At 63.1% G+C, this 55,300-nt stretch carries 54 protein-coding genes (2 of these 54 only partly in view); 28 read left to right on the forward strand and 26 right to left on the reverse strand.

Annotated elements, in window-relative coordinates; translation table 11 throughout:
* The 5 genes from ACZ5BO_RS06545 to ACZ5BO_RS06565 all read right to left on the reverse strand — a co-directional run.
* Nucleotides 1-805: the beginning of a WD40 repeat domain-containing protein gene (locus ACZ5BO_RS06545; protein WP_464698837.1), read on the reverse strand. It extends 899 nt beyond the left edge of the window; 805 of the gene's 1,704 nt are visible here — the first part of the coding sequence; it begins with the start codon at nt 803-805; the stop codon falls past the left edge of the window.
* A gap of 80 nt (nt 806-885) precedes the next feature.
* Nucleotides 886-1,485, reverse strand: coding sequence for a GTP cyclohydrolase II (locus tag ACZ5BO_RS06550; RefSeq protein WP_025131617.1), 600 nt, complete (start codon nt 1,483-1,485; stop codon nt 886-888).
* Nucleotides 1,486-1,550: 65 nt separating this feature from the next.
* Nucleotides 1,551-2,558, reverse strand: coding sequence for a formylglycine-generating enzyme family protein (locus ACZ5BO_RS06555; protein ID WP_464698839.1), 1,008 nt, complete (start codon nt 2,556-2,558; stop codon nt 1,551-1,553).
* Between the two features lie 54 nt (nt 2,559-2,612).
* Entirely contained in the window at nt 2,613-3,353 is a 741-nt protein-coding gene (locus ACZ5BO_RS06560) for a class I SAM-dependent methyltransferase (RefSeq protein ID WP_025131615.1), read from the reverse strand.
* 99 nt (nt 3,354-3,452) lie between these two features.
* Nucleotides 3,453-3,899: a DMT family transporter gene (locus tag ACZ5BO_RS06565; RefSeq protein WP_025131614.1), complete on the reverse strand. Its 447-nt coding sequence runs from the start codon at nt 3,897-3,899 to the stop codon at nt 3,453-3,455.
* A gap of 229 nt (nt 3,900-4,128) precedes the next feature.
* On the opposite strand from ACZ5BO_RS06565, the gene moaC reads away from it, so the two are divergent.
* From moaC to moaE, 3 genes are read left to right on the forward strand one after another with little or no spacing between them, the layout of a single operon-like run.
* Nucleotides 4,129-4,602, forward strand: coding sequence for a cyclic pyranopterin monophosphate synthase MoaC (moaC, locus tag ACZ5BO_RS06570; protein WP_464698842.1), 474 nt, complete (start codon nt 4,129-4,131; stop codon nt 4,600-4,602).
* Nucleotides 4,599-4,841 (forward strand): MoaD/ThiS family protein, encoded by a 243-nt coding sequence (locus ACZ5BO_RS06575; protein ID WP_464698844.1) that lies wholly within the window; start codon nt 4,599-4,601, stop codon nt 4,839-4,841. Before moaC ends, ACZ5BO_RS06575 begins: the two co-directional genes overlap by 4 nt.
* 1 nt (nt 4,842) lies before the next feature.
* Entirely contained in the window at nt 4,843-5,295 is a 453-nt protein-coding gene (gene moaE / locus ACZ5BO_RS06580) for a molybdopterin synthase catalytic subunit MoaE (protein ID WP_025131611.1), read from the forward strand.
* Between the two features lie 94 nt (nt 5,296-5,389).
* Here moaE and rhlB read toward each other — a convergent pair whose 3' ends face one another.
* Nucleotides 5,390-6,880 carry an ATP-dependent RNA helicase RhlB gene (gene rhlB, locus ACZ5BO_RS06585; RefSeq protein WP_464698846.1) on the reverse strand — a complete coding sequence of 497 codons (1,491 nt, stop codon included), beginning with the start codon at nt 6,878-6,880 and terminating at the stop codon, nt 5,390-5,392.
* A 97-nt stretch (nt 6,881-6,977) separates the two neighbouring features.
* The gene (locus tag ACZ5BO_RS06590) at nt 6,978-7,634 is read right to left on the reverse strand and encodes an alpha/beta hydrolase (protein WP_025131609.1); all 657 of its coding nucleotides are present in this window, start codon (nt 7,632-7,634) and stop codon (nt 6,978-6,980) included.
* Between the two features lie 475 nt (nt 7,635-8,109).
* Between ACZ5BO_RS06590 and ACZ5BO_RS06595 the strand changes: the two genes are divergently transcribed.
* The 4 genes from ACZ5BO_RS06595 (at nt 8,110) to ACZ5BO_RS06610 (ending at nt 12,268) form a co-directional block, all read left to right on the forward strand.
* On the forward strand, nt 8,110-9,138 hold the full coding sequence (locus tag ACZ5BO_RS06595; RefSeq protein ID WP_025131608.1) for an amino acid ABC transporter substrate-binding protein: 1,029 nt from the start codon (nt 8,110-8,112) through the stop codon (nt 9,136-9,138).
* A gap of 65 nt (nt 9,139-9,203) precedes the next feature.
* Nucleotides 9,204-10,385 carry an amino acid ABC transporter permease gene (locus ACZ5BO_RS06600; RefSeq protein ID WP_025131607.1) on the forward strand — a complete coding sequence of 394 codons (1,182 nt, stop codon included), beginning with the start codon at nt 9,204-9,206 and terminating at the stop codon, nt 10,383-10,385.
* Nucleotides 10,386-10,395: 10 nt separating this feature from the next.
* Nucleotides 10,396-11,493 carry an amino acid ABC transporter permease gene (locus ACZ5BO_RS06605; RefSeq protein ID WP_025131606.1) on the forward strand — a complete coding sequence of 366 codons (1,098 nt, stop codon included), beginning with the start codon at nt 10,396-10,398 and terminating at the stop codon, nt 11,491-11,493.
* Nucleotides 11,494-11,503: 10 nt separating this feature from the next.
* Nucleotides 11,504-12,268 carry an amino acid ABC transporter ATP-binding protein gene (locus tag ACZ5BO_RS06610; RefSeq protein ID WP_041116093.1) on the forward strand — a complete coding sequence of 255 codons (765 nt, stop codon included), beginning with the start codon at nt 11,504-11,506 and terminating at the stop codon, nt 12,266-12,268.
* Between the two features lie 65 nt (nt 12,269-12,333).
* Here ACZ5BO_RS06610 and ACZ5BO_RS06615 read toward each other — a convergent pair whose 3' ends face one another.
* Both ACZ5BO_RS06615 and ACZ5BO_RS06620 read right to left on the reverse strand, forming a co-directional pair.
* Nucleotides 12,334-12,816, reverse strand: coding sequence for a type II toxin-antitoxin system MqsA family antitoxin (locus ACZ5BO_RS06615; protein ID WP_464698850.1), 483 nt, complete (start codon nt 12,814-12,816; stop codon nt 12,334-12,336).
* Nucleotides 12,813-13,124: a type II toxin-antitoxin system MqsR family toxin gene (locus ACZ5BO_RS06620; RefSeq protein ID WP_464698852.1), complete on the reverse strand. Its 312-nt coding sequence runs from the start codon at nt 13,122-13,124 to the stop codon at nt 12,813-12,815. Before ACZ5BO_RS06620 ends, ACZ5BO_RS06615 begins: the two co-directional genes overlap by 4 nt.
* Before the next feature lie 165 nt (nt 13,125-13,289).
* On the opposite strand from ACZ5BO_RS06620, the gene ACZ5BO_RS06625 reads away from it, so the two are divergent.
* The 5 genes from ACZ5BO_RS06625 (at nt 13,290) to ACZ5BO_RS06645 (ending at nt 17,201) form a co-directional block, all read left to right on the forward strand.
* On the forward strand, nt 13,290-13,949 hold the full coding sequence (locus ACZ5BO_RS06625; protein ID WP_025131604.1) for a FadR/GntR family transcriptional regulator: 660 nt from the start codon (nt 13,290-13,292) through the stop codon (nt 13,947-13,949).
* Between the two features lie 13 nt (nt 13,950-13,962).
* Nucleotides 13,963-15,234 (forward strand): CynX/NimT family MFS transporter, encoded by a 1,272-nt coding sequence (locus ACZ5BO_RS06630; protein WP_025131603.1) that lies wholly within the window; start codon nt 13,963-13,965, stop codon nt 15,232-15,234.
* A 99-nt stretch (nt 15,235-15,333) separates the two neighbouring features.
* Complete coding sequence (locus tag ACZ5BO_RS06635) at nt 15,334-15,804, forward strand: nuclear transport factor 2 family protein (RefSeq protein WP_025131602.1); 471 nt, start codon at nt 15,334-15,336, stop codon at nt 15,802-15,804.
* A gap of 53 nt (nt 15,805-15,857) precedes the next feature.
* Nucleotides 15,858-16,178: a GIY-YIG nuclease family protein gene (locus ACZ5BO_RS06640; protein WP_025131601.1), complete on the forward strand. Its 321-nt coding sequence runs from the start codon at nt 15,858-15,860 to the stop codon at nt 16,176-16,178.
* 87 nt (nt 16,179-16,265) lie between these two features.
* Nucleotides 16,266-17,201, forward strand: a complete 936-nt coding sequence (locus tag ACZ5BO_RS06645; RefSeq protein WP_025131600.1) for a glutathione S-transferase family protein — start codon at nt 16,266-16,268, stop codon at nt 17,199-17,201.
* A gap of 80 nt (nt 17,202-17,281) precedes the next feature.
* Here the strand turns inward: ACZ5BO_RS06645 and ACZ5BO_RS06650 are convergent, their stop codons facing one another.
* Together ACZ5BO_RS06650 and yejK are read right to left on the reverse strand one after the other, a co-directional pair.
* Nucleotides 17,282-17,638 (reverse strand): glutaredoxin family protein, encoded by a 357-nt coding sequence (locus tag ACZ5BO_RS06650; protein ID WP_025131599.1) that lies wholly within the window; start codon nt 17,636-17,638, stop codon nt 17,282-17,284.
* On the reverse strand, nt 17,638-18,642 hold the full coding sequence (yejK, locus tag ACZ5BO_RS06655) for a nucleoid-associated protein YejK (protein ID WP_464698856.1): 1,005 nt from the start codon (nt 18,640-18,642) through the stop codon (nt 17,638-17,640). Before yejK ends, ACZ5BO_RS06650 begins: the two co-directional genes overlap by 1 nt.
* 394 nt (nt 18,643-19,036) lie before the next feature.
* Here yejK and ACZ5BO_RS06660 point away from each other — a divergent pair, with 394 nt between their 5' ends.
* Nucleotides 19,037-19,318, forward strand: a complete 282-nt coding sequence (locus ACZ5BO_RS06660; RefSeq protein ID WP_003440137.1) for an HU family DNA-binding protein — start codon at nt 19,037-19,039, stop codon at nt 19,316-19,318.
* A gap of 95 nt (nt 19,319-19,413) precedes the next feature.
* Here ACZ5BO_RS06660 and rlmF read toward each other — a convergent pair whose 3' ends face one another.
* From rlmF to ACZ5BO_RS06685, 5 genes are all read right to left on the reverse strand, one after another.
* The gene (gene rlmF / locus ACZ5BO_RS06665; protein ID WP_464701196.1) at nt 19,414-20,439 is read right to left on the reverse strand and encodes a 23S rRNA (adenine(1618)-N(6))-methyltransferase RlmF; all 1,026 of its coding nucleotides are present in this window, start codon (nt 20,437-20,439) and stop codon (nt 19,414-19,416) included.
* A 173-nt stretch (nt 20,440-20,612) separates the two neighbouring features.
* The gene (locus ACZ5BO_RS06670; RefSeq protein ID WP_464698860.1) at nt 20,613-23,459 is read right to left on the reverse strand and encodes a valine--tRNA ligase; all 2,847 of its coding nucleotides are present in this window, start codon (nt 23,457-23,459) and stop codon (nt 20,613-20,615) included.
* 119 nt (nt 23,460-23,578) lie between these two features.
* Nucleotides 23,579-24,034, reverse strand: coding sequence for a hypothetical protein (locus ACZ5BO_RS06675; protein ID WP_025127529.1), 456 nt, complete (start codon nt 24,032-24,034; stop codon nt 23,579-23,581).
* A 7-nt stretch (nt 24,035-24,041) separates the two neighbouring features.
* Nucleotides 24,042-24,470, reverse strand: a complete 429-nt coding sequence (locus ACZ5BO_RS06680) for a DNA polymerase III subunit chi (protein ID WP_025127530.1) — start codon at nt 24,468-24,470, stop codon at nt 24,042-24,044.
* Nucleotides 24,471-24,530: 60 nt separating this feature from the next.
* A complete protein-coding gene (locus tag ACZ5BO_RS06685; protein WP_464698863.1) occupies nt 24,531-26,021 on the reverse strand; it encodes a leucyl aminopeptidase in 1,491 nt (496 codons plus the stop codon).
* Between the two features lie 306 nt (nt 26,022-26,327).
* Between ACZ5BO_RS06685 and lptF the strand changes: the two genes are divergently transcribed.
* The 8 genes from lptF to pdxJ all read left to right on the forward strand — a co-directional run bounded on the left by lptF (nt 26,328) and on the right by pdxJ (nt 34,806).
* Complete coding sequence (lptF, locus tag ACZ5BO_RS06690) at nt 26,328-27,446, forward strand: LPS export ABC transporter permease LptF (protein WP_025127532.1); 1,119 nt, start codon at nt 26,328-26,330, stop codon at nt 27,444-27,446.
* The gene (lptG, locus tag ACZ5BO_RS06695) at nt 27,439-28,500 is read left to right on the forward strand and encodes an LPS export ABC transporter permease LptG (protein ID WP_025127533.1); all 1,062 of its coding nucleotides are present in this window, start codon (nt 27,439-27,441) and stop codon (nt 28,498-28,500) included. Before lptF ends, lptG begins: the two co-directional genes overlap by 8 nt.
* Nucleotides 28,501-28,668: 168 nt before the next feature.
* Nucleotides 28,669-30,468, forward strand: coding sequence for a translation elongation factor 4 (gene lepA / locus ACZ5BO_RS06700; RefSeq protein WP_025127534.1), 1,800 nt, complete (start codon nt 28,669-28,671; stop codon nt 30,466-30,468).
* Between the two features lie 5 nt (nt 30,469-30,473).
* Nucleotides 30,474-31,328 carry a signal peptidase I gene (lepB, locus tag ACZ5BO_RS06705; protein ID WP_025127535.1) on the forward strand — a complete coding sequence of 285 codons (855 nt, stop codon included), beginning with the start codon at nt 30,474-30,476 and terminating at the stop codon, nt 31,326-31,328.
* A gap of 216 nt (nt 31,329-31,544) precedes the next feature.
* Complete coding sequence (rnc, locus tag ACZ5BO_RS06710; protein WP_464698866.1) at nt 31,545-32,234, forward strand: ribonuclease III; 690 nt, start codon at nt 31,545-31,547, stop codon at nt 32,232-32,234.
* Nucleotides 32,227-33,129 (forward strand): GTPase Era, encoded by a 903-nt coding sequence (gene era, locus ACZ5BO_RS06715; protein WP_019094760.1) that lies wholly within the window; start codon nt 32,227-32,229, stop codon nt 33,127-33,129. Before rnc ends, era begins: the two co-directional genes overlap by 8 nt.
* Before the next feature lie 118 nt (nt 33,130-33,247).
* The gene (gene recO / locus ACZ5BO_RS06720; protein ID WP_025127537.1) at nt 33,248-33,937 is read left to right on the forward strand and encodes a DNA repair protein RecO; all 690 of its coding nucleotides are present in this window, start codon (nt 33,248-33,250) and stop codon (nt 33,935-33,937) included.
* Between the two features lie 125 nt (nt 33,938-34,062).
* On the forward strand, nt 34,063-34,806 hold the full coding sequence (pdxJ, locus tag ACZ5BO_RS06725) for a pyridoxine 5'-phosphate synthase (RefSeq protein ID WP_025127538.1): 744 nt from the start codon (nt 34,063-34,065) through the stop codon (nt 34,804-34,806).
* Between the two features lie 123 nt (nt 34,807-34,929).
* Here the strand turns inward: pdxJ and mltF are convergent, their stop codons facing one another.
* Entirely contained in the window at nt 34,930-36,390 is a 1,461-nt protein-coding gene (mltF, locus tag ACZ5BO_RS06730) for a membrane-bound lytic murein transglycosylase MltF (RefSeq protein WP_025127539.1), read from the reverse strand.
* A 286-nt stretch (nt 36,391-36,676) separates the two neighbouring features.
* Here mltF and purL point away from each other — a divergent pair, with 286 nt between their 5' ends.
* Nucleotides 36,677-40,573: a phosphoribosylformylglycinamidine synthase gene (gene purL / locus ACZ5BO_RS06735; RefSeq protein ID WP_025127540.1), complete on the forward strand. Its 3,897-nt coding sequence runs from the start codon at nt 36,677-36,679 to the stop codon at nt 40,571-40,573.
* A gap of 5 nt (nt 40,574-40,578) precedes the next feature.
* On the forward strand, nt 40,579-40,890 hold the full coding sequence (locus ACZ5BO_RS06740) for a YqfO family protein (protein ID WP_025127541.1): 312 nt from the start codon (nt 40,579-40,581) through the stop codon (nt 40,888-40,890).
* Between the two features lie 112 nt (nt 40,891-41,002).
* Here ACZ5BO_RS06740 and nagE read toward each other — a convergent pair whose 3' ends face one another.
* The 7 genes from nagE to ACZ5BO_RS06775 form a co-directional block, all read right to left on the reverse strand.
* Nucleotides 41,003-42,721 (reverse strand): N-acetylglucosamine-specific PTS transporter subunit IIBC, encoded by a 1,719-nt coding sequence (gene nagE / locus ACZ5BO_RS06745; protein WP_464698870.1) that lies wholly within the window; start codon nt 42,719-42,721, stop codon nt 41,003-41,005.
* A 22-nt stretch (nt 42,722-42,743) separates the two neighbouring features.
* On the reverse strand, nt 42,744-45,278 hold the full coding sequence (gene ptsP, locus ACZ5BO_RS06750; RefSeq protein ID WP_464698872.1) for a phosphoenolpyruvate--protein phosphotransferase: 2,535 nt from the start codon (nt 45,276-45,278) through the stop codon (nt 42,744-42,746).
* 29 nt (nt 45,279-45,307) lie between these two features.
* Nucleotides 45,308-46,330 carry an SIS domain-containing protein gene (locus tag ACZ5BO_RS06755; RefSeq protein ID WP_464698874.1) on the reverse strand — a complete coding sequence of 341 codons (1,023 nt, stop codon included), beginning with the start codon at nt 46,328-46,330 and terminating at the stop codon, nt 45,308-45,310.
* Nucleotides 46,311-47,417, reverse strand: a complete 1,107-nt coding sequence (nagA, locus tag ACZ5BO_RS06760; protein ID WP_025127545.1) for an N-acetylglucosamine-6-phosphate deacetylase — start codon at nt 47,415-47,417, stop codon at nt 46,311-46,313. The genes ACZ5BO_RS06755 and nagA overlap by 20 nt, the downstream gene beginning before the upstream one ends.
* A gap of 29 nt (nt 47,418-47,446) precedes the next feature.
* Nucleotides 47,447-48,178 carry a GntR family transcriptional regulator gene (locus tag ACZ5BO_RS06765; protein ID WP_025127546.1) on the reverse strand — a complete coding sequence of 244 codons (732 nt, stop codon included), beginning with the start codon at nt 48,176-48,178 and terminating at the stop codon, nt 47,447-47,449.
* Nucleotides 48,179-48,451: 273 nt separating this feature from the next.
* Nucleotides 48,452-48,955 (reverse strand): L,D-transpeptidase family protein, encoded by a 504-nt coding sequence (locus ACZ5BO_RS06770; RefSeq protein ID WP_464698877.1) that lies wholly within the window; start codon nt 48,953-48,955, stop codon nt 48,452-48,454.
* A 49-nt stretch (nt 48,956-49,004) separates the two neighbouring features.
* Nucleotides 49,005-49,556, reverse strand: coding sequence for an NUDIX hydrolase (locus ACZ5BO_RS06775; RefSeq protein WP_025127548.1), 552 nt, complete (start codon nt 49,554-49,556; stop codon nt 49,005-49,007).
* Between the two features lie 148 nt (nt 49,557-49,704).
* Here ACZ5BO_RS06775 and ACZ5BO_RS06780 point away from each other — a divergent pair, with 148 nt between their 5' ends.
* The 5 genes from ACZ5BO_RS06780 to purT all read left to right on the forward strand — a co-directional run bounded on the left by ACZ5BO_RS06780 (nt 49,705) and on the right by purT (nt 52,977).
* The gene (locus ACZ5BO_RS06780) at nt 49,705-50,304 is read left to right on the forward strand and encodes a CoA pyrophosphatase (RefSeq protein ID WP_025127549.1); all 600 of its coding nucleotides are present in this window, start codon (nt 49,705-49,707) and stop codon (nt 50,302-50,304) included.
* 56 nt (nt 50,305-50,360) lie between these two features.
* The gene (locus tag ACZ5BO_RS06785) at nt 50,361-50,885 is read left to right on the forward strand and encodes a gamma carbonic anhydrase family protein (RefSeq protein WP_464698880.1); all 525 of its coding nucleotides are present in this window, start codon (nt 50,361-50,363) and stop codon (nt 50,883-50,885) included.
* The gene (locus ACZ5BO_RS06790; RefSeq protein WP_025127551.1) at nt 50,882-51,097 is read left to right on the forward strand and encodes a DUF1289 domain-containing protein; all 216 of its coding nucleotides are present in this window, start codon (nt 50,882-50,884) and stop codon (nt 51,095-51,097) included. The genes ACZ5BO_RS06785 and ACZ5BO_RS06790 overlap by 4 nt, the downstream gene beginning before the upstream one ends.
* Before the next feature lie 132 nt (nt 51,098-51,229).
* On the forward strand, nt 51,230-51,697 hold the full coding sequence (locus ACZ5BO_RS06795) for a preQ0 transporter (protein WP_464698882.1): 468 nt from the start codon (nt 51,230-51,232) through the stop codon (nt 51,695-51,697).
* A 98-nt stretch (nt 51,698-51,795) separates the two neighbouring features.
* The gene (gene purT / locus ACZ5BO_RS06800) at nt 51,796-52,977 is read left to right on the forward strand and encodes a formate-dependent phosphoribosylglycinamide formyltransferase (RefSeq protein ID WP_464698884.1); all 1,182 of its coding nucleotides are present in this window, start codon (nt 51,796-51,798) and stop codon (nt 52,975-52,977) included.
* A 77-nt stretch (nt 52,978-53,054) separates the two neighbouring features.
* Here the strand turns inward: purT and ACZ5BO_RS06805 are convergent, their stop codons facing one another.
* Nucleotides 53,055-54,371: an MFS transporter gene (locus ACZ5BO_RS06805; protein WP_464698886.1), complete on the reverse strand. Its 1,317-nt coding sequence runs from the start codon at nt 54,369-54,371 to the stop codon at nt 53,055-53,057.
* A 350-nt stretch (nt 54,372-54,721) separates the two neighbouring features.
* Nucleotides 54,722-55,300: the 3' end of an HlyC/CorC family transporter gene (locus tag ACZ5BO_RS06810; protein ID WP_025127555.1), read on the reverse strand. 651 nt of this gene lie beyond the right edge of the window; the window shows 579 of its 1,230 coding nt (coding positions 652-1,230); its start codon lies off the right edge, out of view; its stop codon occupies nt 54,722-54,724.

Genomic DNA, 55,300 nt, shown 5'->3' on the forward strand with positions numbered 1-55,300 from the left:
AGGCGATGCGGTGGCTGCCCAGCAGGGCGCAGCTGCGTGGCCAGATGATGCTCGGCAGCGAGGTCTCGGCGGTCTTGGCCAGGGTGCCGTCCTGCCCCAGGTGCCAGAGCATCACGGAGCGGTCGTAGCTGAGGCTGATCAGCAGGCGCTGGGCGTCGTTCCAGATGATGCGCTTGATCCCGGCGCTGTGGGCGGGCTGCAGTTGCCTGCCGGTGGGGCTGATGATGGAAATCTTGCCCTCGTCGTCACCGGCGAAAATGATGCCTTCGCGTGACAGGGCCACGGTGTCGGTTTCCACCCCGCCCAGGTCGATGGCTTCCAGTTGCTGCCCAGTGTTGGCGTCCCAGCGGCGGATCGAGCCGTCATCGCTGCTCGACACCAGGGTCTGGCCGTCGGCGGCCCAGCACACCGAGATCACGTCGGCGGTGTGGCCCAGGAGGATCTTCCGGGTCTGGCCGCTGAGGTCGAACAGACGAATGCTGTGGTCGCGCGAGCAGGTGGCGATGGTCTGGCCGTCAGGGGAGAACGCCGCCATCTCGATGTCGTCGTCATGGCCGATCAGCACGCTCTTCAGGCGCAGGGACGGCACCTCCCAGACCCGTGCGGTGTAGTCGCTGCTGGCACTGACCAGCAGGGTGCCGGTGGCGTTGAAGGCGCACTGGTTGGCCAGGTGGTCGTGGAGTACCCGCTGGATCGGGGTCTTGGTCCTGGCGTCCCAGAGAATGACCTGGTTGTCGTAGCCGGCGGTGGCAACGTAGGTGTCCTTGAAGGTGGCGATACCGCTGATAGGCCCGAAATGTCTCATGATTATTATCCTTAATAATTGGGTTGGCTTATTGCGGGCAGCCGTCCCCCTTTCCGCAGGGGCGGGGGAGGCTGGCTCGGCTACTTGAGCAGGTCGATGACGTGGTTTTTCTTGTCTTTCTTGGCTTGCAGGTAGTGGGTGTTGTGCCGGGTGAGGAAGACCCCGGTGGGGATGATGGTGTCTACCGCAATGCCGTTGTCCTTGAGGGACTGGACCTTGTCCGGGTTGTTGGTGATCAGGCGGCAGGTATGCACGTTGACCGCTTTGAGCATCTTGGCGGCCATGGAGAAGTCCCGGCCGTCCTCGGGGAAGTTCAAGTGGCTGTTGGCTTCGAAGGTGTCCATGCCGCCGTCTTGCAGGCGATAGGCATCCAGCTTGGCGTACAGGCCGATTCCGCGCCCTTCCTGGCGCAGGTAGATCAGGTAGCCGCCTTCTTCCTGCATGCGGGAAATCGACTCGCTGAGCTGTGGCCCGCAATCGCACCGCTGGGACTGGAAGACATCCCCGGTCAGGCATTCGGAGTGAATGCGTACCAGGGGACTGCGGTCATTGACCGGTCCCAGTTTGATCAAGATGTGTTCCTGCGCAGCATCCAGGCCGCTGAAGCTGTAGAAGATGCCCGGAATGGTCGAGTCATTCAGCGGTATGTTGACCTGGTTTCTGACACTGAGGCTGTTCATGGATATCCCTTCCGTTCTCTGATGTCGAACGTGTAATTGTTTGGCAGTAAAAGTGAAGTTGCGCGTTAGAGGCTCTCGGCGAGCCGGAAGCCCATGACGTAGATCTCCCTTGGGTATTTGCCGTGTCTACGGCAGTTGCGAGCCAGATCGCGAAAGCGCGTGAAGCTGCCGCCGCGGGCTATTCGGTGAGTGCCGACCACGGTCACCAGATCGTCGGTGACGGCCTTGCCGCCGGGGTAGGGGGCGTAGTCGTCAGCAACGTACTCCTCGACGTTGCCGGCCATGTCCATACAGCCGAAGGGGGAGGCGCCTTCCGGCAGGGCCCCCACCGGGGTGGTGGTGAACAGGCCCATTTCCGCGGTGTTGGCGTGCAGCGGCAAGAAGCGCTCACCCCAGGGGAACTCGAGGTTTTCATGGCCGGCGGCGGCAAACTCCCACTCCGCTTCCGTGGGCAGGCGGAATGCCCGGCCGGTGCGCTCGGACAGCCAGCGGGCATAGGCGTCGGCGTCCTCGGCGCTCAGGCCATAGACCGGGTGGTTGGCGCGCTCGCTGGGGAACTGGCCAAACTGCCAGTTGCCCGGGATCGCCGGATGCTGTGAGTCTTCAAGAAAGGCCCGGTATTCCAGGTTGGTCACCGGGTACTTGCCGATGCCATAGGGCTGCAGCTCGACCGCGTGGCGGGGCGCTTCCTTTTCAATCCAGCTGCGATCCAGTCCCAGGCCCTGCATGGTCTGCATCACCTTGGGGATCGCCGACTCCTCCAGACCGATCTCGACGAGACCGCCCTCGATGGTGATCATCGGCGGGTTGAGCACATTCAGGCGCGGGTCCATGGTCTGCGCCAGGAGGCGAGCCGAGGCCAGCCGCCAGGACAGGGGCGAGTCAGGGTTTTCCACCCCCAGGGCCAGCTGTTCGGCTGATTTGTCCGACAGCTGTCGCCAGACGGCCAGTGGCAGTGAAAGCTCGGCGCCTGGCTGGAAATGTTCCGCAAGGCCCATCAATTGCCTGTCGGTCATTTCCGCTGTCAGGGGGCCGTCGAACACTGGCCAGTGAGCAAAACCCTTGGAATTCATAGTACTTCTTGTCCTGCATCTGATTGAGGTGGAGTGGGCGAGAGCGCATGTCGCTCAGAGGGTGCAGATCAGCCCGGTTTGCAGGCAGTTGCGTTCGAAGTCGTCCCAGTAGCCTTGAGGATGCTTGGCGCGGTTGGCCACGGAGATGATCGGCTTTTGCCATTGGAGCTTGGAGAAGCCCGCCTTGAGGATGGCGTGCTCGTAGGTGTCGCGGCTCCAGCGATGGAAGGTGAAGGCGCTCGGCGGTTGGGTGACGAATTCGGCGTTGTGCCGGTAGCCGCCGGCGTGGGGCTGTTCATCGAGCACGTGGACACCGTACTTGGTGAAGTTGCCGCGCTGCAGCTGGAAGCCCGGGTCCACGGTGTAGGCAATCAGCTTGCCGCCGGGCACCATGTTCCTGGCCACCACCTTGAACATGGCTTCCAGCTCTTGTGGCGATTGCGCGTAGTTGAACAGCCAGGCCGCGGTGACACGGTCGAAGTTCCCCAGCACCCCCATGTCGCAGACGTTGGCGACGTGGTACTCGATGGTTTCCCCGTTGCGGGCCGACTCCTTGCGGGCCAACTCGATCATTGACGAGGAGATGTCCACCCCCACCACTTTGCTGGCGCCCTGGTGATACAGCTCACGGCCGAAGTAACCGAAGCCGCAGGCCAGGTCGAGGACGGACTTGCCCTTGATGTCCCCGACCATGTGGAAGAAGGTCTCGGTCTCTACCGAGCGTTGCGAAGCGGTATCGGTAAAGTCTTCAAAGCGTTCACCGATGGAATCATAAGTTGCAGTTTGGCTGGTCATTGTTCACCTATCTGGTCGGCTGGATGTTCTTGATTTTCCGAAGCGGAAATAAGTGGGCAGATTATTTCTGAGGAGTGTCGGGTGTTGTGTTGTTACTGGTTATCCGCGAGTGGTGATGACGAATCCGCTGATGACCACTAATACGCCAATCAGTTTTTGTGTACTTATTGTTTGGCGTGGAAGTCCTACCAGACCGAAATAGTCGATGAGCAACGAAATGATCAGTTGTCCGACAATAACCGTCATGATGAAGTTGAGGGCCCCGAGACGTGGCGCCATCAGCAGGGCGACGGTGATGTAGAACACCCCGGCGATCCCGCCCATCCAGATCCACCAGGGGCCGTCCTGTGCCGCAGCAAAGTTTGGGCGTGGAACTTTTATAAAAAGGATAACAATAGTAAGTGCAAGGAGGCTGACAAGTAGTGAAACTCCGGTGGCCCATAAGGGATGGCCCAGTAAGTTTCCAAGTCTGGAGTTTGTTCCTGCTTGAAGTGGAACTGCAAAGCCGGCCAGGAGACTTAATAAGATTGATATTAGAAATGCCATGTTGTTGAGTTTCCTTTTTTGTGGATTTGTACTTTCATTAGTTTATTGGCGCCAATTCTTTGTTCTAATGAACGGTATTCGTGCCACTGATTGTCTGACTGAGGAGGGGCCTGGCGAACGGGTCGCAGCCGTAGGGACAGGGGCTTTGCGCGCTGCCCTCCAGGCGAGCGAGGATGCGTAAAGCTGACTTGCAGGTTTACAATCGCTGCACCTGATCAGGAGTAATGCCGTGCTGACTCATCTCGATTCCCAAGGTCGCGCCAATATGGTCGACGTCACCGACAAGGCCGTGACGTTCCGCGAGGCGGCGGCTGAAGCGCGGGTGCGCATGCTTGCGTCAACCCTGCAGATGATCGTCAGTGGCGGCCATCCCAAGGGCGATGTGTTCGCCGTGGCACGGATTGCCGGGATCCAGGCCGCGAAGAAGACCAGTGACCTGATTCCGCTGTGCCATCCGCTGATGCTCACCAGCGTCACGGTCGAGCTCAGTGCCGAGGGCGAGGACTGCGTGCGCATCGTGGCGCGCTGCAAGCTGTCCGGGCAGACCGGGGTGGAAATGGAGGCATTGACCGCCGCCAGCGTTGCCGCGCTGACGATCTATGACATGTGCAAGGCCGTGGACCGGGGCATGGTCATCGAGGGCGTGCGGGTGCTGGAGAAGCTAGGCGGCAAGAGCGGCCATTACCAGGTGTCCGAAGCATGAAGATCCAGGTGAAATTCTTTGCCCGCTATCGCGAGGCACTGGGGCTCGACGGGCTGGAGATCGAAGGGGCGTTCGCCTGTGTCGATGATGTGCGTCGGGCGCTGTTGTCCCGCGAAGACGCGGCAGTGCTGGCTGAGCAGAACCTGATGTGTGCCCGCAACGAAGAGTTGTGCCAGCTGGATGAACCGCTGCTGGACGGTGACGAAGTGGCGTTCTTTCCCACCGTGACCGGAGGTTGAGATGGCGATTCGTGTGCAGCCTGCAGCCTTTGACCCCGGTGCCGAAGTCAACGCCATGCACGCGGCGAATGCCGGTGTGGGGGCGGTGGTGAGCTTCGTCGGCTACGTGCGCGACTTCAACGATGGGCAGGAGGTGCGGGGAATGTTCCTTGAGCATTACCCGGGCATGACCGAGAAGGCCCTGGCGAAGATTGCCGTGGAGGCCGAGCAGCGCTGGCCCTTGCTCAAGCTGGAAGTGCTGCACCGTATTGGAGCCCTGGAACCCGGCGAGCCGATCGTCTTCGTCGCGGCGGCCAGCGCTCATCGTCAGGCGGCGTTCGATGCCTGTGCCTTTGTCATGGATTATCTCAAGACTCGGGCGCCATTCTGGAAGAAGGAGCAGACCGCCGAGGGCCCGCGCTGGGTCGAGGGGCGCGCCAGCGACCATGCCGCGGCCGATCGCTGGACGCCTTGAGCGTTGCTGCCCGGCGCTCCGGCAGGGCAGGCCAGGCAGGCAAAAAAAAACGCAGCCCGAGGGCTGCGTTTTTGATCGTGCGGGGACCTCAGGCTTACGGGCGTTTGCGCTCCACGGGGCGCAGTAGCTCGACCGGAGGCATCTCGCAGCTGATCTTGCGCCCCAGCAGGGCCTCGATCGATGGCAACTGGTAGGAGTCGTCCTCGCCGGCAAAGCTGATGGACACGCCATCGGCACCGGCCCGACCGGTACGACCGATGCGGTGCACGTAGTCGTCCGGGACTTCCGGCAGGGTGAAATTGATCACGTGGCTGATGCCGTCGATGTGAATCCCGCGGCCGGCCACGTCGGTGGCCACCAGGACTCGGATCTTGCCTTCGCGAAAGCCTTCCAGGGTCTTGATCCGCTTGTGCTGCGGTACGTCGCCGGACAACTGGGCGGCGTTCACGCCATCGCGTACCAGGCGTTCCTCGATGCGCCGCACTTCATCCTTGCGGTTGGCGAAGACCATCACCCGCTCCCAGCCATTGTCGTTGACCAGGTTGTACAACAGCTTGTACTTGTCGGCGCCGGCCACTGCATAGATGTGCTGTTCGACGTTGGCGTTGGCCACGTTCTCGGCTTCGATCTCGACGATCGCAGGTTCCGTGGTCCACTGCTTGGCCAGGTTCATCACGTCGTCGGTGAAGGTCGCGGAGAACAGCAGGGTCTGGCGCTCGCTCTTGGGCGGGGTCTGGCGAATGATCTGTCGCACCTGGGGGATGAAGCCCATGTCGAGCATCCGGTCGGCTTCGTCCAGCACCATCACCTCGACCATGTCCAGGTGCACGTCGCCGCGCTGGTTGAAGTCCAGCAGACGGCCCGGGGTAGCGACCAGGATGTCGCAATGGCGGGCTTCGAGGTGCTTGAGCTGCTTGTCGAAATCCATGCCACCGACGAAGGTCATCACGTTGAGGCCGGTGTACTTGGTCAGCGCCGCGGCGTCCTTGGCGATTTGCACCACCAGCTCTCGAGTCGGGGCGATGATCAGTGCCCGCGGTTCACCCATGTAGCGCTCTTTGGGTGGAGGGGTCTGCAGCAGCTGAGTGATGATCGAGACCAGGAAGGCGGCGGTCTTGCCGGTGCCGGTCTGGGCCCGGCCGATGGCGTCCTTGCCCGCCAGGGTGTAGCCCAGCACCTGGGCCTGGATCGGCGTGCAATAAGGAAAGCCCAGGTCCTGGATGGCGTGCATCAGTTCCGGTGCGAGTTTGAAGTCGTGGAAACGGGTCTTGCCTTCCTGGGGTTCAACCACGAAATCTTCGAGTTTCCAGGTACTCACCGGCGGTTTCGGAGCACGTGGACGGCGCGGCTGTTCAGCCTTGGGTTGCTCGGCCTTGGGCTTTTCCTGGCGCGGTGCTCTGGGAGCGGAAGGGGCGGCCGGTGTGTTCACCGGTTCTTTTTTAGCTGCGGTAGCGGGTGCGCTCCGTTCCGGCTGACGGCCGTCATTGCGGCTGCTGGAACTGGGGGAAGGGGCACTGGGGCTAGGCGCGAGCGGCTCAGCCTCGCTTTTACCGAAGATTTTCTTGAGTGCTTTGAGCACGGTCATCTCATCAATTGGTTAAGGAATGTACGCCGGCCAGTGTAATGCAAGAAACGGGCGCGGCGTAGTCTGTTGCTCGTGGGGCGGGTGCACGGCGGATTTTCTAGCGCAAACGCTCGCCCAGCCAGGTGCCGATGTCGCGGATTTCCTCGGGTAACACCTCGTGTTCCATTGGGTATTCCTGCCATGTCACGGTGACACCATGCTGCTTGAGGTACTCATACGCCGTGCGGCCCATGGCGTTCTGCACCACTTCGTCGTACTGGCCGTGCAGCGACAGCACCGGAATGCGTTGCTGGCTGGCGGAAAGTTGCAGTTCATCGCTGAAGGTCGGGGCGTAGGTGGACAGGGCAAGTACGCCACCCAGTGGACCCTGCCATTTGAGGAAGGCGGTGTGCAGTACCACGGCGCCGCCCTGGGAAAAACCGGCGAGGAAAATTCGCGATGCGTCTATTCCGCTGGCGCGTTGTTCTTCGATCAGTCTGATCACCTCGTCAGAGGATTCTTCCAGCTGTTCACGGCTGATGGCGCGCGCCGGGTTCATGGCCAGAATGTCGTACCAGCTGGGCATGGCATACCCGCCATTGATGGTCACCGCGCGAGTCGGCGCCTGAGGCAGCACGAAACGCGTGCTCAAGAGTGTTTCTTGCAGCATCTCGGCTACCGGCAGGAAGTCGTAACGGTCCGCTCCCAGGCCATGAAGCCAGATCACACAGGCGTCTGCGGGCTTGCTGGGCTGAAGAATCAAGGGCTCGGTCATGGCTGCTCCATTTGTGTGCGTGCGCGCCCATTGTGTGCATGGTTGAAGGGCGCGCCCGGTTGATCGGTGAAGAAGATGTCGCACGGTTGAACGTTTTGCTATTGACCACTGGCTGAAACGCTTAAGTCGAGACTGTGGTACGGGCTTTGCTATGGCTCAGCAAGAGGAGTCGAAGTGAGAGCGCTCTTTGCCGCCGGTAACACTAACAGGCTACCGCGAGCGATGGGATAGCAAGCTCCTCTGATGGACGTTCGCCAATGGCCGCTACGAGCTTTGCGAACTGCAAGGGGCAACCGCCCGTTCGGCCGATTGGTGAGCAGTAGGTCACCCTTTATGTGGATTTCTCCTACTAGACTCATAGCGAAGGTCTTACGCCGCTTGACCCTATAAAAAAGCCTACACGGGTCAATAGCGCCTCATAAGGGTGCGGCAGGACTCAAGCTCCGACACAACAAGAGCAAAATTGGAGGTTTGAATGAAGATGTTGAAATCCACCCTGGCCGTTGTCACCGCGGCCGCGGTTCTGGGTATGAGTGGGTTCGCACAGGCGGGTGCGACCCTGGATGCAGTGCAGAAGAAAGGTTTCGTACAGTGCGGCGTCAGCGACGGTTTGCCGGGTTTCTCGGTACCGGACGCCACCGGCAAGATCCTCGGCATCGATGCCGACGTCTGCCGTGCAGTGGCCGCTGCAGTATTCGGCGACGCGACCAAGGTCAAGTTCAGCCAGTTGAATGCCAAGGAGCGCTTCACCGCGTTGCAATCCGGCGAGATCGACGTGCTGTCGCGCAACACCACCTGGACCAGCTCCCGCGATGCCGGCATGGGCCTGATGTTTGCGGGCGTCACCTATTACGACGGCATCGGTTTTTTGGTGAACAACAAGCTGGGCGTGAAAAGTGCCAAGGAACTGGACGGTGCGACCATCTGCATTCAGGCCGGTACGACTACCGAGCTGAACGTGTCGGACTACTTCCGTGGTAATGGCCTGAAATACACCCCGATCACCTTCGATACCTCCGATGAAAGTGCCAAGTCGCTGGAGTCCGGCCGTTGCGATGTGCTGACTTCCGACAAGTCCCAACTCTATGCACAACGCAGCAAGCTGGCCTCTCCGAGCGACTACGTCGTACTGCCGGAAACCATCTCCAAGGAGCCTCTGGGCCCGGTGGTGCGCAAGGGCGATGAAGAGTGGTTCAGCATCGTCAAGTGGACCCTGTTCGCCATGCTCAACGCCGAAGAGGCGGGCGTCACTTCGAAGAACGTCGAAGCCGAAGCCAAGTCCACCAAGAACCCTGATGTTGCACGTCTGCTGGGCGCGGACGGTGAATACGGCAAAGACCTGAAACTGCCGAAGGACTGGGTAGTACAGATCGTCAAGCAAGTAGGTAACTACGGTGAAGTGTTCGAGAAAAACCTCGGCAAGAGCACGCCACTGGCCATCGACCGCGGCCTGAACGCGCTGTGGAACAACGGCGGCATCCAATACGCACCACCTGTGCGCTGATGGTTCTATCACCCGGCGGGCCAACCGCCGGGTGATGTTCTGTTCCATTATTCCTGGGGCACTTCATGCAAAATACAATCGGCGCACCCAAGCAGAGGCTTAGCCTCAGCGATCCCCGTGTGCGCGCCTGGTTATTCCAGATCATCACCCTGGTGGCGGTGGTTTCGCTGGGCTGGTTTCTGTTCGACAACACCCAAACCAATCTCCAGCACCGGGGTATCACCTCGGGTTTCGACTTTCTTGAGCGCAGCGCCGGTTTCGGCATCGCTCAACACCTGATTGCCTACACCGAAGCGGACAGTTATGCCCGGGTCTTCGTCATCGGCCTGCTCAACACTTTGCTGGTGACCTTTATCGGGGTGATCCTGGCGACCTTGCTGGGGTTCATCATCGGGGTGGCGCGGCTGTCGCCGAACTGGATCATCAGCAAGCTGGCCACGGTGTATGTGGAGGTGTTCCGCAACATCCCGCCGCTGCTGCAGATCCTGTTCTGGTACTTCGCGGTGTTCCTGACCATGCCGGGGCCGCGTAACAGTCACAACTTCGGCGATACCTTCTTCGTCAGCAGTCGTGGCCTGAACATGCCGGCGGCGCAGATGGCGCCGGGGTTCTGGGCCTTCGTCGCGAGTGTGGCGCTGGCCATCGTCGCCATCGTGCTGATGTGCCGCTGGGCCAACAAGCGCTTTGAAGCCACCGGCGTGCCGTTCCACAAGTTCTGGACCGGCCTGGCATTGCTGCTGGTGATTCCGGCGCTGTGCACGCTGGCCTTCGGCTCGCCGGTGCACTGGGAGTTGCCGAAGCTGCAAGGCTTCAACTTCGTCGGCGGCTGGGTGCTGATTCCTGAACTCCTGGCCCTGACCCTGGCCCTGACCGTCTACACCGCGGCGTTCATCGCCGAGATCGTGCGTTCGGGGATCAAGTCGGTGAGTCACGGCCAGACCGAGGCGGCCCGCTCCCTGGGGCTGCGCAACGGTCCGACCCTGCGCAAGGTGATCATCCCCCAGGCCCTGCGGGTGATCATTCCGCCGTTGACCAGCCAGTACCTGAACCTGGCGAAGAACTCGTCCCTGGCGGCCGGTATCGGCTACCCGGAAATGGTCTCGCTGTTCGCCGGCACGGTGCTCAACCAGACCGGCCAGGCGATCGAGGTCATTGCCATCACCATGAGCGTGTACCTGGCGATCAGCATCAGCATTTCCCTGCTGATGAACTGGTACAACAAGCGCATTGCGCTGATCGAGCGGTGAGGAAGCGCCCATGACGACTCATACTTTCAAGCCCGATATGCCGCCGCCCAGCAGCAGTATCGGCGTCCTGGCGTGGATACGCGCCAACCTGTTCTCCAACTGGCTCAACACCCTGTTGACCCTGTTCGCCTTCTACCTGATCTACCTGGTGGTGCCGCCGCTCCTGCATTGGGCGATCCTCGACGCCAACTGGGTCGGCAGCAGCCGTGCCGACTGCACCAAGGACGGTGCCTGCTGGGTGTTCATCCAGCAGCGTTTCGGCCAGTTCATGTATGGCTACTACCCGGTGGAACTGCGCTGGCGGGTGGACTTGACCGTGTGGCTGGCGGTGATCGGCGTGGCGCCGTTGTTCATCTCGCGCTTTGCCCGCAAGGCGATCTACGGCCTGTGTTTCCTGGTGTGGTACCCGGTGGTGGCCTACACCCTGCTGCACGGTGGCTACCTGGGCCTGAGCACCATCGCCACCAGCCAGTGGGGCGGGCTGATGCTGACCCTGGTGATCGCCACCGTGGGCATTGCCGGAGCCTTGCCTCTGGGCATCCTGCTGGCATTGGGGCGGCGTTCCAACCTGCCGGCGATTCGCGTGGTCTGCGTGACCTTCATCGAGTTCTGGCGCGGCGTGCCGCTGATCACGGTGCTGTTCATGTCGTCGGTGATGCTGCCGTTGTTCCTGCCCGAAGGCATGAACTTCGACAAGCTGCTGCGGGCGCTGATCGGGGTGATCCTGTTCCAGTCGGCCTATGTGGCCGAGGTGGTGCGCGGCGGCCTGCAAGCCATTCCCAAGGGCCAGTACGAAGCCGCCGCGGCCATGGGCCTGGGTTACTGGCGGGCCATGGGCCTGGTGATTTTGCCCCAAGCCCTGAAGCTGGTGATTCCCGGCATCGTCAATACCTTCATCGCCCTGTTCAAGGACACCAGCCTGGTGATCATCATCGGCCTGTTCGACCTGCTCAACAGCGTCAAGCAAGCCGCCGCCGACCCCAAATGGCTGGGCATGGCCACCGAAGGCTATGTCTTCGCGGCCCTGGTGTTCTGGATTTTCTGTTTTGGTATGTCCCGCTACTCCATGCACCTGGAGCGTAAGTTGGACACAGGCCACAAGCGTTAGGAGTACCTCCATGAGTGAAGCGAGCAAAAAGCCTGTGGGCCCTGAAGGCATTATTCAGATGCAGGGTGTGAACAAGTGGTACGGCCAGTTCCACGTGCTGAAGGACATCAACCTCAACGTTCGCCAGGGCGAGCGCATTGTCCTGTGCGGGCCTTCGGGTTCGGGCAAGTCGACCACCATCCGCTGCCTCAACCGCCTGGAAGAACACCAGCAGGGGCGCATCGTGGTGGATGGCGTGGAACTGACCAACGACCTCAAGCAGATCGAGGCCATCCGCCGGGAAGTGGGCATGGTGTTCCAGCACTTCAACCTGTTCCCGCACCTGACCATCCTGCAGAACTGCACCCTGGCGCCGATGTGGGTGCGCAAGATGCCCAAGCGCAAGGCCGAGGAAATCGCCATGCATTACCTGGAGCGGGTGCGGATTCCCGAGCAGGCCAACAAGTACCCGGGCCAGCTCTCCGGTGGCCAGCAGCAGCGGGTGGCGATTGCCCGGGCACTGTGCATGAAGCCCAAGATCATGCTGTTCGACGAACCCACCTCGGCCCTGGACCCGGAAATGGTCAAGGAGGTGCTGGACACCATGATCGGCCTGGCCGAAGACGGCATGACCATGCTCTGCGTGACCCACGAAATGGGCTTTGCCCGCACCGTGGCCAACCGGGTGATCTTCATGGACAAGGGCGAGATCGTCGAGCAGGCAGCCCCCAACGACTTCTTCGACAACCCGCAGAATGATCGCACCAAGCTGTTCCTGAGCCAGATCCTGCATTGATCCTGCTGCAGGGTCCGCGCTGAAGATAAACCCGGACTGGCTCCGGGTTTATTTTTGCCCGGCGTTCAACTGCCGGCCGCGCCGCGCTGTGCTTCGGGTAGGTCGCTGGAGGCAGAGGGCGCCAGTTGCGGGGCGCTGAGATCCAGTACGTCCTTCATCAACTGCGGGTGGCGGTCCAGCAGACGCATCAGCATGTACAAGGGCTGGGGGGCACTGACTTCGCCACGCTCATAGCGGGAAAAGGCATTGTGTCCACCGCCCGACAGCAGCCTGACCGCTTCTTTCTGGGAGAGCTGCAGCTTGCGGCGGATGCGTTTCATGTCTGCGGCGACGATCTGCCGGTAATCCTCCAGCAATTGATCGCCCGCGGCGGCGTAGCGTTCTGCGCTGGCGGCGTCGAATTCGATCTCACCGCATGCCTGGCATTGCCAACCGGCCAGGCCATGGAGGTGACGCAACAGGTGCCGGTAGTCGATGAGCTCGCTGCGCTGCTCGAACGCCAGCATGCCGGTCGGGGCGCCGCAGCTGTAGCACTGTTGTCGTTTCATGTCTCTGCCTCCTTGAAGGAGATCACGGGAGGCCCTATGCCGGGGCGATGGGTGATCCTGATGTAGAGCGTCCGGTTGTCGATGCCGGTGTAATACACGTCCTGCCACAGCCGGTGATCGCAATAGGTGGTCATCGATTTGTAGAACATGCTGCCCTGGAGTCCGGCTATCACTCGTTGCATGGCGGCCAAGGACAATCCGAGTTCTTTGCCGCAGAGCAACGCGCTTCGCGTGAAGGCTTGTGCCCCCTGCCGAACCACCTGCGCATTGATCAGCGAGAGGTCGTGATGAGGTGTTTTCTTTTCCATGAAGCACCTTTAATGCCTGATTGAAATTACCCTTAAAGGGTTTTTTGTCAAGGCCTGTTTGACATGGCGAAAGTGCCTCCTCCAGCCTAAAACGTTGAACTCTCGGAAAAGCCTGAATACCATGTCGGGCAATTCGTCCGATGATTGGATGAAAGAGTGAGTTCAATGAGCGAAATTTCCCCCCTGATCAAACGTTCCCTGGTTGACCAGGCCCTGGAACAGCTGCGCTTGCGCATCACCAATGGCGCCTGGAGCGTTGGCCAGCGCCTGCCTACCGAACCGGAGCTGGCCAGTGAGCTGGGCATCAGCCGCAATACCGTGCGTGAAGCCATGCGGGTGCTGGCGTTCTCCGGGCTGATCGAAATCCGCCAGGGCGACGGCAGCTACCTGCGGGCCGTGGCCGACCCCCTGGACATGCTCCAGGCCCTGTCCCAATGCTCCCTGGAGCAGGCCCGGGAAACCCGGCAGATCCTTGAAGTGGAGGCGGTGGGCCTTGCGGCCCTGCGTCGTACCGACGAGGACCTGCGCGCCCTGAACGAAGCCTTGCAGGCCAGCGACGGGCATTTTCATGGTGATCTGGAAAGCTACATCGCCTGCGACCTGGTGTTTCATCAGGGCCTGGTGGATGCCGCGCACAATCCGACCCTCAGTCAGCTGTACCGCTATTTCTCCAGTGTGGTGGGCGCCCAGTTGCGCCAGACCTTGATGGTCACGCCGCGCCGCCAGGACGTCTTCGATCTTCACCAGCACCTGCTGGATGCCATCGAGCAGGGCGACCCCGAGCGGGCCAAGAACCTTTCCCGCCAGTTGATCAACGAATCCTGAACCCGAGACCTTTATGCCCAACCACCAGGCCCCCCCGAACACCCTGTCGCCTCCAGAGTTGCTGATCGACGCCGAGGCCGATGACGAAGAGGTGCAGCAGGCACCGCCTCCCTTGCACCGGCCCTGGCTGTTGCTGCTGGGCCTGATCCTGGTGGCACTGAACCTGCGACCGGCGCTGTCGAGCATGGCGCCGCTGCTCAGTGATGTATCGCAGAACCTTGGCCTGTCGGCGGCCAAGGCGGGGCTGCTGACCACTTTGCCGGTGCTGTGCCTGGGCTTGTTTGCACCAATGGCGCCCTTGCTGGCGCGGCGTTTTGGCGCCGAACGAGTGGTGCTGGGGATCTTGCTGACCCTGGCGGCGGGGATTGTGCTGCGCAGCTCGTTCGGCGAGTTCGGGGTGTTCGCCGGGAGCATCCTGGCGGGCGCCAGTATCGGCGTGATCGGCGTACTGTTGCCGGGCATCGTCAAGCGCGACTTCGCCCGGCACGCGGGCACCATGACCGGGGTCTACACCATGGCCCTGTGCCTGGGGGCGGCCATGGCGGCCGGTGCCACCGTGCCCTTGAGCCATCACTTCGACGATAGCTGGGCCATGGGATTGGGCTTCTGGGTGGTGCCGGCACTGGTGGCGGTGCTGTTCTGGCTGCCGCAAGTGCGGCAGAAGCACGGTGCCCACCATGTGGCGTTCCGGGTGCGGGGCTTGCTGCGTGATCGTCTGGCCTGGCAAGTGACCTTGTACATGGGCATGCAATCTTCCCTGGCCTACATCGTGTTTGGCTGGCTGCCGTCGATCCTCATCGGTCGTGGGCTGACCCCGACCCAGGCCGGGCTGGTGCTGTCCGGTTCTGTGATCGTGCAGTTGGCCAGTTCGCTGGCGGCCCCCTGGCTGGCGACCCGAGGCAAGGACCAGCGCCTGGCCATTGTGATCGTGATGCTGATGACCCTGGGCGGCCTGTTCGGCTGCCTGTATGCGCCGCTCGAAGGGCTGTGGGGCTGGGCGATCCTGCTGGGCCTGGGGCAGGGCGGCACCTTCAGCCTGGCCCTGACCCTGATCGTGCTGCGTTCCCGCGACTCCCATGTGGCGGCCAACCTGTCGAGCATGGCCCAGGGCATCGGCTACACCCTGGCCTCCATGGGGCCGTTCGCGGTGGGCCTGGTGCACGACTGGACCGGCGGTTGGAACGCCGTCGGCTGGATCTTCGCCGTGCTGGGCAGCGGCGCGATCATCGCCGGGCTCGGTGCCGGTCGCGCGCTGCATGTGCAGGTGCAAAGCGAGAGAATCTGATGAGGCTCACTGGCGGTATTTGCCTGGCAAATGCCGATAGTGTTCTGCAGGGTTGCGGATTATTGTGCAGGCATTCCCTTGCCCTTGCGGAGCCTACCCATGAGTGATGCCCATCGCGCCCTGATTACCGAGTTCTACCAGGCCTTCCAGCGCCTGGACGCCGAGGCCATGAGCGCCTGCTACACCGAGGATGTGCGGTTCAGTGATCCGGCCTTTGGCGAGTTGCGTGGTCGTGATGCTGGCGACATGTGGCGCATGCTCACCACCCGGGCCAAGGACTTCTCCCTGAGCTTCGACCAGGTCCGCGCCGACGAGCGCTCCGGTGGCGCGCACTGGGTTGCCACTTACCTGTTCAGCCAGACCGGCAACACCGTGGTCAACGATATCCAGGCACGCTTCGTGTTTCGCGACGGCAAGATCTGCGAGCACCACGATCATTTCGACATGTGGCGCTGGGCCCGCCAGGCCCTGGGCACCAAGGGTCTGTTGCTGGGCTGGACGCCCCTGCTGAAAAACGCGGTTCGCGCCCAGGCGCGCAAGGGGCTCAAGGCCTTCCAGAGCGGTCGCTGAAAGCCATCCTCTGATAAGATCGCGGCTCGTTTCCACATGTCTCGATACCTTTTGTGACCAGCCCTCTTTCAACTCCCGGTGCCGAAGCGGTGCTACCTGCAACTGACCCCAAACCCTGGTTTGTGTATCTGGTGCGGGCGGCCAATGGCGCCCTGTACTGCGGTATCAGCGACGACCCGGTGAAACGCTTCGCCAAGCACCAGAGCGGCAAGGGCGCACGTTTCTTTCTCTCCAGCCCGGCGGTGGCCCTGGTCTATACCGAGGCCTGCCGCGACAAGGGCGAGGCCCTGCGCCAGGAGCGCTTGATCAAGAAGCTCAGGAAGAGCGCCAAGGAGTGCCTGGTGGCGGCGGCCAGCGCCGCGGCATCAATCTGACTGATAGGTTCTCATCAGCTGGATCTGTAGGCCGCCGGTTGATTGCAGGCTAAGCTCAGTCCTCTTCCTACTTCGGCGGGCCGCAGCATGTCAGAGTTGATTCTTCACCATTACCCCACCTCACCTTTTGCCGAAAAAGCCCGCTTGCTGCTGGGTTTCAAGGGCCTGTCCTGGCGCTCGGTGAAGATTTCCCCGGTGATGCCCAAGCCCGACCTGACCGCCCTGACCGGTGGTTATCGCAAGACCCCGGTGTTGCAGATTGGCGCGGATATCTATTGCGATACGGCCTTGATCGCGCGGCGCCTGGAGCAGGAAAAAGCCTCGCCTGCGCTGTTTCCCGAAGGCCAGGAAATGATCAGTGCGACCTTCGCCGCCTGGGTCGATTCGGTGGTGTTCCAGCACGCGGTAACCCTGGTGTTCCAGCCTGAGTCCGCCGCCGTGCGCTTTGGCAAGCTACCGCCGGAGGCGGTCAAGGCGTTCATGGCCGACCGTGCCGGGCTGTTCAGTGGCGGCAGCGCCAGCCGGCTGCCTCTGGAGGTGGCCAAGCATCAATGGCCGGTCCTCATGGCGCGCCTGGAGCAGCAGTTGCAGCGCGAGCCCGGGGACTTTCTGTTTGGCGAACCGTCGATTGCCGACATCGCCCTGGCTCACCCTTTATGGTTCCTCAAGGGCACGCCGGTGACCGCGCCGCTGGTGGACGAGTACCCGGCGGTTGCTGCCTGGCTGGCGCGGGTTCTGGGTTTCGGTCATGGCTCCTTCACCGAGATGAGTGCCGAAGAGGCCCTGGAGGTGGCGCGCAGCGCCAGCCCGGCGGCGTTGCCGGATGAGCAGTTTGTCGACCCCAACGGCTTCAAGGCGGGCCAGCAGGTGGTGATTGCCGCCACCGATTATGGTGTCGATCCGGTGGCGGGCGAGTTGCTGTTCGCTGGCGCTGAAGAGTTGATCCTGCGCCGTGAAGACCCACGTGCCGGTGTGGTCCACGTGCACTTTCCACGGCTGGGTTTCCGCATCCAGGCCCAGTGATCCTGTAGGAGCTGGCTTGCCAGCGAAGGCGTTCTCAAGATCGATGCACGATCTGCAGGCCCTTGCGCCGGCACCGGCGCCTACCGCGGTTGCAGCGCAGCCATGATGGCATCGGGATCGTAGGTGCGAATCAGCGTGCCATTCACGTCCAGGATCGGAATCCCGGCACCGCCCAGGGCGGTGTAGGCCTGGCGTGCCTGGCTGTCTTTCTCGATATCGAACTCCTTGAAAGGGATGCCCTTCTGATCGAGAAAGCGCCGGGTGGCCTTGCAGTAGCCGCACCAGTCGGTGGCGTAGAGCACCACCCGGGCCTGGCTACGGATCTCTTGGCTGACCACCGCCGACGGGTTGAACAGCCGCTCGATCTTGCCCCAGTTCTGATAGACCACCACCACCAGCAGGATCAGCAGGAATTTCTTCAATACCCCCTGGAGCATCAGTTGCGGCGCTTGAGCTGGTCGGTCAGCTGGGTCGGCAGGCCCTTGATGATCAAGGTCCCGGCCTCTTCGTCGTACTCGATCTTCGAACCCAGCAGGTGGGCCTCGAAGCTGATGGACAGGCCTTCGGCGCGACCGGTGAAGCGGCGGAACTGGTTGAGGGTGCGCTTGTCCGCGGGGATCTCCGGCGACAGGCCGTAGTCCTTGTTACGGATGTGATCGTAGAACGCCTTGGGGCGGTCCTCGTCGATCAGTTCGGACAGCTCTTCCAGGCCCATGGGCTCGCCCAGCTTGGCCTGGCTGCTGGCATAGTCCACCAGGGTCTTGGTCTTTTCCCGGGCGGAGTCCTCCGGCAGGTCTTCGCTTTCGACGAAGTCGCTGAAAGCCTTGAGCAGGGTGCGGGTCTCGCCCGGACCGTCGACGCCTTCCTGGCAGCCGATGAAGTCGCGGAAATACTCCGAGACCTTCTTGCCGTTCTTGCCCTTGATAAAGGAGATGTACTGCTTGGACTGCTTGTTGTTCTGCCACTCGGAGATGTTGATCCGCGCCGCCAGGTGCAACTGGCCCAGGTCCAGGTGGCGGGACGGGGTCACGTCCAGTTGGTCGGTCACCGCCACGCCTTCGCTGTGGTGTAGCAGGGCGATGGCCAGGTAATCGGTCATGCCCTGTTGGTAGTGGGCGAACAGCACGTGGCCACCGGTCGACAGGTTGGATTCCTCCATCAGCTTCTGCAGGTGCTCCACCGCCATCTTGCTGAAGGCGGTGAAGTCCTGGCCGCCGTCCAGGTACTCCTTCAGCCAGCCGCTGAAGGGAAAAGCACCGGACTCGGGATGGAACAGCCCCCAGGCTTTGCCCTGTTTGGCGTTGTAGCTTTCATTGAGGTCGGCAAGCATGTTCTCGATGGCTGCGGACTCTGCCAGTTCGGAATCGCGAGCGTGGAGAACTGCAGGGCTGCCGTCGGGTTTTTTGTCGATCAGGTGGACGATGCAATGACGGATCGGCATGGGCTTCTCGGCTGGTTGAAGGGGGAGGGCGGGCTCCCCGAAAAAGTGCCCAGTGTACCGCACCCGCTGGTTTTGGCGCGGTTTGCCGGGCGATGAACGGCTCGTCGGTAAGGCTTATGCAATTTTTTACCGATTTAGAGCAATAAAGCTGACCAAATGGCTAGGTAGAGGCGGATATTTCCCCGTCTGTGTGCTAGTTTTGCCCCGTCTTACGCGATGTCTCAGCGTTAAGCGTGCATTCAGCATTTGTCGGGTCGAACCAAACTCTGATTTCGGTATCTATAACCCCGATCCGTCGTGGTTGTAACCGGGGTGCCAGGTCCACAAGATCTGGCTCGATGGCTGACACTGCACTCTGCAATCCAAATGAATTTGATAGGGAAGGAACACCACAATGGCTATTACTAAAGACCAACTGATCGCTGATATCGCTGAAGCTATCGACGCGCCGAAAACCACCGCGCGTAACGCCCTGGACCAGCTGGCTCAGATCGTTGCTGATCAATTGGAAAATGGCGGCGAAATCACTCTGCCAGGTATCGGCAAACTGAAAGTGACCGAGCGTCCTGCCCGTACTGGCCGTAACCCATCGACTGGCGCTGCCATCGAAATCGCTGCCAAGAAAGTTATCAAGCTGGTTGTGGCTAAAGGCCTGACCGACGCTGTTAACAAGTAATACTTGCAGTGAAACCGTGCTCAGAAGCTTTCCGGGCACGGTTTGAGTAACACCGGTTCACGCAAGGTGAATCGCCGCACAATCCCCCCGCGTTCCTAATTCTTCCTGACCCAACGCTCCTGGCTCCAGGCTTGTTGCTGTGCCTTGTCCTTGAAGGTCCAGGCGACGAAGCGGCTCTGCTTCTGCCCTTGGGACATTTCCACCACCTGGCTTTCCAGGGCTCCGGCCTTTTTCAGTGCGCTTTCGATCGCCGGCAGGTTAGCGGCCTTCGACACCAGGGTGCTGAACCACAGTACCTGCTGGCCGACGCTGGCGCTTTCACTGATCAACTGGCTGACAAAGCGGATCTCGCCGCCTTCGCACCAGAGCTCCCGGGCCTGCCCGCCGAAGTTCAGCACCGGCAATTTGCGCTTGGGATCGGCCTTGCCCAGGGCCCGCCATTTGCGCTGGCTGCCGCGGGTGGCTTCGTCCAGAGAGGAATGGAAGGGCGGGTTGCACATCGTCAGGTCGAAACGCTCGGTGCTGTCCAGCAGGCCGCCGAGGATCTGCTTGGGGTTGCCCTGCTGGCGCAGGCCGATGGCCTTGTTCAAGCCGTTGGCCTGGACAATGGCCTTGGCAGCGGCCAGGGCCGTGCTGTCGATGTCCGAACCGAGGAACTGCCAGCGGTAGTCGCTGTAGCCGATCAGTGGATAGATGCAGTTGGCGCCGACCCCGACATCCAGCACCCGCACGGCCGCGCCACGAGGGATTTCCCCCTGGTTGTGGCTGGCCAGCAGGTCGGCCAGAAAGTGCACATAGTCGGCGCGACCGGGCACCGGTGGGCAGAGGAAGTCCGCCGGGATGTCCCAGTGGGCAATGCCGTAGAACGCCTTGAGCAAAGCGCGGTTGAACACCCGCACCGCGGCCGGATCGGCGAAGTCGATGCTTTCCTTGCCATAGGGGTTGAGGATCACGAACTGCCCCAGTTCCGGGGTGCTCTTGATCAACTGCGGGAAGTCGTAGCGCCCCTGATGGCGATTGCGCGGGTGCAGGCTGGCTTTCTCCCGAGGTGCGGCGGCCTTGGCGGCGGTGGCGGGCTTGGGCTTCTTGCGCGGCGGCTTGGGTGTGCTGGGGGCGGTCATGGGGATCGATTCGGGGTGGTTCAAAGTGGAGGGCATTGTCCCACAGGAGCGGCGGTAAGTTTCAAGCAACGAGCGACAAGTGATGCAAGCGTGCCTCCTCGCTGCATAAGACAAGGTGCATAAAAAAGGGAGGCCTATGCGGGCCTCCCTTTTTCACACTGCGCGAATCGCCGTTACAGGCTGGAAATTCGTGCGTGCTGCTCCGCCAGCTTGCCCAGGGCCTGTTCGGCCTCGGCCAGCTTGGCGCGTTCCTTCTCGATCACTTCGGCTGGGGCCTTGTCGACGAAGGAGGCGTTGGACAGCTTGCCGCCCACGCGTTGCACTTCGCCTTGCAGGCGCTGGATTTCCTTGTCCAGGCGTGCCAGTTCGGCGCCCTTGTCGATCAGCCCGGCCATCGGTACCAGCACTTCCATCTCGCCCACCAGGGCGGTGGCGGACAGCGGCGCTTCGTCGCCGGCACCCAGCACGGTGATGGATTCGAGGCGGGCCAGCTTCTTCAGCAGGGCTTCGTTCTCGGTCAGGCGGCGCTGGTCTTCGGCACTGGCGTTTTTCAGGAACAGGGCCAGGGGCTTGCCCGGGCCGATGTTCATTTCCGCGCGGATGTTGCGGGTGCCGAGCATCAGGCCCTTGAGCCATTCGATGTCGTCTTCGGCGGCCTGGTCGATGCGTGCTTCATTGGCCACCGGCCAAGGCTGCAGCATGATGGTCTTGCCCGTGCTGCCTGCCAGCGGTGCCAGGCGCTGCCAGATTTCCTCGGTGATGAACGGCATGAACGGATGGGCCAGGCGCAGCGCCACTTCCAGCACGCGCACCAGGGTGCGACGGGTGCCGCGCTGGCGTTCAACCGGCGAGTTCTCGTCCCACAGCACCGGCTTGGACAGCTCCAGGTACCAGTCGCAGTACTGGTTCCAGATGAACTCGTACAGGGCCTGGGCGGCCAGGTCGAAGCGGAACTGGTCGAGCTGACGGGTGACTTCGGCTTCGGTGCGCTGCAGCTGCGAGATGATCCAGCGATCCGCCAGGGACAGCTCGTAGGCCTCGCCGTTCTGGCCGCAGTCCTCGCCCTTGTCCAGCACGTAGCGCGCGGCGTTCCAGATCTTGTTGCAGAAGTTGCGGTAGCCTTCTACGCGGCCCATGTCGAACTTGATGTCGCGACCGGTGGTGGCCAGGGAGCAGAAGGTGAAGCGCAGGGCGTCGGTGCCGTAGCTGGCGATGCCGTCGGCGAACTCGGTACGGGTCTGCTTCTCGATGGCTTTCTGCAGTTTTGGCTGCATCAGGCCGGTGGTGCGCTTTTGCACCAGGGTTTCGAGGTCGATGCCGTCGATGATGTCCAGCGGGTCGAGGACGTTGCCCTTGGACTTGGACATCTTCTGGCCCTGGCCGTCGCGGACCAGGCCGTGCACGTACACGGTCTTGAACGGAACTTGCGGCGTGCCGTCTTCGTTCTTCACCAGGTGCATGGTGAGCATGATCATCCGGGCGACCCAGAAGAAAATGATGTCGAAACCGGTCACCAGCACATCAGTCGGGTGGAAGGTCTTGAGGAAGTCGGTCTGCTCCGGCCAGCCCAGGGTGGAGAAAGTCCACAGGCCCGAGCTGAACCAGGTGTCGAGCACGTCGTTGTCCTGCTGCAGGGCAACGTCCGGGCCGAGGTTGTGCTTGGCCCGTACTTCAGCTTCGTCACGGCCGACATAGACCTTGCCCGACTCGTCGTACCAGGCCGGAATCCGGTGACCCCACCACAGCTGGCGGCTGATGCACCAGTCCTGGATGTCACGCATCCAGGAGAAGTACATGTTCTCGTACTGCTTGGGCACGAAGGCGATGCGGCCGTCTTCCACGGCGGCGATGGCAGGTTCTGCCAGGGGCTTGGTGGAAACGTACCACTGGTCGGTCAGCCACGGTTCGATGACAGTGCCGGAACGGTCGCCCTTGGGCACTTTCAGCGCGTGGTCGTCGACACTCACCAGCAGGCCGGCGGCGTCGAACGCGGCGACGATCTGCTTGCGTGCTTCGAAGCGGTCCAGGCCGGCGTACTCGGCCGGGATCTTGCCATCGACAGTTTCGTTCAGGCTGCCGTCCAGGTTGAACACCTGGCAGGCCGGCAACACGGCGGCGTTCTTGTCGAAGATGTTGAGCAGCGGCAGGTTGTGACGCTTGCCGACTTCGTAGTCGTTGAAGTCGTGGGCCGGGGTGATCTTCACGCAGCCGGTGCCGAACTCGGGGTCGCAGTAATCATCGGCGATGATCGGGATGCGACGGCCCACCAGGGGCAGTTCGACGAACTTGCCGATCAGCGCCTTGTAGCGCTCGTCTTCGGGGTTCACGGCCACGGCGGAGTCGCCGAGCATGGTTTCCGGACGGGTGGTGGCGACGATCAGGTAGTCGTTGCCTTCAGCGGTCTTGGCGCCGTCGGCCAGTGGGTATTTGAGGTTCCACAGGAAGCCCTTCTCGTCGTGGTTCTCCACTTCGAGGTCGGAAATCGCCGTGTGCAGCTTGGTGTCCCAGTTCACCAGGCGCTTGCCGCGGTAGATCAGGCCGTCTTCGTGCAGGCGTACGAAGGCTTCCTTCACCGCTTCCGAGAGGCCGTCGTCCATGGTGAAGCGCTCGCGGCTCCAGTCCACGGAAGAGCCCAGGCGGCGGATCTGGCGGCTGATGTTGCCACCGGACTGATCCTTCCACTCCCAGACCTTTTCAAGGAATTTTTCCCGGCCCAGATCGTGACGATTCTGGCCCTGGGCTTCGATCTGGCGCTCCACCAGCATCTGCGTGGCGATACCGGCGTGGTCGGTGCCTGGCTGCCACAGGGTGTTGCGGCCCTGCATGCGACGGAAACGGATCAGGGCGTCCATGATCGCGTTGTTGAAGCCGTGGCCCATGTGCAGGCTGCCGGTGACGTTCGGCGGCGGGATCATGATGGTGTAGGAATCGCCCGCGCCTTGCGGGGCGAAGTAGTTCTCGGACTCCCAGGTCTGGTACCAGGAAGTTTCAATGGCGTGCGGCTGGTAGGTCTTATCCATGCGCGGCGGGACCCTATTGGCATTTATTCAGGAAAAGCCGGGAAGTATAGCGGAGGGGGGCAGCTGCAAGCCACCAGCGGCAAGCGACAAGATGGCCATGCCCGGCTTTTGCGTGTGGCTTATGGTTTGCCGCTGGTCGCTGCTGCGAGCAGGCGTTCCAGGCGAGCGTCGAGGCGGCGCTTGATTTCGGTTTCGATGTGCGGGGCGAAATCGTCGATCACGTCTTGCATGATCAGTTGTGCGGCGGCGCGCAGTTCGCTGTCCAGGTGCAGCAGAGCGTCGGCGCTGTTGCTGGCAGGGGCGGGTTTGGCTGCAGGAGCAGGAGCTGGTGCCGCCACTTGAACGGGAGTCGGCGTCGGTGCCGCTTGCGGTGTGGCTTGCGCTGCGGGGGCGGCTGCGGTTTCGGCAGGTTGCTGGCTGCCCACCATGTCGAACAGCAGGGGAATTTGCACTTCGCTGCTCACGGTTTCGGTGAGCAGCGGCGGTTGCAGGTTGTCATCGCCGAGCAGTTGGCGGATCGACTCGAGGTCGTCCAGCAGGTGCGCGGGCTTTTGCAGCGGGTTGGGAGTGTCCATCGGGTGCTCAGAGTCGCTGTAAACGGTGATCTTGCAGAGAATAGCCCTGTTCGCGATAGAAGCGGAAACTCTCGCGGGCAGCCTGACGAATAGTCGGGTCTTCCACCACCACCTCGGCAATCCGGGCGAAACGCTGGGCAAAGGCGGGGACGTTCAAGTCCAGGTTCACCAGCAGGTCGGTATGGTCGCCGCAGTCCTGGCCAAGGCCGAGCACGATCAGGCCTTCGGGCTCGCTTTCCGCCGGGCCGTGGGGGACGAAGGTTTCACCCTTGAACCGCCACAGGCGGGCATCCAGTTCTTCCCGTTGCGCTGCATCACTGCAATGCAGGTAGATCCGGTGGCCCATGCGCCAGGCCTTGTCGGTGAGCTTGCAGGCAAAGTCCAGGCGCGCAGCAGGGTCCGCGCTGGGAAGTATATAGAAGTCGACTTTGGTCATGGGGGTTCCTGAGCCTTGGAGGGCGCCGCCTGCTGGCGGCGCCCTCCGCGGTCATGGTTTTCAGGCGTTGGCGCGGTCCAGCAGGTACTGGGTCAGCAGGGGCACGGGGCGGCCAGTGGCGCCCTTGTCCTTGCCGCCGCTGGTCCAGGCAGTGCCGGCGATATCCAGGTGCGCCCAATTCAGGTTTTTGGTGAAGCGCGACAGGAAGCAGGCTGCGGTGATGGTCCCGGCCTTGGGGCCACCGATGTTGGCGATGTCGGCGAACGGGCTGTCCAGCTGTTCCTGGTATTCATCGAACAGCGGCAGTTGCCAGGCGCGGTCGTCGGCTTGCTGGCCGGCGCTGAGCAGTTGCCCAATCAACTCGTCGTTGTTGCCCAGCAGGCCCGAGGTGTGAGCACCCAGGGCGACTACGCAGGCACCGGTCAGGGTGGCGATGTCGATCACCGCCTGGGGCTTGAAGCGCTCGGCGTAGGTCAGGGCATCGCACAGCACCAGGCGGCCTTCGGCGTCGGTGTTGAGGATTTCCACGGTCTGGCCGCTCATGGTGGTGACGATGTCGCCCGGGCGGGATGCACCGCCGCTGGGCATGTTCTCGGCACAGGCAAGAATGCACACCAGATTGATCGGCAGCTGCAGCTCGAGCACCGCACGCAGGGTGCCGAACACGCTGGCGGCGCCGCCCATGTCGTACTTCATCTCGTCCATGCCGGCGCCCGGTTTCAGGCTGATGCCGCCGGTGTCGAAGGTGATGCCCTTGCCCACCAGGGCGAACGGCTTCTCGGATTTCTTGCCGCCGTTGTATTGCATGACGATCAGGCGTGGCGGCTGGTCGCTGCCCTGGCCCACGGCATAGAACGAGCCCATGCCCAGTTCCTTGATCTTCTTCTCGTCGAGCACTTCGACTTTCAGCCCCTTGAACTGTTTGCCCAGGGCCTTGGCCTGTTCGCCGAGGTAGGTCGGGTGGCAGACGTTCGGCGGCTGGTTGCCCAGGTCGCGGGTGAAGGCCATGCCATTGGCGATGGCCTGGGCGTGGGTCACGGCGCGCTCGACTTCAGCCTGGGCGGCCTTGATGGTCAGCAGGGTGATTTTCTTCAGGGCGCGGGGTTCGGCTTTCTGGCTCTTGTAGTGGTCGAAGACATAGCCGCCGTCCACCAGGGTTTCGGCCAGCAGGCGGGTCTTGCCGTAGCTGTCGCGGCCCTTGACCACGACTTCGTCCAGAGCCAGCGCGGCGTCGCTGCCGCCCAGGCCCTTGAGGGTGGCGAGCACGCCACTGATGATCTTGCGGAACGGACGGTCGCCCAGTTCGCCATCCTTGCCGGTGCCCACCAGCAGCACGCGCTCCGCCTTGAGCTTGGCCAGGCCGTGCAGCAGCAGGCTCTGGCCGACCTTGCCGGTCAGGTCGCCGCGCTTGAGTACGGCGCTGATGGCACCGCCGCTGAGTTCGTCGAGCTGCTTGGCGACGTTGCCGAGCTTGCGGCCTTCGCCGACGGCGACCACCAGGGTGGCGGTCTTCAACGTTTCCGGGCTAACGCTTTTTACAACCAGTTCCATGTCCGGTTCCCTGAATAAATGGTCAAAGAGCGCAGGAAGGTATCCTGCGCCGAGCTTATCTATATAGAAGAAGACGCCGCATGCTGCCGACGACAAAGCCGCCAGTTTGAACCTCGCCGGTTGCGGCTGACAACCCTCGCATCATCCAAGTTCGCCGCTTTAGAGCGTCGGGTGAGCGTCCTCCGTGACAGGCGCACGCAATCACAGGATAATGCGCCATCTTTTTTCGGCGGCCCTGCATCTGGGGCCGGCTCGATACGTTTGCTTGTTCGGCCGCCTTAGCCTGACAACCCTGGAGTGTCTGGTTTGATCGTCTTTCGTTATCTGTCCCGCGAAGTCCTGTTGACCCTGAGTGCCGTGAGTGCGGTGCTGCTGGTCATCATCATGAGCGGGCGCCTCGTCAAGTTTCTCGCCCAAGCCGCCTCGGGAGCCCTGGATCCGGGCTCGCTGTTCCTGGTCATGGGTTTTCGTTTGCCAGGCTTCTTGCAGCTGATCCTGCCTTTGGGGCTGTTCCTCGGCATCTTGCTGGCTTATGGCCGGCTCTATCTCGAAAGCGAGATGACCGTGCTGTCGGCTACTGGCATGAGCCAGCAGCGCCTGCTGGGCCTGACCATGATCCCGGCCACCCTGGTAGCCCTGCTGGTGGCCTGGTTGAGCCTGAGCCTGGCGCCCCAGGGGGCCAACCAGTTCCAGTTGCTGCTGAACAAGCAGGATGCCCTGACCGAGTTCGACACCCTGGTGGCGGGCCGCTTCCAAGCGCTGAACGACGGCACTCGGGTGACCTATACCGAGCAGCTGTCTGATGATCGGGCCAACCTTTCCGGGGTGTTCATCTCCGAGAAGCGCCTGAACCAAGAGAAGAAGGACCAGGGCATTTCGGTGCTGGTGGCCGAGAAGGGCCATCAGGACATTCGCCCCGACGGCAATCGCTACCTGATCCTGGAGAACGGCTATCGCTATGACGGCAATCCGGGCGAGGCCAACTACCGGGTGATCAAATACGATACCTACGGCGTATTGCTGGAGCGGCCGGACATCAGTGACGAAGTCACCGACCGTGACGCCATGCCCACCGCCGACCTGATCGGCAAGGATGACCTGCGGGCCCGTGCCGAGCTGCAATGGCGCCTGTCCCTGCCGCTGCTGGTGTTCATCGTGACCCTGATGGCGGTGCCGCTGTCCCGGGTCAACCCGCGCCAGGGCCGCTTCCTCAAGCTGATTCCGGCGATCCTTCTTTATATGGCTTACCTGACCATCCTGATTGCCGTGCGCGGTGCGCTGGAGAAAGGCAAGATTTCGCCCACTCTGGGTCTGTGGTGGGTTCACGCGCTGTTCCTGGTGATCGGCCTGGGACTGATGTACTGGGAACCCTTGCGTTTGAAATTGGCGAGTCGTCGCAGCATGAAGGAGATGGCTCGTGGTTAAGCTTGATCGCTACATCGGTAGCAGTGTGTTCATGGCCATTCTTGCGGTCCTGGGGATCATCCTCGGGTTGGCCTCGCTGTTTGCCTTTATCGATGAAATGGGCAACGTCAGCGACACCTATACCGTGATCGATGTCCTCAGCTACGTGGTTCTCACCGCGCCGCGTCGGGTCTATGAAATGCTGCCGATGGCCGGCCTGATTGGCTGCTTGATCGGCCTCGGGACCTTGGCCAGCAACAGCGAGCTGACCATCATGCGTGCCGCCGGTGTCTCGGTCGGCCGTATCGTCTGGTCGGTGATGAAGCCGATGCTGGTGCTGATGCTGGTGGGCGTGCTGGTGGGCGAATACGTGGCTCCGGCCACCGAGACCCAAGCCCAGGCCAGTCGTGCCTTGGCCCAGGGTTCTGGCGATGCGCAGAGCTCCAAGCATGGTCTGTGGCACCGCCAGGGTGATGAGTTCATCCACATCAACGCGGTGCAGCCCAACGGCCTGCTGTATGGCGTGACCCGTTACCACTTCGATGGCCAGCGCCACATGCTGTCGTCGAGCTTCTCCCGCCAGGCGCGCTTCCACGAGAACTATTGGCAGCTGACCGACGTCACCACCACCTACTTCCGTGACGGTCATACCGAAGTCATCAAGGTGCCTGAAGAGCGCTGGGACGTGGCATTGAGCCCGCAATTGCTGAGCACCGTAGTCATGGCGCCAGAGTCGCTGTCCATCAGTGGCCTGTGGGGCTACATCCACTACCTGGCCGATCAGGGCCTGAACAACGGCCGCTACTGGCTGGCATTCTGGGTCAAGGTTCTGCAGCCGCTGGTCACTGCGGCGCTGGTGTTGATGGCGATTTCCTTCATTTTCGGTCCGCTGCGTTCGGTGACCCTCGGTCAGCGGGTGTTTACCGGCGTACTGGTGGGCTTCACCTTCCGCATTGCCCAGGACCTGCTGGGCCCTTCGAGCCTGGTGTTCGGCTTCTCGCCGCTGTTCGCGGTGCTGGTGCCGGCGGGAATCTGTGCGATTGCCGGCTTCTGGATGCTGCGTCGAGCCGGCTGATCCTGGGGCTTTGCCAGGGTTTCACGGCAGCGCCCCGGTCGACAGACCGGGGCGTTTTTGCATTTGACAAACGCTGACAGGCGAGCGTGACGCTTGTGCCGAGTATCAGGTACAATTCCCGGCTATTTTTCGGCGGGCCCTGCCTGCAGCCTTTTTGAGTGTTCATCCGTGAGTGATTTGAGTCATATCCGCAATTTCTCCATCATCGCCCACATTGACCATGGCAAGTCGACTCTGGCCGATCGCTTCATCCAGATGTGCGGCGGCCTGGCCGAGCGCGAAATGGAAGCCCAGGTCCTGGACTCCATGGACCTTGAGCGTGAGCGCGGGATCACCATCAAGGCCCACAGCGTCACCCTCTACTACAAGGCCAAAGACGGCATCAGCTACCAGCTGAACTTCATCGATACCCCGGGCCACGTGGACTTCACCTATGAAGTCAGCCGTTCCCTGGCGGCCTGTGAAGGCGCCTTGCTGGTGGTCGATGCCGGCCAGGGCGTTGAAGCCCAGTCGGTTGCCAACTGCTACACCGCCATCGAGCAGGGCCTGGAAGTGATGCCGGTGCTGAACAAGATCGACCTGCCCCAGGCCGATCCGGAGCGGGTCAAGGAAGAGATCGAGAAGATCATCGGCATCGATGCCACCGACGCCGTGACCTGCAGCGCCAAGACCGGCCTGGGCGTGGACGAGGTGCTCGAGCGCCTGGTGACCACCATTCCAGCCCCGACCGGCAACATCGAAGATCCGCTGCAGGCACTGATCATCGACTCCTGGTTCGACAACTACCTGGGCGTTGTGTCCCTGGTGCGTGTACGCCACGGCCGGGTGAAGAAGGGCGACAAGATCCTGGTCAAATCCACCGGCAAGGTCCACCTGGTGGACAGCGTCGGCGTCTTCAACCCGAAACACACCGCCACCGCCGACCTCAAGGCCGGTGAAGTGGGCTTCATCATCGCCGGCATCAAGGACATTCACGGGGCACCGGTAGGTGACACCCTGACCCTGAGCTCGACCCCGGACGTGGAAGTGCTGCCCGGCTTCAAGCGCATCCAGCCGCAGGTCTACGCCGGCCTGTTCCCGGTCAGCTCCGACGACTTCGAGGATTTCCGCGAAGCCCTGCAGAAGCTCACCCTGAACGACTCGTCCCTGCAGTACACCCCGGAAAGTTCCGACGCCCTGGGCTTCGGCTTCCGTTGCGGGTTCCTCGGCATGCTGCACATGGAAATCATCCAGGAGCGCCTGGAGCGCGAGTACGACCTGGACCTGATCACCACTGCGCCGACGGTAATCTTCGAGCTGCTGCTGAAGAACGGTGAAACGATCTACGTCGACAACCCGTCCAAGCTTCCGGATCTGTCGGCCATCGAAGACATGCGCGAGCCGATCGTGCGGGCCAATATTCTTGTGCCGCAAGAGCACCTGGGCAACGTCATAACCCTGTGCATCGAGAAACGCGGTGTGCAGCACGACATGCTGTTCCTCGGCAGCCAGGTCCAGGTGACCTACGATCTGCCGATGAACGAAGTGGTGCTGGACTTCTTCGATCGCCTGAAATCCACCAGTCGTGGCTATGCTTCACTGGATTACCACTTCGATCGCTACCAGTCGGCTAATCTGGTCAAGCTCGATGTACTGATCAACAGTGAGAAGGTCGACGCCCTGGCGTTGATCGTGCACCGCGACAACGCCCACTACAAAGGGCGTGCGTTGACCGAGAAGATGAAAGAACTGATTCCTCGGCAGATGTTTGACGTGGCAATCCAGGCCGCCATCGGCGGGCAGATTGTGGCGCGGACAACCGTCAAGGCCCTCAGAAAGAACGTGCTGGCCAAATGCTACGGTGGCGACGTTAGCCGTAAGCGCAAGCTGTTGGAAAAGCAGAAGGCCGGTAAGAAACGCATGAAGCAAGTGGGCAACGTGGAAATTCCACAAGAAGCCTTCCTTGCCGTGCTCAGGTTGGATAGTTAGGTCCTATGTCACTAAATTTCCCGCTGTTGCTGGTCATCGCTGTCTTTGTCTGCGGTCTCTTGGCGTTGCTCGACCTGGTGTTTCTGGCACCGCGTCGGCGCACGGCCATTGCCAACTATCAGGGCAGCGTCAGCCAGCCGGACGGGCTGGTGGTCGAAAAGCTCGGCAAGGAACCGCTGCTGGTTGAATACGGCAAGTCGTTCTTTCCGGTGCTGTTCATCGTCCTGGTGCTGCGTTCGTTCCTGGTGGAACCGTTCCAGATTCCCTCGGGCTCGATGAAACCGACCCTGGATGTGGGCGACTTCATCCTGGTGAACAAGTTTTCTTACGGGATCCGCCTGCCGGTGATCGACAAGAAAGTCATCGAGGTGGGTGATCCGCAGCGCGGCGATGTGATGGTGTTCCGCTACCCAAGCGACCCGAACGTCAACTACATCAAGCGTGTAGTGGGCCTGCCGGGGGATGAAGTGCGCTACACCAGCGACAAGCACCTGTTCGTCAACGGTCAGCCGGTGGCAGAGCAGTTGGTCGGGGCCGAACCCGGCACCCTGGGCAGCGCGGAGCTGTACAAGGAAAAACTCGGCGAGGCCGAGCACCTGATCCGCAAGGAAATGAGCCGCTACCGCGCGACTCCGGACGGCCGTTGGGTGGTGCCTGCCGGGCACTACTTCATGATGGGCGACAACCGCGACAACTCCAACGACAGTCGCTACTGGGACGATCCGAGTATTCCCAAGGACCTGCTGGGCATGGTTCCCGACAAGAATATCGTCGGCAAGGCCTTCGCAGTCTGGATGAGCTGGCCCGAACCGAAACTCAGCCACCTGCCGAATTTCTCGCGGGTTGGTCTGATCAAGTAATCACACACGGCGCTGTTGAACACAGCGCCGAATGCTTTTCTGGCTCTTGTATAAAACGGACCTGCCTTGGCGCAGCCCGTAACAGCCTTATCGCCAGAAGCATGCAGTCAACGATATTCAGGATGTGGATTTGAACACAGCGTTAATTGCCACCCGCTCCCCGTGCGCGGCCCCTAGGATGGCGAGTTTCGGCGACGAAACCAGCGTGGGTAAACCGTGAGCGTTTCTTTGAGCCGTCTCGAGCGTCAGCTCGGTTATACCTTCAAGGACCAGGAACTGATGCTCCTGGCTCTCACTCACCGCAGCTTTGCCGGGCGCAACAACGAGCGCCTGGAGTTTCTCGGTGATGCCATTCTCAATTTTGTTGCCGGCGAGGCGCTATTCGAGCGCTTTCCCCAGGCTCGCGAAGGCCAGTTGTCGCGTTTGCGCGCGCGCCTGGTGAAAGGTGAAACACTGGCGGTACTGGCCCGTGGTTTCGACCTGGGCGAATACCTGCGCTTGGGTTCCGGTGAGTTGAAGAGCGGCGGTTTTCGTCGTGAATCGATCCTCGCCGATGCCCTGGAAGCCCTGATTGGTGCGATCTACCTGGACGCCGGCATGGAAACTGCCCGTGACCGTGTCCTGTCCTGGCTGACCTCGGAGTTCGAGAGCCTGACCCTGGTGGACACCAACAAGGACCCCAAGACCCGGCTGCAGGAGTTCCTCCAGTCCCGCGCCTGTGAACTGCCACGCTATGAAGTGGTGGATATCCAGGGCGAACCGCACTGCCGGACATTCTTCGTTGAATGTGAAGTCACCTTATTGAATGAAAAAAGCCGAGGTCAGGGTGTGAGCCGTCGTATTGCCGAACAGGTAGCGGCCGCCGCAGCACTGATTGCCCTGGGCGTGGAGAATGGCCATGACTGATTCAACTGCAACACGCTGTGGCTATGTCGCCATCGTCGGCCGCCCCAACGTGGGCAAGTCGACGCTGCTCAACCACATCCTCGGCCAGAAGCTGGCGATCACCTCGCGCAAGCCGCAGACCACGCGCCACAACATGCTCGGGATCAAGACCGAAGGCGCCATCCAGGCGATCTACGTCGACACCCCGGGCATGCACAAGAGCAACGAGAAGGCGCTGAACCGCTACATGAACAAGACCGCTTCGGCGGCCTTGAAAGACGTCGACGTGGTGATCTTCGTGGTCGATCGCACCAAGTGGACCGACGAAGACCAGCTGGTGCTGGAGCGCGTGCAGTACGTGCAGGGCCCGGTGATCCTGGCGATCAACAAGACCGACCGCATCGAGGACAAGGCCGAGCTGATGCCGCACCTGACCTGGTTGCAGGAGCAGTTGCCCAACGCCGAGATCGTCCCGGTGTCGGCCCAGCAGGGGCATAACCTGGAAGCCCTGGAAGGCCTGATCGCCAAGCACCTGCCGGAGAACGATCACTTCTTCCCGGAAGACCAGATCACCGACCGCAGCAGCCGCTTCCTCGCCGCAGAGCTGGTGCGCGAGAAGATCATGCGCCAACTGGGTGCCGAGCTGCCTTACCAGATCACCGTGGAAATCGAAGAGTTCAAGCAGCAGGGCAAGACCCTGCACATCCATGCGTTGATCCTCGTCGAGCGTGACGGCCAGAAGAAAATCATCATTGGCGACAAGGGTGAGCGGATCAAGCGTATCGGCATGGAGGCGCGCAAGGACATGGAGCTGCTGTTCGACTCCAAGGTCATGCTCAACCTCTGGGTCAAGGTCAAGGGCGGCTGGTCCGACGACGAGCGCGCCCTGCGCTCCCTGGGCTACGGCGACCTCTGAGACCTTTCGCCGGCCAGCCGGCTCCTACAGCATCCCGTAGGAGCCGGCTGGCCGGCGAACCGCTTCACCTCCTTCTCCGGACCCGGTTCCCTCTCTTGCCCTGAGATCCCCCGCAACCATGTCCAGCAACGCCCCAGTCGGCCAACTCGCCTACGTCCTGCACAGCCGCGCCTACCGCGAAAGCAGCGCCCTGGTGGACTTCCTCACCCCTCAAGGCCGCCTGCGTGCCGTGCTGCGCAGTGCCCGGGGCAAGGCCGGGACCTTGGCGCGGCCCTTCGTGCCCCTGGAAGTCGAGTTTCGCGGGCGCGGGGAGCTGAAGAACGTCGGGCGCATGGAGAGCGCAGGGATCGCTTCCTGGCTCAATGGCGAGGCGCTGTTCAGCGGCCTCTACCTGAACGAACTGCTGATTCGCCTGCTGCCGGCGGAAGACCCGCACCCGGCGGTGTTCGAGCATTACGCTGCCACTTTGCTGGCCCTGGCTGAAGGCCGTCCCCTGGAGCCTTTGCTGCGGGCTTTTGAGTGGCGGCTGCTGGACGACCTGGGCTACGGCTTTGCCCTGGACAGCGACATCCATGGCGCGCCCATCGCCGCCGACGGCCTGTACCGGTTGCAGGTGGATGCCGGGCTGGAGCAGGTGTTCCTGTTGCAGCCGGGGCTGTTCAACGGCACCGAGCTGCTGGCCATGGCCGAAGCCGACTGGAGCGCGCCTGGTGCGCTGTCGGCGGCCAAGCGCTTGATGCGTCAGGCCCTGGCCGTGCACCTGGGCGGTCGCCCCCTGGTGAGCCGCGAGCTGTTTCGCAAGCCCTGAGGTGCGCAGCTAACGCCACCCTCCCGCCGCCTGCCGGGCTGATGCCGGGTGCGCTGAGTTCTCGTACAAAATCTGCGCTGCCCGTATGCTGTGCGCCGAATCTTCATTTTTTCAGGAGCGCTTCCGTGACCACCAGCAATCGCATTCTTCTTGGCGTGAACATCGACCACGTTGCCACCCTGCGCCAGGCCCGGGGCACCCGTTACCCTGATCCGGTCAAGGCAGCGCTGGACGCCGAAGAGGCGGGCGCCGACGGCATCACCGTGCACCTGCGCGAAGATCGCCGGCATATCCAGGAGCGCGACGTACTGGTGCTCAAGGACGTGCTGCAGACCCGGATGAACTTCGAGATGGGGGTCACCGAGGAAATGATGGCCTTTGCCGAACGCATCCGCCCGGCGCACATCTGCCTGGTGCCGGAAACCCGGCAGGAGCTGACCACCGAAGGTGGCCTCGACGTCGCCGGACAAGAGGCACGGATCAAGGCCGCGGTGGAGCGGTTGTCGAAAATCGGTTCCGAGGTGTCCCTGTTCATCGACGCCGACGAGCGCCAGATCGAAGCCTCGAAACGGGTCGGTGCACCGGCCATCGAACTGCACACCGGGCGTTACGCCGATGCCCAGACCCCGAGCGAAGTGGCGGACGAACTGCAGCGCATCGTCGACGGTGTGGCGGTGGGCCTGGCCCAGGGCCTGATCGTCAATGCCGGCCACGGCCTGCATTACCACAACGTCGAGGCGGTGGCGGCGATCAACGGCATCAATGAGTTGAACATCGGCCACGCCCTGGTGGCCCATGCATTGTTCGTCGGTTTCAAGGGCGCAGTAGCCGAGATGAAGGCGCTGATCCTGGCCGCTGCCAAGGCCTGAGGCAAGGCTACTCGGCAGTCGCCGCAGGCAGATGGCGACAGATTGCTGCAGGCGCTGGAGCCTGCAGCGGTTCGAGCCGCCGCTGTTCCGGCGGCGGCAGCTATCAACAGGGCGTGAGCGGTTTCACAGTGGCGGGGTTTGTTCTGGCGGCTTGGTCTTGTCGATCCCGGGCACGTGCAGATTGCCTTCGGCGACTTGATCGCCTTCCAGCTGCGGCTGGGTCACCCAGGTCAGGATGTCGTAGTAACGCCGGATGTTGGCCACGAAATGCACCGGCTCACCGCCTCGGGCATAGCCATAGCGGGTCTTGCTGTACCACTGCTTCTGCGACAGGCGCGGCAGCATTTTCTTCACATCCAGCCACTTGTTCGGATTCAGCCCTTCTTTCTCCGCCAGCTTGCGGGCATCGTCCAGGTGGCCGGTGCCGACGTTATAGGCGGCGAGGGCGAACCAGGTACGGTCTGGTTCCTCGATCTTGTCGTCCAGCTGTTCCTTGATATAGGCCAGGTACTTGGCCCCGCCGCTGATGCTCTGCTTGGGGTCCAGGCGGTTGGACACGCCCATCGCCTGGGCGGTGTTCTGGGTCAGCATCATCAGCCCGCGCACGCCTGTCTTGGAGGTCACCTCGGCCTGCCACATCGATTCCTGGTAGCCGACGGCGGCCAGCAGGCGCCAGTCGAGCTTCTCCTGCTTGGCCGAGGCCTTGAAATGCTTCTCGTACTTGGGCAGGCGCTGCTGCAGGTGCTGGGCGAAGGTGTAGGCACCGACATAGCCGAGCACGTCGACGTGGCCGTAGTAACGGTCCTTCAGGCGTTGCAGGGTGCCGTTCTTCTCCACCTTGTCGAGGAAGGCGTTGATTTCGTTGAGCAGGCTGTTGTCTTCGCCGGCCGCCACTGCCCAGCTCTGGCTGCGGGCGTCACCGAGGTCGAAGGCCACCCGCACATTGGGGAAGTACACCTGGTTCATCGCCAGCTCATTGGAGTCCACCAGGGTCAGGTCGATCTGTCCTTCGTCGACCATGCGCAGCAGGTCCACCACCTCGACGGCGTCCGACTCTTCGTATTCGATGCCGGGGTACTTGAGTTTCAGTTCCGCCAGCTGCTCGGCGTGGGTGCTGCCCTTGAGCACCATGATGTGCTTGCCCACCAGGTTCTGTGGCGTGGTGGGGCGTGACTGGCCGTTGCGATAGATGACCTGGGGGGTGACTTCCAGGTAGGGGTGGGAAAACCGCACCTGCTGTTTGCGCTGCTCGCTGCTCACCAGGCCGGCGGCAGCCAGGACCGGGCCCTTGGGTTGGCCCAGCTGGTCGAACAGGTCGTCGAGGTTGTCGGCGGTCTCGATCTTTAGCTCGACCCCCAGATCATCGGCGAAGCGTTTCACCAGCTCGTATTCGAAGCCGGTTTCACCATTGCGATCCTGAAAGTAGGTGGCGGGGCTGTTGCGGGTGACCACCCGCAGCACGCCATCCTCCTTTACGCGCTCCAGGGTGCTGGGTTTTTCAACACAGGCGCCGAGCATCAGGAAGAGTCCGGTTACGATGAGCCATTTGGCGCAGCGCGGACGTAAAGCCATAGGGGAAAACATTGGCGCAGTATACGCAAAGGACAACGGCCGCCATATCTCGACAGCGAAGGGCTTGTCTGCTAGCGATCGGCGAGTGGCTCTGGAGGCCTCAAGAATGGGGCTTGCGCCCTTCATGTGACAATTGAAATAACCCGGCGAAATGACCCTGATGAGCCTTTGTTATAGGGCGAGGGGGCCAGGCCGACATTCGGAGGCACCCGGGATTGGGTTTCGGGTGCCGATGCCAGCGGTTTACGTTAGAATGCACGGCCTCAAAGCACACCCCCTTCCCGAGGCTGTCCCGAAGATGTTGATCCTGCGCGGCGCTCCTGCCCTTTCTGCCTTTCGCCACAGCAAACTCCTTGAGCAACTGAGCCAGAAGATCCCGGCTGTCAGTGGCCTGTATGCTGAATTCGCTCACTTCGCCGAGGTTACCGGCGTCCTGACCGGCGACGAACAGCAGGTGCTAGCGCGCCTTCTGAAGTACGGCCCCAGCGTTCCGGTACAAGAACCTGCAGGTCGCCTGTTCCTGGTCCTGCCGCGTTTCGGCACCATCTCGCCCTGGTCGAGCAAGGCCAGCGACATCGCCCGCAACTGCGGCCTGAGCAAGATCCAGCGCCTGGAGCGCGGTATTGCCTTCTATGTGGCCGGAGAATTCAGCGATGCCGACGCGCAACTGATCGCCGACCTGCTGCACGACCGCATGACCCAGATCGTGGTGGCCAACCTGGACCAGGCTGCCGGCCTGTTCAGCCACGCCGAGCCCAAGCCGCTGACCGCCATCGACCTCCTCGGTGGTGGCCGCGCAGCCCTGGAGAAGGCCAACGTCGAGCTGGGCCTGGCCCTGGCCGAAGACGAGATCGACTACCTGGTCAACGCCTTCCAGGGGCTCAAGCGCAACCCCCACGACATCGAACTGATGATGTTCGCCCAGGCCAACTCCGAGCACTGCCGCCACAAGATCTTCAACGCCAGTTGGGACATCGACGGCCAGAGCCAGGAAAAATCCCTGTTCGGCATGATCAAGAACACCTACCAGATGCACAGTGAAGGTGTGCTGTCCGCGTACAAGGACAACGCCTCGGTGATCGTGGGCAACGTTGCCGGTCGCTTCTTCCCGGACCCTGAGACCCGCCAGTACGGCGCGGTACAGGAGCCTGTGCACATCCTGATGAAGGTCGAGACCCACAACCACCCGACCGCCATTGCCCCATTCCCGGGTGCTTCCACCGGCTCCGGTGGCGAGATCCGCGACGAAGGCGCTACCGGTCGTGGCGCCAAGCCCAAGGCCGGCCTGACCGGGTTCACCGTTTCCAACCTGCAGATCCCGGGTTTCGAGCAGCCGTGGGAAGTGCCTTACGGCAAGCCCGAGCGCATCGTTACCGCGCTGGACATCATGATCGAAGGCCCGCTGGGCGGCGCCGCGTTCAACAACGAATTCGGCCGTCCGGCCCTGACCGGCTACTTCCGTACCTTCGAGCAGTCGATCACCACCCCCCGTGGCGACGAGGTTCGCGGTTACCACAAGCCGATCATGCTGGCGGGCGGCATGGGTAACATCCGTGCCGAACACGTGCAGAAGGGCGAGATCGAGGTCGGCTCCAAGCTGATCGTCCTCGGTGGCCCGGCCATGCTGATCGGCCTGGGCGGCGGCGCTGCTTCCTCGATGGCCACCGGCACCAGCTCGGCCGACTTGGACTTCGCTTCGGTACAGCGCGAAAACCCGGAAATGGAACGCCGCTGCCAGGAGGTCATCGACCGTTGCTGGCAATTGGGTGACAAGAACCCCATCAGCTTCATCCACGACGTGGGTGCCGGCGGCCTGTCCAACGCCTTCCCCGAGCTGGTCAACGATGGCGACCGTGGTGGGCGTTTCGAGCTGCGCAATATTCCCAATGACGAGCCGGGCATGGCGCCCCACGAGATCTGGTCCAACGAATCCCAGGAGCGTTATGTGCTGGCGGTGGGCGCGGCCGATTTCGAGCGCTTCAAAGCCATCTGCGAGCGCGAGCGCTGCCCGTTCGCGGTAGTCGGCGAAGCCACTGCCGAGCCGCAGTTGACCGTGACTGACAGCCACTTCGGCAACAGCCCGGTGGACATGCCCCTCGAAGTGCTGCTGGGCAAGGCCCCGCGCATGCACCGCTCGGCGGTTCGCGAGAACGAGTTGGGCGACGATTTCGATCCGTCGACCCTGGACATCGCCGACAGCGTCGAGCGCGTCCTGCATCACCCGGCCGTGGCCAGCAAGAGCTTCCTGATCACCATCGGCGACCGCACCATCACCGGCCTCGTGGCCCGTGACCAGATGGTCGGCCCGTGGCAGGTCCCGGTGGCTGACGTTGCCGTCACCGCCACCAGCTTCGACGTCTACACCGGCGAAGCCATGGCCATGGGCGAGCGCACTCCGCTGGCCCTGCTGGACGCTCCGGCCTCGGGCCGCATGGCCATCGGCGAAACCCTGACCAACATCGCCGCTTCGCGGATCAACAAGATCTCCGACATCAAACTGTCGGCCAACTGGATGTCCGCTGCCGGTCACCCAGGTGAAGACGCGCGCCTGTACGACACCGTCAAAGCGGTCGGCATGGAGCTGTGCCCTGAGCTGGGCCTGACCATTCCGGTGGGCAAGGACTCGATGTCCATGGCCACCCGCTGGAGCGATGAAGGCGCAGACAAGAGCGTGACCTCGCCGCTGTCGCTGATCGTGACCGGTTTCGCCCCGGTGGCGGACATCCGTCAGACCCTGACCCCAGAGCTGCGCATGGACAAGGGCATCACCGACCTGATCCTGATCGACCTCGGTCGCGGACAGAACCGCATGGGCGCCTCGATTCTCGCGCAGACCCACGGCAAGCTCGGCAAGCAGGCTCCGGACGTCGACGACGCCGAAGACCTCAAGGCTTTCTTTGCGGTGATCCAGGGCCTTAACGCCGACGGTCACCTGCTGGCCTACCACGACCGCTCCGACGGTGGTCTGCTGGTCAGCACCGTGGAAATGGCCTTCGCCGGCCATTGCGGCCTGAGCCTGAACCTCGACGGCCTGGCGGAAACGTCCGCGGAAATCGCCGCGATCCTGTTCAACGAAGAGTTGGGCGCGGTGATCCAGGTTCGCCAGGATGCCACTGCGGACGTACTGGCCCAGTTCAGCGCTGCCGGCCTGGGCGACTGCGTGGCGGTGATCGGCCAGCCGGTCAACAACGGTCACATCAATATCGAGTTCAACGGCGAAAGCGTGTTTGCCGGTGAGCGTCGTTTGCTGCAACGCCAGTGGGCCGAGACCAGCTACCAGATCCAGCGCCTGCGGGACAACGCCGATTGCGCCGAACAAGAGTTCGACGTGCTGCTGGAGGAAGACAACCCGGGCCTGAGCGTGAAGCTGGGCTTCGACGTCAACCAGGACATCGCCGCGCCTTATATCAAGAAGGGCGTGCGTCCCCAGGTGGCGGTCCTGCGTGAGCAGGGCGTCAATGGCCAGGTGGAAATGGCTGCAGCGTTCGATCGTGCCGGTTTCAACGCGATCGATGTGCACATGAGCGACATCCTCGCCGGTCGGGTCGACCTCAACGAGTTCAAGGGCATGGTCGCTTGCGGCGGCTTCTCCTATGGCGACGTCCTGGGTGCCGGTGAAGGCTGGGCCAAATCGGCGCTGTTCAACAGCCGCGCCCGCGATGCCTTCCAGGGCTTCTTCGAGCGCAACGACACCTTCACCCTGGGTGTGTGCAACGGTTGCCAGATGATGTCCAACCTGCACGAGCTGATCCCGGGCAGCGAGTTCTGGCCGCACTTCGTGCGTAACCGTTCCGAGCAGTTCGAGGCCCGGGTGGCGATGGTCCAGGTTCAGGAGTCGAACTCGATCTTCCTGCAGGGCATGGCCGGTTCGCGGATGCCGATCGCCATCGCCCACGGCGAAGGCCATGCGGAATTCGAGAGCGAGGAAGCCTTGCTGGAAGCCGATCTGTCCGGTTGCGTGGCCCTGCGCTTCGTCGACAACCATGGCAAGGTCACCGAGCGTTACCCGGCCAACCCGAACGGTTCGCCACGGGGCATCACCGGCCTGACCAGCCGCGACGGCCGCGTCACCATCATGATGCCGCACCCTGAGCGAGTGTTCCGTGCCGTGCAGAACTCCTGGCGTCCGGAAGAGTGGAACGAAGATGCGGCGTGGATGCGCATGTTCCGCAACGCTCGCGTCTGGGTGAACTGAGGCTGATGTACAAGCTCAGCTTCTTCGTGCCTCCCAGCCATGTGGAGCAGGTCAAGAATGCCGTGTTCGCCGCCGGTGGCGGCCGAATCGGTGATTATGACCAGTGCGCCTGGCAGGTGCTCGGCCAGGGGCAGTTCCGCCCGTTGGACGGCAGCCAGCCGTTTCTCGGGCAGACCGGCCTGGTGGAGCATGTGGAGGAGTGGAAGGTCGAGCTGGTGGTGGCCGATGAACTGATCCGCAGTGTGGTGATGGCCCTCAAGCAGAGCCATCCCTACGAGACGCCGGCCTATGAGGTGTGGCGCCTGGAAACGTTCTGAAGCTATCCACAGACAAAAAGCCCGCTGAACCGGAAACGGTCAGCGGGCTTTTTTATGCCCAGGGAGCGAGCGCCAGCCGCAGGCTGCATCAGGCTGGCGAGGCGCCTGCGCCTCAGGCGTTAGCGCCGACCTGGCGCGGGTCCAGCAGGGGTTGCAGGGCACTGTTGAGCCCCGTGGCCTTTTCGCCGATCAGCACATGCCAGACATTCCCCTGCAGGTGGCGCAAGCCCCGGCAGCCCAGGGCCTGGAGTGCCGGTTCCGAGAGGGCGCGGTTGTCGTCGACCCTGACGCGCAAGCGGGTCAGGGCTACGCAGTCCAGCTGCAACAGGTTGCCTGCGCCGCCAAGGGCTGCGAGCCAATGCCGGGCTTCCTGTTCGCCAATGTGCACCGGTGGCACAGGTTCGTCATCGGGCGCGGCGGCGACGCCGGAGTGCTCCCCAGTGGCCAGCGGCAAGGCTTGGCGGATCTCATCGGCAATGCTGTCGGCCAGCGGGCCGACCACCACCTGCAGGCTGCCGCCCTTGCCCGGGCGCACCACGGCCATGGCGCCCAGGGCCTTGAGTTGCGCATCGCAGGCGCGGTTGCGGTCGGCCAGTTCCAGGCGCAGGCGGGTGGTGCAGGCGCCGACGGTGATCAGGTTGCCGGCGCCCCCCAGGGCCTGGATATAGGCGTCGGCGCGTTGCTCGCTGCCGAGCTCGGCCTTCTCACCGGCAGGGCTGTCTTCACGGCCCGGGGTCTTCAGGTTGAAACGGCGAATGCAGAAATCGAACACCAGGTAGTACACCACCGCGTACAGCAGCCCCACCGGAAACACCTTCCAGCCGTTGGTGGAACGGCCCCAGCCCAGGGCCATGTCGATGGCGCCGCCGGAGAAGGTGAAGCCCAGGTGGATGTTCAGCAGATTGGTCAGGGCCATGGCCATGCCGGTGAGCAGTGCGTGCACCAGGTACAGCAGTGGTGCGAGGAACATGAAGGCGAACTCGATGGGCTCGGTGACCCCGGTGAGAAACGAGGTCAGGGCCATGGACAGGAAAATCCCGCCCATCACCTTGCGCCGTTCCGGCGGGGTGTTGCGGTACATGGCCAGGCAGGCGGCGGGCAGGCCGAACAGCATCATCGGGAACATCCCGGTCATGAACTGGCCGCCCTTGGGGTCGCCGGCGAAGTAGCGGGTCAGGTCGCCGGTGACCACCGCGCCGGTGGCCGGGTCGGTGAAGCTGCCGAAGATGAACCAGGCCATGTTGTTGAGGATGTGGTGCAGGCCGGTGATGATCAGCAGCCGGTTGAACACGCCGAAGACGAAGGCGCCGAAGCTGCCGCTCTCCAGCAGCAGTTGGCCGAAGCTGTTGATGCCGTGCTGGATCGGCGGCCAGATCAGGCCGAACACCACCCCCAGGCCCACGGCGGTGAAACCGGTGGCAATGGGCACGAAGCGCCGGCCGCCGAAGAATGCCAGGTACTCCGGCAGCTTGATGTCCTTGAAGCGGTTGTACAGCGCGCCGGCCATCAGGCCGCTGATGATCCCGGCGAGCATGCCCATGTTGATGCTGGCGTCGAGCACCTTGAGGGTCGAGATCATCACCAGGTAGCCGATGGCCCCGGCCAGCCCGGCAGTGCCGTTGTTGTCCTTGGCAAAGCCTACGGCAATGCCGATGGCGAAGATCAGCGCCAGGTTGCCGAAGATCGACTGCCCGGCGTCGTGGATGATCGCGATGTTCAGCAGGTCGGTGTCACCCAGGCGCAGCAGCAGGCCGGCAATGGGCAGGATGGCGATGGGCAGCATCAGTGCCCGTCCGAGGCGTTGCAGGCCCTCGATGAAATACTGGTACATGGCGTCTCTCCGGGAGTTCTTGTTATGGGTGCAGAGGCCAATGCTGCGCACAGGCCTGACGGACTGCGGCGGCGCCGGGAAGGTTGAGCAGCGACTGGGCCAGGTGCTGGCACTCGGCGGCGTCCAGCTGGCGTACCCGCTCCTTGATCTCGCCCACCTGGGGCGCACTGACCGACAGCTCGCTGACCCCAAGGCCGATCAGCACCGGAGTGGCCAGGGGATCGGATGCCAGGGCGCCGCACACCCCGACCCAGCGTCCGTGGCGCTGGGCGCCGGCGCAGGTCTGGGCGATCAGCCGCAGCAAGGCGGGGTGCAGGGCATCGACCCGGGCCGCCAGCCCGGCATGGTCACGGTCCATGGCCAGGGTGTACTGGGACAGGTCGTTGGTGCCGATGGACAGGAAGTCGGCGTGCTCCGCCAGTTGCTCGGCCATCAGCGCGGCGGCCGGGACTTCGATCATCACCCCCAGCTCCGGGCGCCGGGTCAGGCCCCGCTCGCCGGCCAGGGCATCCAGGCGCTGGCGGATATGCAGCAGCTCGGCCACTTCGGTGACCATGGGCAGCATCACCCGGCAGCGCCCCACGGGGCTCACCTGGAGTAATGCGCGCAATTGCTGATCCAGCAGTTCCGGCCGGGCCTGGGCCAGGCGAATGCCCCGCAGGCCGAGCACCGGGTTGGCCTCCGCCGGCAGCGGCAGGTAATCCAGTTGCTTGTCGCCGCCGACGTCGATGGTACGAATGATCACCGGCTTGTCGCCCATGGCGTCCAGCACGGCCTGATAGGCCTGGCGTTGCTCGGCCTCATCCGGGGCGGTGTGGCGATCGACGAAGAGAAATTCGGTGCGCAGCAGGCCGACGCCATCGGCACCGCTCTGGTGGGCGTCCCGGGCTTCGGCGCTGGAGGCGACATTGGCGGCCACCTCGATCTGCCGGCCGTCCCGGGTCAGGGCGGCGGCGTGGGCGTGCTGCTGTTGCTGCTGGCGCCGTTGCCGACGGGTTTCATGGGCTTGGCGCACCTGTTCGATGCGTTGCGAGTCCGGGGCCAGTTCCAGGCGCCCGGCGTCGGCATCGAGCACCACGTGCTGGCCGTTGTCGAGGCCCAGCAACGGTGTACCCAGGGCCACCAGGCAGGGCAGGCCCTTGCCCCGGGCGAGAATCGCCACGTGGGAGGTGGCGCCGCCGGCGGCCATGCACAGCCCGGCCACGCCCTGGGCGCTGAGTTGCAGCAGGTCGGACGGGGTCAACTCCTCGGCGGCGACAATGGCCCCGGGTGGCAGCTCGTAGTGCCAGGCTTCCCCCAGCAGGGCGCGCAGCACCTGTTGCTGCAGGTCGCGCAGGTCATTGGCACGCTCCGCCAGAAGCGGGTTGCCCAGCTGTTGCAGCACCAGGCACTGCTCGGCGATGGCCGCGCTCCAGGCGTGGGTGGCGGCCTGGCCCTGGGCGATGGCCTGGTCGGCGGCGTCCAGCAGGGTCGGGTCTTCGAGCAGGGCCAGATGGGCATTGAAGATGTCCTGTTCGTCCTGGTCCCGGCGCTGCCTGGCTTGTTCCAGGGTGTGCTGGACATCGCCGCGGACCTTGTCCAGGGCCGTGCTCAGGGCCTGTCGTTGGGGCGCGGGCGGATGCTGGCCCGGATCTTCCGGCAGTTCCATGGCCGAGAGGCGAAACAGCGGACCGCAAACCAGCCCTGGGGCGGCGCAGACACCTTGCAGCATACCGTCCTCGATCGGTCGCTCGAGGACCTGAGCAGGCGCCGCATTGCGGGCATGAGTCGCGGTTGCCAGCGGGGTGCCGAGGGTCTTGAGCAAGGCTTGCAAGGCTTCCTGGCAATCGGCGCCCTGGCAACTGACCAGCACCTCATCCTGTTCGCCGATGCCCAGGCCCAGCAGGGCGATCAGGCTGGAACAGGGGGCGCTCTGGCCCTTGAAGGTCAACTGGGAGCGGCTGTTGAAGTTTGCCGCTGCCTGGCGCACCAGGGCGGCGGGGCGAGCATGCAGGCCGCCGTGATGGGCGACCTTGACCCTGGCGCTGGCCTGCTCATCGGGTGCCGCCTGGGACGCGGCCTGTGATGAGCCCTGCGCCTGGGTATTGATGCGTCGGGTGATGTGCAGCAAGGGCTCGCCCACTTTGACCTTGTCCCGGGCCAGGGGGCGCAGCTCGAACCCTTCGCCATTGGTCAGGATCAGCAGGCTGATCAGGCTCCTGCAGTGTTGCGCCACATGGTCCAGGTCGACCCACAGCAGGGGCTGGCCGGCGCTGACTTGCTGGCCTTCCTCCACCAGCAAGGCAAAGCCTTCGCCTTGCAGTTCGACGGTGTCCAGGCCCAGGTGCAGCAGCAGTTCGGCGCCGTTGGCGGCCCGCAGGGTCAGGGCATGGCCGGTGCGTGCGACCTGGATCACCTGGCCGGCACAGGGCGCGTGCAGGGTGTCGTTGAGGGGGTCGATGGCAATCCCGTCGCCCATGGCGCCGCTGGCGAACACCGGGTCGGGGACATCGCGCAGGGGCAATACCGGCCCGCTGAGCGGGGCACTGAGCGTCAGCTCGTTATTGTTGTTGTGCATGGCGCAGTACTCATCGATCAAAGGGGGGCTTAGTGAGTGCGGGTCACTTTGCTCAGGTGGCGCGGCTGGTCGGGGTCCATGCTACGGGCCTCGGCGAGACTGGCGGCCATGACGTAGAAACTCTGGATCGCCAGGATCGGGTCGAGCACCGGATGCTCCGCGCGGCTCAGGGTCAGGTCGCGTTGCTCGATGTCGTCCGGTGCCGCCAGCAGCACCTTGGCGCCACGCTGGCGCATGTCGGCGGCCAGGCTCAGCAGGCCACCCTGTTCTGCGCCACGGGGGGCGAACACCAGCAGCGGGTAGTCGTGATCGATCAGTGCCATCGGACCGTGACGGACCTCGGCGCTGCTGAAGGCTTCGGCCTGGATGGCCGAGGTTTCCTTGAGCTTGAGCGCGGCTTCCTGGGCGATGGCAAAGCCGGCACCGCGGCCGATCACCATCAGCCGCTGGCAATCGCGCAGGGCATGGGCCGCCAGGCTCCAGTCCTGGGTTGCCGCCTGCTGCAGGCCTTCGGGCAGGGCCAGGCCGGCCTCCAGCAGTTGAGGGTCGTCATTCCAGTGGCCGATCAGGCGGGCGCTGGCGCTGAGGGTGGCGATAAAACTCTTGGTGGCGGCCACGCTCTGTTCGGCACCGGCCCACAGCGGCAGGGAGAATTCACTGGCGGCCTCCAGCGGGCTGTTCTCCGCATTGACCATGGCCACGCTGAGGGCGCCGCGCTTGCGCAGCAGGCGCACGCTGTTCACCAGGTCCGGGCTCTGCCCTGACTGCGAGAAGGCGAACACTGCCTGGCCGCTGACCCGCAGCGGGGCCTGTTGCATGGTCACCACCGACATCGGCAGCGAGGCCACCGGGATACCCACCTGCTGCATAGTCAGGTAGGCGAAGTAGCTGGCGGCGTGGTCGGAACTGCCCCGGGCCACGGTCATTGCCACTTGCGGCGGCTGGCGCCGCAGGCGGCCGGCGACCTCGATCAGCGACGGGTCCAGGTGCTGCAACTGGCTGTGCACGGCCGTGTGCGAGGACAGCGCCTCTTCAAGCATTTTTGAAGTCAATGTCTTCTCCTTCGACCATGACGGCGGTCAGTGTGAGTGCGCGGTCCAGGCGCACGCTGTCGGCCCAGCTGCCGGGCTGCAGGCGGCCGCGCTCGGGAATGCCGAGGTAGTCGGCGGGATATTGCGAAAGTCGCTGCGAGGCTTCGGCCAGGGGCAGGCCGATCTTCACCAGGTTGCGCAGCGCCTGGTCCATGGTCAGGGTGCTGCCGGCCAGGGTGCCGTCCGGCAGGCGCACCCCGCCCAGGCACTTGGTCACGGTGTGGCTGCCGAGCTTGTATTCGCCGTCCGGCATGCCGGCGGCGGCCGTGGAATCGGTGACGCAGTACAGGCACGGGATCGAGCGCAGGGCCACGCGCATGGCACCGGGATGGACGTGCAGCAGGTCGGGAATCAATTCGGCGTACTGGGCATGGGCCAGGGCGGCACCGACGATGCCTGGCTCACGGTGATGCAGCGGGCTCATGGCGTTGTACAGGTGGGTGAAGCTGGTGGCTCCGGCGGCGAGGGCGGCCACGCCTTCTTCGTAGCTGCCCAGGGTGTGGCCGATCTGCATGCGCACGCCCCGGGTACTAAGGGCGCGGATCAGGCCGTCGTGACCGGCGATTTCCGGGGCGATGGTGATCACCCGGATCGGCGCCAGGGCAAGGTATTGCTCGACCTCCGCCAGCAGCGCGGTGTGGGCGAAGTTGGGCTGGGCGCCGAGTTTGCCGGGGTTGATGTAGGGGCCTTCCAGGTGCACGCCCAGGACCCGGGCACAGCCCTGGGGGCGTTGTTCGGCGTAGGTCCCCAGCTCGCCCAGGACCCGGGTGATCTCGGCGGTCGGCGCGGTCATGGTGGTGGCCAGTAGCGACGTGGTGCCGAAGCGCAGGTGGGTACGGGTGATGGTGTCGAACGCTGCGGTGCCCTCCATGATGTCCTTGCCGCCACCGCCATGCACATGCAGGTCGATAAAGCCCGGCAGCAGGTAGGGCAGGTCGTTGTCTGCCGGATCGCAAGGCTGGCCCTCGATGCTCAGGACCTTGCCGTCGCGGTGGACCAGGCGGCCGCGGATCCAGCCTTGGGGGGTGAGGATATTGTCTTCGGACATGGGGAGTTCTCTGGCACCAGGGGCGCGGGTCAGCGTCGCAGTTCAGCGACGAAGTCGTAGTAGTCGTTGCGGCAATAGGTGTCGGTGACTTCGATCGGTGTGTTGTCTTCCAGGTAGCCGACCCGGGTCATCAGCAGCATCGCAGTGCCCGGGGCGATCCCCACCAGGGCGGCAAACTCGTCCGAGGCATTGATCGCCTGGATGTGCTGCAGGGCGCGGACCACTGGGCGGCGGATGCTGTCGAGGTATTCGTAGAGCGAGTCGCCGACTGCCTCAGGGTGGGGAATGATGTGGGCCGGCAGGGTGCTCATCTCGATGGCCATCACCGTGTCGTCGGCTTTGCGCAGGCGCTTGAGCCGCGCCACCTTGTCGTTGGGCGACAGGCCGAGGCGGATCAGTTCTTCATGGGTGGGCGGGGTGAGGGTGCGCTCGAGCCATTGCGAACCTGGCACGAACCCCTTGAGGCGCAGCATCTCGCTGAAGCCCGAGAGCCGGGAGAGCGGTTGCTCCAGGCGTGGCGTGATAAAGGTGCCGGAGCCCTGGCTGCGGCGGATCAGGCCTTGTTCGAACAGCACTTCCAGGGCCTTGCGGGCGGTGACCCGGGAGATGCCCAGCAGTTCGCTGAGGTTGCGTTCCGAAGGCAGCGCCTGCTCGGCTTTCCACTGGCCGGCGTGGATCGCCGCTTCCAGGTTGCGGGCCAGTTGCAGGTACAGCGGGGTGGGCTGGGTGTCGTCGGGACGCAGGGTCAGGAGCTGGTTCATCAGTAGGTTTCCGATGCGGTTATTTAGGTTGTTGTCGCCCGGTAGTGGCGAAAAACTAATACCACTTAAATACCATGTCAACGCCACTGATCAGCTGAAGGCGCCATAAACCGGGTGTTTTCTATGGCTGATCAAGGGGGGAGGAGGCGAGTGGTATTAGAGCGGTCTGGCAGTGGTAGCCATTCTTCTGCTCGCGACCCCGGGCGGGTCGCGAAGTGGTATGCGTGCCCAGGCAGGGCAGGAGGGAGTGAAATATTTTTGCCCGCAAGGGCTTTAAGGGCGGATTTCGATCATGGTGCCGTCCTTGACCAGGTTCCAGATCTCGCGCATGTCGACGTTGCGCATGGCGATGCAGCCATCGGTCCAGTCCAGGGTATGGAAGTACTGCTCCGGAAACTCCTCGGTGTCCGGGGTGCCGTGGATCATGATCATGCCTCCCGGGTCCACGCCTTCACGCCGCGAGCGGGCGGCATCGGTGATGTTCGGGTAGGAAATGTGCATGGCCAGGTAATAGCGGTCGCTGGTCTTGCGCCAGTCGAGCCAGTACAGGCCTTCGGGCGTGCGCTTGTCACCCTCCATGAGCTTGGTGCCCTTGGGCCTCTTGCCCAGGGAAATCCGGTAGGTCTTCAACGGCTTGCCGTCGTTGATCAATTGCAGCTGGTGGGCGGATTTGAGGACCAGGACCTTTTCGATCACTTTGCCATCCAGGGTTTCCACCATGGAGGCCTGGGACAGGGTAACGACGGAACAGCACAGAAGGGCAAGCAACCAGCGCATTGACACGATATCCCCAGGCGCGCACGGAGCTTGCGTGCACGTTTATTGTTTAAGTGATGGCAGGCTGAGAGAGCGGCGGAATGGATTCGCAGCGCACTGGAAATGCCGCTGCTCGCCGGTCAGCGAAGAAGCATTCTAAGGTACGGCCGACGGTGCGAAAAGCCAGCTCGGACCAAGGGATGTCGGCTTCGTCGAACAGTTGCACTTCCAGGCTTTCCGGGCCGGCGGCAAAGTCCAGGTCGGCCAGCTCGGCGCGAAAGAACACGTGCACCTGGCTGATGTGCGGCACATCGATCAGGGTGTAGATGTTCAAGTGGCGTACCCGGGCGCAGGCTTCCTCGAAGGTTTCGCGGGTGGCTGCCTGTTCCACGGTTTCGCCGTTCTCCATGAAGCCTGCCGGCAGGGTCCAGTAGCCCAGGCGCGGCTCGATGGCACGGCGGCACAGCAGTACCTTGCCCTCCCAGGTGGCAAGGCATCCGGCCACGATATTGGGGTTCTGGTAATGAATGGTCTGGCAGTGATCACAGACAAACCGCAGGCGTGAATCGCCTTCGGGAATGCGCTGGGTCACCGGGTTGCCGCACTGGCTGCAAAATTTCATGCTGGGTATCCGAAAAGGCTGGGGCTATCTTGGCGCGGCGGCCCCGTTGTCGGCAAGTTGTCGTTAAGCGACATGCCCCGGGGGCGGGGGTTGGGCCGAAGATTGGATTGGTGCATGATGCACGGTAGCCAACAGATCGAGATGCCTCATGCTGGACGAGCTACTTCATCGGGTAAGCCAATACACACCGCGAACACTGGAGACCGACCGACGTTTTCCCGAGGCCGCGGTGCTGGTGCCCATCACTCGCAGCGACGAACCGGAGATGGTCCTGACCCTGCGCGCCAGCGGGCTGTCGACCCACGGTGGTGAAGTGGCCTTTCCCGGGGGGCGGCGCGACCCGGAAGACCCGGACCTGATCTTCACCGCCCTGCGCGAGGCCGAGGAAGAGATCGGCCTGCCGCCGGGGCTGGTCGAGGTCATAGGTCCCTTGAGTCCGTTGATATCCCTGCACGGCATCAAGGTCACGCCCTACGTCGGGGTGATTCCCGACTATGTCGAATACCTGGCCAACGACGCCGAGATCGCCGCTGTTTTCAGCGTGCCGCTGGAGTTCTTTCGCCAGGACCCTCGCGAGCATACCCACCGTATCGATTACCAGGGCCGCAGTTGGTACGTCCCCAGCTACCGCTTCGGCGAATACAAGATCTGGGGCCTGACCGCGATCATGATCGTCGAGCTGGTCAACCTGCTGTACGACGCCAGGATCAGCCTGCACCACCCGCCGAAAAACTTTATCAACACCTGAAGCCATCCCTTCGTATGGCCTGAACCCGCGGCTGCCTGAGCCATGAGGATAACAAGATGAAATACCGCCTGGGCGATGCCCGAGTCGACACCCATCCGCAGAGCTGGGTAGCCCCGAATGCCACGCTGGTGGGCAAGGTCAAGCTGGAAGAGGGGGCCAGCGTGTGGTTCAACGCGGTGCTGCGGGGCGACAACGAGCTGATCCTGATCGGCAAGCACAGCAACGTCCAGGATGGCACGGTGATGCACACCGACATGGGCTTTCCACTGACCATCGGCACCGGCGTGACCATCGGCCATAACGCCATGCTGCATGGCTGCACCGTGGGCGACTACAGCCTGATCGGCATCAACGCGGTGATCCTCAACGGCGCGAAAATCGGCAAGAACTGCATCATCGGCGCCAACTCGCTGATCGGCGAGGGCAAGGAGATTCCCGATGGTTCGCTGGTCATGGGCTCGCCGGGCAAGGTGGTGCGCGAACTCACCGAGCCGCAGAAGAAAATGCTTGAGGCCAGCGCCGCGCACTACGTTCATAATGCTCAACGTTATGCCCGAGACCTGGTTGAGCAAGAGTCATGACTACCCCGGAAAGACCCGTCGCCTCGCCTTGCGTGAGCATCTGTGCCCTGGATGAGCAGGATATCTGCACCGGTTGCCAGCGCACCGTGGATGAAATCACCCGCTGGAGCCGCATGGACAATACCGAGCGGCGTGCGGTCCTGGCCCTGTGTCATGAGCGGGCCAAGTCCAGTGGCCTGCTGTGGATGATCGGCTCCAGCTCGGCAAGTTGATCCGCTCGTTTCGCCGGCAAGCTGGCTCCTGCAATCTTGTGCAGCAGCCAGCTTGCCGGCGAAAGGCTTTCTTGGCCCAGCCCCGGGCCTGCAGTAACCTGTACACCTTCCTGACAGGTACTCTTCGCCCCCATGTTCTTCCTGATCGCCTATATCAGCAGTGTCGTGCTGATCAACTACGCCTTTTCCACCGCTCCGCACCTGGACATCATCTGGTCGGCCTGGGGTGGGCTGGTGTTCGTCCTGCGGGACATGGTGCAGACCCGCTTCGGCCACGGCGCCATCATCGCCATGCTGGCGGCCCTGGTGCTGTCCTATGTGACCTCTGATCCGACCATTGCCCTGGCCAGCGCCACGGCCTTCGCTGTTTCCGAATGCATCGACTGGCTGGTGTTCAGCATCACCAAGCGGCCGCTGCACGACCGTTTGTGGATCAGCTCGGCCCTGAGCATTCCCCTGGACACCTTCATCTTCTTCGGCATGATCGATGCCCTGACCCCAGGCGTGATCCTGACCGCCCTGGGCTCGAAGTTCGCCGGGGTCACCGTGGTCTGGCTGGCCATGGCCTGGCGTTTGCGCAAAGCGGCGTGCGCCAGCTGAGCCAAGGCTTGCGGTTCATGTAAAATGCCGCGCTTTCTCCCATGGGTCGCGCGCCTGGCGCTCGGCCCTCGATGATCCGCTCCTTTGAGGACCTTCAGATGACTCGTATCGGAACTCCATTGTCGCCAACCGCGACCCGCGTCTTGCTTTGTGGCTGTGGTGAGTTGGGCAAGGAAGTAGTGATCGAGCTGCAGCGCCTGGGGGTCGAGGTGATTGCCGTGGACCGCTACGCCAACGCCCCGGCGATGCAGGTGGCCCATCGCAGCCACGTGATCAACATGCTCGATGGCGCGGCCCTGCGGGCGGTGATCGAGGCGGAGAAGCCGCACTTCATCGTGCCGGAGATCGAAGCCATCGCCACCGCGACCCTGGTGGAACTGGAAGCCGAAGGCTTTACCGTGATCCCGACGGCGCGCGCCACTTCGCTGACCATGAACCGCGAAGGCATCCGTCGCCTGGCCGCTGAAGAACTGGACCTGCCGACTTCGCCGTACCACTTCGCCGATACCTTCGAAGACTATTCCAAGGCCGTCGAAGACCTGGGCTTCCCGTGCGTGGTCAAGCCGGTGATGAGCTCCTCGGGCAAGGGCCAGAGCCTGCTGCGCAGCATCGATGACGTGCAGAAGGCCTGGGATTACGCCCAGGAAGGCGGGCGTGCCGGCAAGGGCCGGGTGATCATCGAGGGCTTTATCGACTTCGACTACGAAATCACCCTGCTGACCGTGCGCCATGTAGGCGGCACCACCTTCTGCGCCCCGGTCGGCCATCGTCAGGAGAAGGGCGACTACCAGGAATCCTGGCAGCCCCAGGCCATGAGCCCGAAAGCCCTGGCGGAATCCGAGCGGGTGGCCAAGGCGGTCACCGAAGCCTTGGGTGGTCGCGGCCTGTTCGGCGTGGAGCTGTTCATCAAGGGCGACCAGGTATGGTTCAGCGAAGTGTCGCCGCGCCCTCACGACACCGGCCTGGTGACCCTGATTTCCCAGGATCTGTCGCAGTTCGCCCTGCATGCGCGGGCGATCCTCGGCTTGCCGATTCCCTTGATCCGTCAGTTCGGGCCTTCGGCTTCGGCGGTGATCCTGGTGGAAGGGCAATCCACCCAGACCGCCTTCGCCAACCTCGGCGTCGCCCTGAGCGAGCCAGACACCGCGCTGCGCCTGTTCGGCAAGCCTGAGGTCAACGGCCAGCGGCGCATGGGCGTTGCCCTGGCGCGGGACGAGTCGATCGAGGCCGCTCGGGCCAAGGCGACCCGTGCTGCGCAAGCGGTAGTGGTCGAGCTGTAAAAAGCATCGCGAGCAAGCTCGCTCCTACAAGGTCCGGATTGAACCTGTAGGAGCGAGCTTGCTCGCGAAGCGGCCGCTCAGGCCACCCGATTCAAATCATTGTGTCGCGTTTCCTTCAAGCACAGGACCGCGATCAGGCTCAGGATCGCCGCCCCCGAAACATACCCCCCAACCCAGCTCAAGCCACCCATCGCCACCAGCTTCTGGGCGAAAAAGGGTGCCGCTGAAGCACCGACAATACCCCCCAGGTTGTAAGCCGCCGAAGCGCCGGTATAACGCACGTGGGTCGGAAACAATTCCGGCAGCAGGGCGCCCATCGGGGCGAAGGTCACCCCCATCAGGAACAGCTCGATGCACAGGAACAGCGCCACCCCGGCGGTGGAGCCCTGGGTCAGCAGCGGTTCCATGGTGAAACCGGAAAGAATCGCCAGTACCCCGCCAACGATCAGCACCGGTTTGCGCCCGTAACGGTCGCTGGCCCAGGCCGACAAGGGCGTGGCCGCCGCCATGAACAGCACCGCGAAGCACAGCAGGCCGAGGAAGGTTTCCCGGCTGTAGCCCAGGGTGGCGACGCCGTAGCTCAGGGAGAACACGGTGGAGATGTAGAACAGTGCGTAGCACACCACCATCGACGCGGCGCCCAGCAGCACCGGCTGCCAGTACTGGGTGAACAGTTCCATCAGCGGCATCTTTACCCGTTCCTGGCGCGCCACGGCATTGGCGAAGACCGGGGTCTCATGCAGTTTCAGGCGCACATACAGGCCCACCATCACCAGGGCAGCGCTGAGCAGAAAGGGAATGCGCCAGCCCCAGGAGCGGAACTGTTCATCATCCAGGCCCATGGCCAGGCCCAGGAACAGGCCGTTGGCGGCAAGAAAGCCGATGGAAGGGCCCAGTTGCGGGAACATGCCGAACCAGGCGCGCTTGCCCTCCGGGGCATTCTCCGTGGCCAGCAAGGCGGCGCCCCCCCATTCGCCACCGAGGCCCAGGCCCTGGCCGAAACGCAGCACGCACAGCAGGATCGGGGCCCAGGCGCCGATACTGGCGTAGCCCGGCAGCACGCCGATCAGAGTGGTGCAGACCCCCATCAGCAATAACGAGGCGACCAGGGTCGACTTGCGGCCAATGCGGTCGCCGAAGTGACCGAACAGGGCCGAGCCCAGGGGGCGGGCGAGGAAGGCGATACCGAAGGTCAGGAACGCCGAGAGCATCTGCGCAGTGCCGGAAGTCTGGGGAAAGAACACCGGGCCGATCACCAGCGCGGCGGCGGTGGCGTAGACGTAGAAGTCGTAGAACTCGATGGCGGTGCCGATAAAGCTGGCAGTGGCCACCCGGCTGGCGGAGTTGGTCGGTTGGGCAGGCGCGGAGGCGCTGTAGGTGGTGCTGGTCGTCATGCGGTTATCCCTGACAGTCTGTGCTCCAGTGGAGCGAATTATTATGGTCGAGCACCCAGGGATGTGGGTTTGGTGCGTTCGTCGTTCGGGATGGGAACGACGTCGAACTTGGGGCGGATCGGTGGTGCAGGATCTCGCGGAGTGCGGATAGCACGCGGGGCTGCGGGGCTTGGGTAAGCCGCTCGATTATAGAAAGGCCCCTAACGATCAAACAAGGATTAAAGCGCGGGCAGAGCGGCAGTCAGTTGATGCAACTGGCGGCCCAGGGGCGAAGCCGGGGTGATCCTGCTGCAACCACCAGGGCTTGCGGTGTGTGCATGAGGACGGTCAGTGCGGGTCGCGGTTGGACGTCAGATGAGGGCGGGGAGGCTGCTGGTGTGCCAGATCAGCACGCGGCTGACGCGGTTTTCCTCAGTCTCGAGGATCTCCAGGCGGTAGCGGCCGATCTTCAGGCACACGGCGCTGTCGGGAATGGTTTCCAGGGCTTCGGTGACCAGGCCGTTGAGGGTCTTGGGGCCGTCGCTGGGCAGGTGCCAGCCCAGGCTCTTGTTCAGCTCGCGGATCGACGCCGCGCCTTCCACCACGTAACGGCCGTCGGCCTGGGGATGGATGTGGGGGTTGTCCAGGCTGTGCTCGCTTTCGAATTCGCCGACGATTTCTTCGAGGATGTCCTCCAGGGTGACGATGCCGAGGACTTCGCCGTATTCGTCCACCACCATGCCCAGGCGGCGCTTCTGCTTGTGGAAGTTGAGCAGTTGCAGCTGCAGCGGGGTGCTTTCCGGAACGAAATAGGGTTCGTGGCAGGCGGCCAGCAAGGCCTCCTTGGTCAGGCTGGCGTCAGGCAGCAGGTGGCGGATCTGTCGGGTGTTGAGCACGGCCTCCACCTGGTTGATATCGCTGTGGAACACCGGCAGGCGCGTGCGTCTGTT

It is taken from the genome of Pseudomonas sp. FFPRI_1, from assembly GCF_055384485.1.

What these genes read in the sequence shown, in the direction of transcription:
- ACZ5BO_RS06620 (WP_464698852.1), bottom strand. Translation starts at nt 13,124, where the DNA reads ATGGAAAAGAAAACACCTCATCACGACCTCTCGCTGATCAATGCGCAG.
- ACZ5BO_RS06650 (WP_025131599.1), bottom strand. Translation starts at nt 17,638, where the DNA reads ATGCTCCAGGGGGTATTGAAGAAATTCCTGCTGATCCTGCTGGTGGTG.
- moaE (WP_025131611.1), top strand. Translation starts at nt 4,843, where the DNA reads ATGGCGATTCGTGTGCAGCCTGCAGCCTTTGACCCCGGTGCCGAAGTC.
- rhlB (WP_464698846.1), bottom strand. Translation starts at nt 6,880, where the DNA reads ATGACCGTGCTCAAAGCACTCAAGAAAATCTTCGGTAAAAGCGAGGCT.
- ACZ5BO_RS06555 (WP_464698839.1), bottom strand. Translation starts at nt 2,558, where the DNA reads ATGAATTCCAAGGGTTTTGCTCACTGGCCAGTGTTCGACGGCCCCCTG.
- ACZ5BO_RS06595 (WP_025131608.1), top strand. Translation starts at nt 8,110, where the DNA reads ATGAAGATGTTGAAATCCACCCTGGCCGTTGTCACCGCGGCCGCGGTT.
- rlmF (WP_464701196.1), bottom strand. Translation starts at nt 20,439, where the DNA reads ATGACCGCCCCCAGCACACCCAAGCCGCCGCGCAAGAAGCCCAAGCCC.
- ACZ5BO_RS06740 (WP_025127541.1), top strand. Translation starts at nt 40,579, where the DNA reads ATGTACAAGCTCAGCTTCTTCGTGCCTCCCAGCCATGTGGAGCAGGTC.
- ACZ5BO_RS06780 (WP_025127549.1), top strand. Translation starts at nt 49,705, where the DNA reads ATGCTGGACGAGCTACTTCATCGGGTAAGCCAATACACACCGCGAACA.
- ACZ5BO_RS06675 (WP_025127529.1), bottom strand. Translation starts at nt 24,034, where the DNA reads ATGGACACTCCCAACCCGCTGCAAAAGCCCGCGCACCTGCTGGACGAC.
- ACZ5BO_RS06575 (WP_464698844.1), top strand. Translation starts at nt 4,599, where the DNA reads ATGAAGATCCAGGTGAAATTCTTTGCCCGCTATCGCGAGGCACTGGGG.
- ACZ5BO_RS06590 (WP_025131609.1), bottom strand. Translation starts at nt 7,634, where the DNA reads ATGACCGAGCCCTTGATTCTTCAGCCCAGCAAGCCCGCAGACGCCTGT.
- ptsP (WP_464698872.1), bottom strand. Translation starts at nt 45,278, where the DNA reads ATGCACAACAACAATAACGAGCTGACGCTCAGTGCCCCGCTCAGCGGG.
- nagE (WP_464698870.1), bottom strand. Translation starts at nt 42,721, where the DNA reads ATGTACCAGTATTTCATCGAGGGCCTGCAACGCCTCGGACGGGCACTG.
- ACZ5BO_RS06560 (WP_025131615.1), bottom strand. Translation starts at nt 3,353, where the DNA reads ATGACCAGCCAAACTGCAACTTATGATTCCATCGGTGAACGCTTTGAA.
- ACZ5BO_RS06645 (WP_025131600.1), top strand. Translation starts at nt 16,266, where the DNA reads ATGTCAGAGTTGATTCTTCACCATTACCCCACCTCACCTTTTGCCGAA.
- ACZ5BO_RS06795 (WP_464698882.1), top strand. Translation starts at nt 51,230, where the DNA reads ATGTTCTTCCTGATCGCCTATATCAGCAGTGTCGTGCTGATCAACTAC.
- recO (WP_025127537.1), top strand. Translation starts at nt 33,248, where the DNA reads ATGTCCAGCAACGCCCCAGTCGGCCAACTCGCCTACGTCCTGCACAGC.
- ACZ5BO_RS06660 (WP_003440137.1), top strand. Translation starts at nt 19,037, where the DNA reads ATGGCTATTACTAAAGACCAACTGATCGCTGATATCGCTGAAGCTATC.
- nagA (WP_025127545.1), bottom strand. Translation starts at nt 47,417, where the DNA reads ATGTCCGAAGACAATATCCTCACCCCCCAAGGCTGGATCCGCGGCCGC.
- ACZ5BO_RS06565 (WP_025131614.1), bottom strand. Translation starts at nt 3,899, where the DNA reads ATGGCATTTCTAATATCAATCTTATTAAGTCTCCTGGCCGGCTTTGCA.
- ACZ5BO_RS06805 (WP_464698886.1), bottom strand. Translation starts at nt 54,371, where the DNA reads ATGACGACCAGCACCACCTACAGCGCCTCCGCGCCTGCCCAACCGACC.
- purT (WP_464698884.1), top strand. Translation starts at nt 51,796, where the DNA reads ATGACTCGTATCGGAACTCCATTGTCGCCAACCGCGACCCGCGTCTTG.
- ACZ5BO_RS06615 (WP_464698850.1), bottom strand. Translation starts at nt 12,816, where the DNA reads ATGAAACGACAACAGTGCTACAGCTGCGGCGCCCCGACCGGCATGCTG.
- ACZ5BO_RS06550 (WP_025131617.1), bottom strand. Translation starts at nt 1,485, where the DNA reads ATGAACAGCCTCAGTGTCAGAAACCAGGTCAACATACCGCTGAATGAC.
- lepB (WP_025127535.1), top strand. Translation starts at nt 30,474, where the DNA reads ATGTCACTAAATTTCCCGCTGTTGCTGGTCATCGCTGTCTTTGTCTGC.
- ACZ5BO_RS06630 (WP_025131603.1), top strand. Translation starts at nt 13,963, where the DNA reads ATGCCCAACCACCAGGCCCCCCCGAACACCCTGTCGCCTCCAGAGTTG.
- ACZ5BO_RS06600 (WP_025131607.1), top strand. Translation starts at nt 9,204, where the DNA reads ATGCAAAATACAATCGGCGCACCCAAGCAGAGGCTTAGCCTCAGCGAT.
- ACZ5BO_RS06770 (WP_464698877.1), bottom strand. Translation starts at nt 48,955, where the DNA reads ATGCGCTGGTTGCTTGCCCTTCTGTGCTGTTCCGTCGTTACCCTGTCC.
- ACZ5BO_RS06790 (WP_025127551.1), top strand. Translation starts at nt 50,882, where the DNA reads ATGACTACCCCGGAAAGACCCGTCGCCTCGCCTTGCGTGAGCATCTGT.
- mltF (WP_025127539.1), bottom strand. Translation starts at nt 36,390, where the DNA reads ATGTTTTCCCCTATGGCTTTACGTCCGCGCTGCGCCAAATGGCTCATC.
- ACZ5BO_RS06610 (WP_041116093.1), top strand. Translation starts at nt 11,504, where the DNA reads ATGAGTGAAGCGAGCAAAAAGCCTGTGGGCCCTGAAGGCATTATTCAG.
- ACZ5BO_RS06625 (WP_025131604.1), top strand. Translation starts at nt 13,290, where the DNA reads ATGAGCGAAATTTCCCCCCTGATCAAACGTTCCCTGGTTGACCAGGCC.
- ACZ5BO_RS06670 (WP_464698860.1), bottom strand. Translation starts at nt 23,459, where the DNA reads ATGGATAAGACCTACCAGCCGCACGCCATTGAAACTTCCTGGTACCAG.
- yejK (WP_464698856.1), bottom strand. Translation starts at nt 18,642, where the DNA reads ATGCCGATCCGTCATTGCATCGTCCACCTGATCGACAAAAAACCCGAC.
- purL (WP_025127540.1), top strand. Translation starts at nt 36,677, where the DNA reads ATGTTGATCCTGCGCGGCGCTCCTGCCCTTTCTGCCTTTCGCCACAGC.
- ACZ5BO_RS06765 (WP_025127546.1), bottom strand. Translation starts at nt 48,178, where the DNA reads ATGAACCAGCTCCTGACCCTGCGTCCCGACGACACCCAGCCCACCCCG.
- ACZ5BO_RS06685 (WP_464698863.1), bottom strand. Translation starts at nt 26,021, where the DNA reads ATGGAACTGGTTGTAAAAAGCGTTAGCCCGGAAACGTTGAAGACCGCC.
- ACZ5BO_RS06785 (WP_464698880.1), top strand. Translation starts at nt 50,361, where the DNA reads ATGAAATACCGCCTGGGCGATGCCCGAGTCGACACCCATCCGCAGAGC.
- ACZ5BO_RS06635 (WP_025131602.1), top strand. Translation starts at nt 15,334, where the DNA reads ATGAGTGATGCCCATCGCGCCCTGATTACCGAGTTCTACCAGGCCTTC.
- ACZ5BO_RS06605 (WP_025131606.1), top strand. Translation starts at nt 10,396, where the DNA reads ATGACGACTCATACTTTCAAGCCCGATATGCCGCCGCCCAGCAGCAGT.
- era (WP_019094760.1), top strand. Translation starts at nt 32,227, where the DNA reads ATGACTGATTCAACTGCAACACGCTGTGGCTATGTCGCCATCGTCGGC.
- ACZ5BO_RS06680 (WP_025127530.1), bottom strand. Translation starts at nt 24,470, where the DNA reads ATGACCAAAGTCGACTTCTATATACTTCCCAGCGCGGACCCTGCTGCG.
- ACZ5BO_RS06775 (WP_025127548.1), bottom strand. Translation starts at nt 49,556, where the DNA reads ATGAAATTTTGCAGCCAGTGCGGCAACCCGGTGACCCAGCGCATTCCC.